Raw genomic sequence first — 57,671 nt, forward strand, 5'->3', positions numbered from 1 at the left:
ATTATTGAGCATAGTCACCACCCTGTATTTGTTTTTTGGGATAATTAATATTATACAGGATGATTGTGCTCCAGGCTACCCTAAACCGGTAGCCTATTTTATTTGCCAACTATAATTTTACTCTAAGACATACAACGCGAAAGTTTGATTGATGTCTTTATGAAGATAAGCTTTTTATGCTGCAAATATTTTATTGCCAGTTACCAGTTGTCAGCTACCAGCACTGGTGACTGATGACTGGCAACTGGCGGCGAACTGCTATTCAAAAATATAACCTTATAAAAATAAGTTTATTTTTGATGTTGTAAATCTATAAAGAATGACTCTGATAAGAGCCATAAAAATTTAGGATCTGTCTTTTCTGTTCTTTCTATTGCAAACCTTTTTCCAGTTCATTTAAAAGTTTCTCAAAAACCTCTAAAGCGTCATGCATGGGCGCAGCTGTCGTCATATCTACACCGGCTCCCTTTAACAGTGCTATGGGATAATCGGAGCCGCCCTTTTTCAGAAAACCGATATATCTATCCACCGCCGGCGCACCTTCCTTCAAAATTTGCTGGGACAAGGATATGGCTGCAGAAAAACCGGTGGCATATTTATAAACATAAAAAGCATTATAAAAATGAGGAATTCTCGCCCATTCCATTTTAATTTCATCATCAATCATAACCTCAGGGCCATAGTATTTTCGATTCAGTTCTCCATAAACTTCACAGAGCAGCTCCGGCGTCAGGGGCTCACCCTTTTCCACCTTTTCATGGATAATTTTTTCAAATTCTGCAAACATGGTCTGCCTGTAAAGGGTCGTTCGGAACTGTTCCAAATAATGATTCAGTAGATACATCCGCATATTTTCCTCTTTGATATGATTCAACAGATATTCCATCAACAAAGCTTCATTGACCGTAGAGGCCACTTCAGCCACAAAGATCTTATACCCCGCATAGGGATAGGGCTGATGATGATTTGCATAATAAGTGTGAAGGGAATGGCCCATCTCATGGGCAAGGGTAAAGAGATCATGGATAGAATCTTGATAATTCAGCAGCACAAAGGGAGGACTATCATAGGACCCCCAGGAATAAGCACCACTGGTTTTTCCTTCATTTTCATATACATCAATCCATCCCTCTGTAAATCCTTTTTCCAAGAGGGATACATACTCCTCCCCTAAGGGCGCCAAGCCCAGCTTCACCTTCTGCTTCGCCTCCTGATAAGGGATATGCATCTTTACAGCTTTCACCATGGGCGTATACAAATCATACATATGCAGTTCATCTATGCCCAGAGCCTTTTTCCGCAAGGCCATATATCGATACATGCTGTCCAGATGCCCATGAACTGCTTCGATGAGGTTGTCATAGACAGATAAGGGAATATTATCCCCATCCAACGAGGCTTGCAGGGACGATTCATACTTTCTGACCCGGGCATAAAAAACATCCTTTTTCACGCTGTAGTTCAAAGTAGCCGCTATCGTGTTCTTTTGTTTTTCATAGGAGCTGTACAGCGCCCTGAAGGCGTCCCTTCTCACCCTGCGGTCTTCGCTCTCCAACAACTTTACATATCTACCTTTAGTAACCTCAATTTCCTCCCCCTTTTCATCCCGAATGGTTGGAAATTTGATGTCAGCATTGTTGATCATGCCGAATATATTTTTAGGTGCAGCCGCCAGTTCTCCCACCTGGGCCAGAATCTGTTCTTCTTCCTTGGATAACACATGGGATTTTTGTCTTAAAATCTCTTCCAAATAAAAAGTATAAAGGGTCAGTTTCTCATTTTCCTTTAAAAACCCTTTGATCCTATCCTCAGGAATACTCAATATCTCAGGAACCATAAAAGAAAGTCGGCTATGAACTGCTACACTTAAACTTTGGGCTCTATCGGTCATGGCTTGATACTTGCTGACGGTATTATCCTCGTCTTTCCTCATTTTTGCATAGATAAACACATTCTCCAGCTTCCTGGATATATGGTCACTTAAATTCAAGGCCTCGTATAAGCACTGGGAAGAATTCCCTAATTTTCCCACATATTTTTCGATATCTTCTAACATGCTTTCTATTGCAGAAAAATCTTTTTCCCAGTGTTTATCTGTTTCATAGATTTGCTCTAGCTTCCACTTCCATTGGAAAGGTACCTCTGATCTTTTCGGTATATTTTTTTTATTTCTGTTCATGTTACCCTGTCGTGGTAAAAACCACATCCTCCTTTCTTGATTTCTGCTTTTCATCATGATATTCTTTTCTTTATTATACCCCATTCCTTTCCTGCACAACAAAGAGTTTTATTACAGTCCCTGCTTTTCTAACTATTGTCAATACAAATATCCGTTCTGCATATTTAATTCATCTATGCCCTATAGTATAATGGTAATATGGATATCTGTAAAACTTCATTGTTGAACAGCGATATATCCAAATCATATAACGGAGGTGGCAATTTGAAACTTTCTGAAATTGCTGATATTCTATCGGCTGAAATTCATACCAAAGAAGTAGATCTAAATATAAATATCGAATGTGGCAGAGCTTCGGATTTACTCAGTGACGTACTGCGCAACCCCATGGAAAATTCCGTGTTGCTTACCGGATTGGTCAATGTCCAAGTAATACGGACAGCCGAATTAATGGATATCCGTGCCATTGTATTTGTACGAGATAAGAAACCTTCGGAAGAAATGATTGCCCTTGCCAATGCAAGCAATATCGCATTACTCAGTACAAAATACAGATTATATAGATGTTGTGGCCTTTTATACAGTCATGGTCTTTTAGATTAGGGGGGATTTGCCATGGGTGAATATTTTCATTCTGTGACGCTGCAAGAAGACAAATGCTCAGGATGTACAAATTGCATTAAGCGCTGTCCTACGGAGGCGATTCGCGTAAAGAACGGAAAAGCCAGAATCATCGAAGAACGTTGCATCGACTGCGGTGAATGCATAAGAATCTGCCCCCATCATGCAAAAAACAGTACCGGGGACCCCTTAGACGCTATCCAGAATTTCAAATATAAGGTGGCAATTCCTGCCCCTAGTTTGCTAGGGCAATTTGAAATAGATATTGAGCCGAAAAAGATATTGGCAGCACTAAAAATGGTTGGGTTTGACGACGTCTATGAAGTCTCAAGGGGAGCAGATATTGTGTCCAGCTATACACGGGAGCTCATCAAAAATGCAAAACGACTCCCGCTGATTTCATCCTCTTGCCCGGTAATTGTTCGATTGATTCAAATTCGCTTTCCCAATTTAATCGATTTGATTATGCCCATAGAATCTCCAATGGAAGTGGCAGCTATGATCGCAAGACAAAAATCCATCGAAAAAACAGGACTTGCATCAGAAGAAATCGGCATCTTTTTTATTACCCCGTGCCCTGCAAAAATTACCAGTGTCAAAAATCCCATAGGCATTCAAAAATCCAATGTAGACGGCGTCATTTCCATCAAATCCGTATATCCTTGCATACAAAAGAATCTAAAAAAAGTTGATGAAGATATAGACTTTTATGATTCTGGAAAGGCTATCGGTTGGGCGAGGGCCGGTGGTGAGACCTATTCCCTTGGAATAGAAAATTATCTGTGTGTTGATGGTATTGAAAACGTTATCAAAATACTCGATGAAATTGAAAACGGACATTTGCCCAGTATTGAATTTGTCGAATGTTTAGCCTGTGTCAACGGATGTGTTGGTGGCTCCTTGGCCGTAGAGAATCCTTTTATTGCCAGAAACCGGATTCGAAGACTCTCAGAAAAATATATGAAAGCAAAACAGACCCGCTTGGTAAAATCTATCGAATCCTTCTTGTTAACAGAAAAAATACTTCCGAAAAATGTGCACAAGCTAGATAATAACATTATTGAAGCCATGAAAAAAATGAATCAGATTGATTGTATTTCGAAAATGTTGCCGGCTTTAGACTGCGGTGCATGCGGTTCCCCATCCTGCAGGGCCTTGGCCGAAGACATCGTCCTTGGATATTCCGATTTAGATGACTGTATGATTATCTTTAAAGAAAAATATAAGACTTTGAAAAATGAAACTCCGGAATCAAAGGACGAGCAATCAGCAGATGAAAAAAAATAGGCATATTTTTTCAACACTATGGGGGGCACAATGCTGCCCCTCTTTATAAATATGGGATTTGTGCCATTTTATACATATGATTCATAAATCATTGCCTGTATCCATATAATGGTGTAGTATAATTATGTTGACATTGTCATCACTGCATGTACTTACGCTATTGTTGTGGGGAGGTTCATATGGATAATAGACCTATCGGTATATTTGATTCGGGGGTTGGAGGGCTTACAGCCATACCCCATATTATGCAGGAGCTGCCTAACGAAAGATTAATCTATTTTGGAGATACGGCAAGAACGCCCTATGGTTCCAAAGCCAAATCAACAATTACAAGCTTTACAAAACAAATTGTGGACTTTTTGGTTCATAAAAATGTAAAAATGGTTATCATCGCCTGCAATACCATTACAGCCACATGCTTGGATGAACTGATTGCCCATTATAAGGATATTCCCATTATCGGAATCATCGAGCCTGCAGCTCAGAAAGTAGCTGCCTCCTGTACAGCTCAAAACCGCATCGGAATTATCGGTACAAAGGTTACCATCAATCAGAAAACCTATATCAAATCTATACACCGGTATAATTCAAACTTAAAGCTGTTTGATAAGGCTTGTCCTATCTTTGTACCTCTTATCGAGGAAGGCATTATTGATAATGAAATTATGGAACTATCTGTACGCCATTATTTAGATGATTTTGTGAAGGACAATCATCTGGATACCTTGGTCTTAGGCTGTACCCATTACCCACTCATTCGGCCGGCCATTGAAAAATTGTATCCTCACTTGCGGATTATCGATCCATCCTTTGAGATCATCAGTAGCGTGCAATCTACGTTGATCCAACATAATCTTCTGGCAAACCAGCCAGAGTATGAGAATATCTTCTACGCCAGCGACCTTTCAGAAAACTTTATGAACATGATTGCATCCATCTTTGGAAAAACAGACGTGAAAGTAGATTTTAAAAATTTTGATCTGGATATTTTGGATTGTAAATAATCCATACACCTGCAAAACTTTGCAGGTATCAGTCTGTAGAAAAAGTAACGGGATAAGTAAGAACCCTTGAGATTTAGGCTTCGTCGCGAATCATCAAGCCGCTTTTTTCCTTGTTTTTTTATTTAGAAAATCGGCGCAGGTCTGAGCAGGAAGCCAAATCTCAAGGGTTTGTCTACAAGCTAACACCTGCAAAACTTTGTAGATATCTTTCATTTTTCGCAAACCATCTGCTGGCTATCTATAGAAACATCATCAAGAACATGGTCGTAGGCATGGCTGGCGGCCCATCATTCAAAGAATTCTATCCAGCAACAGATGAATCCTCTCAAAAATCAATCCTGCTACAAGCCATGCCGGTGCATAATCCAAACGAATTAGGCCGTTGACGGCATATTTGACATTTCCATAATCCCAAGGACATATGCCGATAATCTTCTTGATAAACTGACCCGAAGTATATTCAATCAAATAAATCACTGCAACCCATACACCCCCTCGAAACAATACAGGCCAGTCGATCATCATATCATGCAGTTTTTCCAGAAAAACTGCAGAACCATAGATGGGAAACATCCATAGATAGGTATAGCCCTGAAATCTTTTGTCCCCTGAAAGTAAAGAACCCATTCCCGTCCATAAAATTTCGATGCCCCATCCCAAAAATCCGTAAATAACAAACCGAATCAACATATCTATAGTTTTTTCTTCTTTTTCTAAAAACATGCAAATTCCCTGGAATTTTCATGAAATAAAACTTTTATGGAGAATTCACGTCTACATGAAAAAATGCCCTAACTTTGGGCATTCCTTTATTCCTACACATTGTTTTCTTCCAATAAACTTTCGAATCCAACTCCTTTTCCCCAAACCGATATGACAGGCAGTATATTGACAAAGGCATCAGGGTCAATCTGTGCGATAAACATCTTGATCAACATGACTTCCCTCGGTGAACATATGGAAATAATTTTTTCTCTTGTATTGTTGGTATATCCTCCTTTGATTTCATAAGTACTAATTCCTCGGCCAATCGTATAGAGGATATACTCCCCAATTTTATCGGCCTTGTTGCTGATAATTTCGATCTTAACATTTTTAGAGCCAAAACCGAAGAGTATCAAATCGATGGATTTCATCATAATAATCTGGGTTAAAATAGCATACAATGCCACATGGCGATCATAAACAACTCCGGAAACCATAATAATTGCCACATCGATACTCAATAAAATTTGGCTGATACTGATAAAAGGGAATGCTTTATAGTGGATTATTTTTGCAATCGTATCCGTTCCACCCATGGAATAACCCCTCTTTAAGATTAACCCACACCCAGTACCCCCAATGATTCCATAATAAATGGAAGCCAAAAAAGTGTCATTTTCTATAAAATCAATACTGATTGCTTCAAACAAGATGAGAATTAAGGGAAAAATTACAGAAAGCAAAATAATTTTTGCTGCCTCTCGTTTACCCATCAATAACCATGCTCCTATCAAAACAGCAATTGATAACAGATAATATATATAAGTATAGTTGATACCAATAAGCCCATCCAGAAGAATGGAGATCCCCGTGATTCCCCCTGTAATCAGCCCATTGGGCTTTAAAATCGATGTAATAGCAAAAGCTAAGAGAGCACATCCCAAGGCAATATAAAAAACATCAAGAATCAATTTTGAGAAATCTTTTTTCTCTTTCCTCATTTAGCCACCCCTTTTCTCCTAATATATCTTACAACCTGTATTATAAAATAGAATATGCCTAAAATATATATTTTTTTGTTAATTTTTTGTTGAATTACTGTAATATATTTTTAGAAAAACTGGCAAGAACAAAGTCTTCCGTTGGAAGATTTAAAGGAAGACTTTGTTGAAACACATGACAGACATTATGACTTATCTACAAGTTAGGAAAGTACATAATTTCCTATGGGTTATAAAAAAAGGAGGTTTTTTTCCTCCTTTCATAAAAATTATCTTACAATCAAAATGGGTACTTCAGTATGATTTAACACTTTGCTGGATACACTTCCTATAACCACCTTTTGTATCCCTGTTAAACCTTTGCTGCCCATTACCACCAGATCGGGCTTTTCTTCTTCTATCGTCTCAATAATTACCTGGGCGGGATCTCCATACTTAATCATTGGGGATAGGGTACCGCAAAAACCTTTAAAGCTTTCCTCTGCTTTTTGCATAATCTCTTTTGCCTGTTTTTCAAAAATATCCTTTGACTGCTGGAATATATATACACTTTCGTGGAAATAAGTATTTTTGAAATCATTGATCACATTTAGAATAACTACCTCGCTGCAAAAAGCCTCTGCTATTTTTCTGCCTTGCTCCAAACCTTTTTGAGCGTGTTCCGAACCATCCGTCGTAATTAAAATTTTTTTCATACCGCACCTCTCCCTCCATCATTTTTAAAAAATCCGTATAGATCATCAGCTACTTTATTAATACCCTACATATACGTCCTAAACATTTTTTTGCAGAATCCCGTAAAAAGAAAAAAAATATCGCAAGATTTTTCTAGTTTTGAAAAAAGCCTATAAATAGCTTCTAATAGAAATTGTCTGTTGTTGTAATCAATGATAATTTGTCATATAATTAGATATCTAAGTATAGGCATCAATTGGATATAGGAGTGTTGCTATGGATATGGAACTAAAAAAATATTTTCCTTTTTTGGTGCGTCTGTTCATTATCGCACTTACGATACTGGGAATCTATTTTCTATCTACTACTTTCATTTTTTACGTCCTTCCATTTATTCTGGGATGGATTATTGCTTCCATTATAGAACCTACGGTAGATTTGATGAACCACCGATTTAAAATTCCACGGGGCCTGTCTGCCTTCATTGCCACTTTATTTTTTGTGCTTTTTACAGGATTGTTAATTTCTCTTATCGGCGGAATCATTATCGTAGAGCTCACAAAGCTTTCCATTAGCCTTCCGGAGTACTCAAAGAAAATTTATTTTCAAGGACTTCCCTTTTTTGAAAGGGCGCAAAATGTATATTTTACTTTGCCGCCGGATATTGCCCAACAGATTGTCAATGGACTGAACACCCTTTTGCAAAATTTAACAAATTTGCTTGGTATTATTATTTCTTCTTTATTAAGCTTCTTATCTGGCATTCCTAGGGTGCTGATATTTATATTGGTAACCATTATCTCTGCCTTCTTCATCGCAAGGGATAAAAAAATGATTACCCGTTTTATCCGGGCTCAAATCCCCGACCATCTTCTCAACAAAGGGAAAGTGCTAAAACATGATTTGCTTTTTGCCTTAATAGGCTACATCAAAGCTCAACTTATCCTAATGTCTATTACCTTTGTGGAATGCATCATCGGTCTGACCATCATCGGTATAGATTATGCTGTAATCATTGCCCTATTGGCCAGTATTATTGATGCCTTTCCTATCCTCGGTACAGGATCAGTGTTTGTACCGATGATTTTATGGCATTTGATTACGGCTAAATATAAAACGGCTATCTCCCTTGCTGTCTTGTATGGCATTATCATTTTCGTAAGGCAATTATTAGAACCAAAGATACTAGGCACCCAAATTGGCCTCTATCCCCTGGTAACATTAATGTCAATGTATATCGGCTTAAAAATTTTTGGCGTAATCGGTTTGATCATTGGCCCCATCTCCATGATTATTTTCATGGCTTTGCAAAAAATAGATATTCTTCCCAAGTGGAAGCAGCCCTAAAAAAATTTTTCCCCTGCACCCAAACATTTATTGGGTGCTTTTTCTATAAAGTTCGAATTTTGGAATGATAATTTATTCGATTATTATGTATAAAAATTCATATCGTAGAATAAGTTTCTCCTAAATATTATAATAAATTTTATTGTTTGAAAACGTTTTACTTTAGTTTTTGATATTTACAAAATCTTAATATATGCTATAATTATTCAATATAGTCATAAAAAAATAAAGAGGTGATCTGATGTCCAATGAAATTTTATGTTCAGAAAACGACAAACTTATTTTCTTAATTCCTACTTCACAACATAGCCCCAAAGAAGTTACTTCAATTCTAAAAAAGCACCCTGAAATTAAATTTGTTTCCCTCGTAGGTGTTGATTTAGGGGGTAATGATACGGATGAAAAAATACCTGTAGCATTGTTTTTAAAAAATATTGAGGATTTTTTAAATTATGGAGTTCAGACAGACGGCTCCAGTGTTATTCTTCCTGAAATTGCCAGTCTTAACGATGCAAGGGTAGATATCATTCCTGACAGCTCCGTTAACTGGTTTGTAGATTACAATTTTGATAACATAGATGAAATAACAGGACTTCCTGTGGGCACCCTGAGAATTCCATCTTTTTTGATTCACAACGGCACATCCCGGGTAGATTCACGCTCTATTTTAATGAAAGCTGTAGAACATTTCAAAGCTCAACTTCTTTCCCTAATCAAGGAATATCCCTATGCTCTAGAAAGTATTGGTATCTTTTCTGCAGATGAAATTGAGGATATTGTGCTCACCTCTGCCACGGAATTAGAGTTCTGGGTAAAAACACCGGAAGAAAAAGCAGATATAGAAAAGCTTTCCACTTCCCAAGGATTGAAGGAGCAATATTGGAAGAGAACTGTGGGTCCCGTTCGTACAGCCTTAGAAAAGTCTTTAATCCTCCTTGACAAGTATGGATTAGGGGTAGAAATGGGCCATAAAGAAGTAGGCGGCGTTCAGGCAAAACTTACCGGTTCCGGCAACTACAATCATATCATGGAACAATTAGAAATTGACTGGAAATACAGTACTTCCCTCCAAGCTGCCGACAATGAACTTTTAGCACGAAATGTAATCAAGGATACTTTTACCAGCTATGGATTGGAAGTTACATTTATGGCAAAGCCCATTGAAGGGGTTGCAGGGAGTGGTGAGCACACCCATGTAGGTGTTGCTGCAAAACTGAAGGATGGCAGCATAAAAAATCTTTTCTCCCCTGCAGACATGACGAAAGACTATATGAGTCCCATCGGCTGGGGCGCTCTCATGGGATTATTAAAGAATTACGAGGTTGTCAATCCTTTTGTAAGCTCAACTAATGATTCATTAAACCGCCTAAAACCCGGATTCGAGGCCCCTGTGTGCATTGTAGCTTCCATAGGCCATACAGTAGATACGCCATCCAGGAACAGGACAATTCTAACAGGTTTGGTTCGTGATATGTCGAACCCCTTAGCCACTCGGTTTGAAGTAAGATCACCAAATCCAACCTGCAACACATATCTTGTATTAGCAGCCATCTATCAGACAATGCTTGACGGGATTTCAGCCGTACTAAAAGCAGGTAAAAATGCTAAGGAGCTTGAAATAAATTTCTCAAAGGGCCTAGGGGAAGAAAAATTCTATCTGGAAACTGCTCGAGCTTACCGCAGTGAAGATGATGTATTTGAACATTATACAGAAGAAGAAAGAAATGCTTTGTTTGGTAAGCCACCAGCGACAGTATGGGAAAATCTGGTTAATTTCCAACGATATCCTGAGAAGAAGACGGTTCTGCTCCAAGGAAATGTATTTAGCGAAAAAATCATTCATTCTTATAAAGTGGCCATATTGACCCAATGGGCTACGGAATTGACCCAAAGACTGATTCCAGACAATATGGATTTTGTAAGAAGCTGTAAAAAACTTCATGGCAGTGAAAATGTATCCGATTTGGACGTAGTAAACTGGGAAAAAGTCAACCAGTTAAGAAACTATTTAATGAAAGACAGCTTAAGCCAGAAATCTCTCTTTACCCAAATTCGGGAGGCCATTGAAGCTGCCGATTATGATACGGCATCCAAGCTTCAACTGGAGATGAATCAGGCCATGGGAACTTTAAAAAACCTATATGCTATATACAGGAGAAATCTGATCGAATTGTCATAATGCATAAATATACGATACACATCATTAAAAAATCCTTGCCGTCTTACGACGGCAAGGATTTTTTAATGAAGGACCAGATATTTTCTCTTCTCTCCTTCGAAAAAGGATTCTATTTCCTGCTCAAATCCCAAATGATAGGCAATAGTCAGCAAGCAGCGTGTCAAATAACTTCTACTCAATTCCACTTCCCGCGGCCCTTCTTTTACTTCCCATATAATATCTAAGTCCCTGCCCTCTACAATATCCTCGATGGTCAATCTTTCTAGTCTCTTTCGGTCATATTCATGGAATAATTCCCGAATTCCTTCCACATCCTGAGCATCCCTCAAAATTGTATTCCTTTCCCTTTCAGAAGAATGCTGCAAAACATCAATGATAAAATTCAAATCATAATCAATCAGCTCATAGAGATGATTGAATACCATTGCTGGTATCCTGGGATCTTTCTCACTGATTTCTATTAATTTGTCTTTTGCATATTCATCATCTTGCATACAAGCCTCTATAATTTTATGATTCATTTCCTGATCATTATAGCTGTCAAACTTCAAAGTTTTCTCCCCTTCCTTATGCATTTATTTATATTTTCTGAAAGATTGAGAAAACTTATACCTAAAAGTTGTAAAGGATTTTATTCCCCAGAATTTTTATTCATTCTTTTTGATTTTCCATCTTGGATGATAATTTTTTTAATTTATCCTCCATTTGCATTAATAAAAATCCCATTTCTTCTATTCCCGCATGCATTTGGGCTACTGCCGCTATAATCTCATCATGCTGGTCGCCATTTCCCTTTTCTCCGTTTTCTAAAATTTTTTGCGTAATATGTTCTATCCCCTTCTTGATCTCATGAATTCCCATGGTTAATTGTTCTCTATCATGGTTGATTTCCGCTGCCTGACCCAAAATCTGAACCAATCGCTCCATAAGCAGGCCGATGATTTTTTCAATTAAGGCTTGTCTTTCATCTGAAATCTGATTCTTTTCCATATCATTAAATTGGTTGATCAGATCCATGATCTCCTGTATTTGCATATTATCTTTCATTTTAAAATTGGAAGGAATAACGATCGTATAGCGCTTTGAATCACCTTCTGTTTCTTTTTTTCCCTTTTCTATTTTTTTTTCACTTTTTTTCTTGCCGTTGCCGTTTTTAATTAAGCTCATTAAGTCAGTAACCATGGATTTTATATTTTTTACCACTTTGCTCAAACTTGTAAAGATGATTGCTGCCGTAATAAAAAAACCTGTAATGCTGTTTAGCCATATCCCGTGATCAATGGCTTGTCTTTTTTTTTCGAATTCTTCTGCAATGGCCCTTATATCGTCGTGGAATGTTGCCAAATTCCCTTGGTTTTCTATAATGCATTCCGTCAATTTTTGAAAAGCTTCCCGTTCCAGATCAGATATCATTTGATCTTTATAAATGAATAATATCAAGAAAATGAGTAAGAAAGCGATCAATCCGATGAATAAAACCACTGATATTTCTTTCATATCCCTTTTTTCCCGAATCATACCTTTTCTCCACCTTCTGCTTCCGGTTTTCTTCTCTGCAGTACATCATATTAGCATTTCAGTGGATAGGTTCATAAAATTCTGCATAAAAAATAGGAGAATCCTTTCTAATAAAGAATTCTCCTATTGTCTCTTCTGTCCTGTCAAAAACCTGAGCAATAATTATTTGATAGGTTCTACGGTATCAAGATATGTGAATTTTCCGTCTTTTACTACTTTGATTACGGCACTCTTCACGGCATCTCCGTTTTCATCCAAAGTAATCACACCCGCTGCTCCCATATAATCCTTTGTCTGTGCCAAGGCATCTCGAATGGCCACAGGGTCAGCAGATCCTGCCCTTTCGATAGCATCTAATATTACAAGATATGCGTCAAATCCCAAGGCAGTTACAGATGCCGGCTCCTTGTTGTATTTTTCTCTGTATGCCTTTAAGAATTCCTCAGATTTCTTTGTGATAGGTACTTCCGATGTAAAGAACGTGGAGAATACGACCCCTTCCACAGCTTCTTTGCCAATGTCAATAAACTCCGGTGTTTCCCAAGTGTCTCCACCAAGGATTGGAATATTGATGCCCAATTCTCTGGCTTGTTTGATCAACAAGGCGGATTCCGTAAAGTTCCCCGGAGCAAAGATAACATCAGGATTTAAAGTTTTGATATTTGTCAGTTGGGCTGTGAAATCCTGGTCGCCGGTATTATAGCTTGCACTGCCTACAATAGCATTTTCATCGCCTGTCAATTTCTTAAACGCATCTGTAAAGAATTTTGCAAGACCAACAGAATAATCCGATGATACTTCTTGGATAATTGCTGCTTTCTTTGCGCCTAATTTGTTAATCGCATAGTTGGCCATTACCGTACCTTGGAATGGATCTATAAAGCAAACCCTGAAATAGTAATCATTATTTAATGTCACCAGCGGATTTGTACAGGAAGCGCCTACAGCCGGAATTTTTGCATTTTTCACTGCGTCACCGGCAGCCATTGATAAAGAACTTCCCCAGCTTCCGATAATGGCAGACACCTTTTCCTTATCTATCAATCTGGATGCAGCATTGGCAGCTTCCACTTTATCCGATTTGTTGTCTACGACGACAAGTTGCACTTTTTTGCCTAAAACCTCAGGATATAATTCATTGGCCAATTGAATACCTTCCAACTCAATGGCTCCTCCTGCTGCATTGGCACCAGTGAGGGGTTCAAAAACACCTATTTTTATAACATCTTCACTTTTTTCAGACCCGTCCCCTGTTGTCGATTGCTGTGCAGGCTTGGCACATCCAGTAAACACCAAAGCAGCAACAAGCATCAACACCAAAGCAAAACTCATTTTTTTACCTAATTTTTTCATTTTTTTTCCCCCTTTAATATATTTGCACCCTTCAAAAATAAAAATATTTTGCTATCTCCTCCCTTTATTAATTTTTTTTCATAGAATTGTTACAATTTTTAAACATTTGTTTTATTTTAGTATTTTAGCACAGCAGAACATAACATTGCAATATCTCCGATCCTATATGCCAATAATTTTATATATAAATTCATTTATATGATTGATTGTCTATGGGTAGCTATTGCATTCCTTAAAGAATTTTGCTATCTCCATAGCAACGGTTTTGCCGGATTAGAATACAGATTGAAAGAAATGCAAAAAATACTCAATATCTTGATAAAGATACATTGGCAGGGGGTGAATCGATTGGGTTCAGATCTTATAAAGAACATACTGACGGAAATCAATATCAAGCCCTTCATTATCTCTTTTATCATTTTAATGATTGCCTTTGCCCTGATTCGATTTGTCATGTTCCTCACGGATAAACTCATCCAGATTACAAACTTTAACGAACAGCGGGAAAAGACCATCAAGAGCCTGATCGACTCCCTATTTGCCTACTTTATTTTGACTTTGGCAGTTTTAAATATCCTCAGTGAATTTGGCCTCATCAAAAAATCGACGTTTTTGACGGGAGCAGGAATTATTACATTAATTGCCGGACTCGGTGCCCAAAGTTTTATTCGAGATATTATCAATGGTTTTTTTATTCTGTTCGAGCGTCAGATGAAGGTAGGTGACTTTGTCAGCATCAATGAACAGTTTTTAGGAACTGTAGAAGAAATCGGCCTTCGCTCTACGGCCATTCGGGAATGGTCGATGAAAAAAATATACATCCCCAATGGAGAAATTAAAACATTGAAAAATTACTACAAGGAAATGGCCCGAGTCATATTAGAAATCATCGTTCCTTTCGAAGAAGATCACCCATTGGTCTTAGAAGCTTTAGAGGAAATCTGTCGATACATGAATGATCGATATGACGATAAACTCTACAAAATTGGCACGGTAAATTATTCGGAATTCAGTGTTTATGGCGTCATGTCTATTGACGGGAGATACGGTGGCGCCAAATATATCATCACTGGAGTCGTCAACCCCACTTCCCAGTGGATTGTCAGAAACCGAGCCTATGAACACATCCTAAAAGTATTTCAGGAAAAAAATATTCGCCTTGCCTATCCCAGGGTTTACTGGCACGACGATAAAAAATAACAAAGTCTTCCGTTGGGAAGACATAAAGGAAGACTTTATTATTTTTTACTTAGAAAAGCGGCACAGGTCTGAGCAGGAAGCCAAATCGCAAGAGTTTGTCTACAATCTACAGCAAGACAATGATGTCTTGCCGTCACTTTTATTTTGTCATCAATTGAAATAAGGCTTCCTTTGTCTTAGGCACTTCCTCCTTTGACAAATAGGGTTTCCTTTTGATAATCTCTTCGTAGGCCGCTATCATCCAAGGTTTTTCTAAATCTGCTCTTTTTAAAACCTCATCATCCCTAAATATATCTTGCGGTATTCCCTCTGCAATCACTGCTCCCTCTTTCATGACGAAAACATAGTCAGCCCATGGATATACCTTATCCATATCATGGGTTGACAGTACAATGGTCTTTCCTTCTTTGTTCAAAACATCAAAAAAAGCCATCAACTCGCTGCTGGTTTTAGGATCTACAAAGGCCGTAGGCTCATCTAGAAAAATAACCTTTGGATCCATAGCCAAAATATCTGCAATGGAAACCCTTTTTTTTTGCCCTCCGCTTAAAAAATGAATGGGTTTCTTTTTCAAATGGGCAATCCCTGTCTTTGCTAAAGCATCTTCTACTCTTTTTCTCACTTCCTCCTTGGGCAAGCCCAGATTCATAGGCCCAAAGGAAACTTCTTGAAATACGCTGGCTGAAAATAGCTGGGCATTGGCATCCTGAAAAACAATACCGATGTTTCTTTTCAGCGCAAGGATATCTTTTTTGTTGTAGATCATTTCTTTTCCTTCAAAGTATACCTTCCCACCCGTAGGCTTATAGACACCGTTCAGGTTCAAGAACAACGTAGTCTTTCCAGCACCATTGGCTCCTACAATGGCAATTTTTTTTCCTTTTTGGATGGATATCGTTAGTTTTCTTAAAGCATAGGTCCCGTCAGGATAAACAAATTCCAAATCCTTAGTTTCAATAATATACTCCGTCATCAAAATATCTCCTTTATCCCGTCCTTGCACCGAATGTCATTGTAGAGCAAGAATCATGAAAATTCCTTGAGCAAGCACAATCAAAGCCATATTCTTCATAGATAAATAATAATTTTCCTCCAATACATCCAATCTCCCCGTATACCCTCTAGCCGTTAGGGCCGTAAATAATTCTTGAGCACGGCAAAAAGCTTTTACAAATAGATTGGAAGCCAGTTGTCCTAGGGAAGTATAGCTTCTTTTGATAGAACTATAACCCAGACGGCAGTCCTGGGAAATATAAATCATCGATGCTGTCTCCATTAATACAAAAATAAACCGGTAAATCATCATCGCCAACTCAACCAAAACCGTTGGCATTCTCAACTTTCTCAAAACCCACATCATATCTGTCATAGGCGTTGTGAAAGCAAGAAAATATAAACATGTTACGGAAGCATAGGCCCGTAAAAATACCAATACAGCCTGATCTAACCCTTGCTGGCTAATTCCAATCTTCCAATGTCCCATTGCAAATCCATAAAGAAACAAAGTGGAATTCTTTGTAATGGTCAGGGCAACGCCCCCCACGCCTGTAATAAGGAAAACCAAGGGCAACAACAAATATTGAACGTAGGTTTTGCCAGGAATCCCCGCCACAGCGATCACCAAGAATGTCATCAAAGCAATGGCTCCAAAATGAACAAGGGGAGATGTATTCCATAGACATATCAAAAGCATACCACCCGATAATAGACATTTTTCCATTGGATGTACGGACTTTAGTCGATTGATATAGGCATACTGATCCATGGATATCATAAATTCGTCACCTTTGCATGATTTTTCTTTCCTCTGCTGTATCCCATATAATACCCGATAATTCCTGCCCCCAACCCTGCCTGGAGGGCAAAGAGCAAACTTTCAATTTCTCCGCTGGGGGGTTCCCAAATAGAACTGAACCACGGCTGATAATCAGGCCGGATTTGTGTAATCATTTCTTCTGCCGCACCATCTGCCCCTCCATACTCAGCCTTCGGGTTCATAATCAGAGGGGCAATACTGATCATCACTGCCAAAAATAAGAGAATCATATTCTTCTTTATAGTCATGATTTTGCCTCCCTTGCCAATGCTAGTTCCTCTAATTCCCTTCCGTTATATACCGTAAGAATATTATATATAACCACCGTCAGCAAGCCTTCGCTGATGGCCAAGGGAATTTGGGTTACTGCAAAAATTCCCAGAAATTTTGCCACTGCCGCCAATGCTCCCGATTCTGTAGGAAATGCCAAGCCAAGCTGCACCGAAGTTACAATATATGTAATCAGATCTCCAAAAGCGGCCGCAAGAAATACACTGACGCCTTTGGAGGCACCGATTTTTTTTAAGCCTCGAAAAATGATATAGGATGCAAAGGGTCCTGCAATTCCCATGGAAAAAACATTGGCTCCTAAAGTTGAAATCCCTCCGTGGGCTAATAAGACTGCCTGAAATAAGAGTACAATCACTCCTAAAATGCTGGTAACCGCAGGACCAAAAAGAATGGCTCCCAGTCCTACCCCTGTAGGGTGCGAACAACTCCCTGTAACCGATGGCAACTTCAAGGATGATAATACAAAAGCAAAAGCACCGCATAACCCAAGGATCATTTTCATATTTGGATGATCAGCGGTTAATTTTTGAATTCTTCTTACTCCCAGAAACAATACAGGAATAGATAAGGCAAACCAGATGGCTGCCCATAGAGGCGGTAAAAATCCTTCCATGATATGCATGGCATAAACTTCTTTCTGACTGATCAGCACAGCAAAAAAAGTAAATGCTGCCGTATAGAAAATGTATCTTTTTCCTTTCATTCCATTTTCTCTCCTTCCCAACAAAAAATCCTAGCCCAAGGGCTAGGTTCATCAATGTCCATGTTTTGCCTTTCTACACACATCGATCCTCCTTCCCTCCGAAGGCAACAATAGATGCAAATATAGGCAGGTTTCCTGGCTTGCGCTTCATACCCTACTCCCTCGTCTTCCCTGTTTCCAAGTGACATCATGAGGTTTCGTACTCGCTTACAGTAGCGGGGGCTGCACCGGACTTTCACCGGATTTCCCTATTATCCTTTGAATAAAGGCACCTATATTTTTTCTTATTAAATGATTTCTTCACTATTATACCAAATCCTATGATTTTATACTACTATCTTGCATATTTCGCCCTTTGCAACGTTTATTCCTTCATCTTCCCTTTATATTGCACTGTTTTTTATGCTTATTGGCTAGAAAACTTCGATCAGCTCATATAATCTTTTTTCATTCTGCTTTGTAATTTGCGCCCTTGCATTGGTATGTTCCATAACAACATAAGTTTCCAAATCTGTTGCAACAATTTTTTTAATCATCATCAGATTGATAATAAAAGATTGATGGGATCTAAAAAAATGGCGATTATCCAATTTTTTCTCAACATGATTCAAGCTGGCAGGGATGCTGAAAATCCCTTCCGTCGTATGCATATCTGTCTTTCTGCCGTTTTTCACAAACATGATAATATTTTTCTTCGGAAGGAATAACCTTTCATTCCCGTGCTTCACGCAGATCTTTCCATGAATCAGTATTTTGGAGCTACGCTCTTCCAAGTTTCTCATCCCCTATATCTCCAAGTTGTACGCCTTCTCCTAGTCAACTTTTTCCAACTGGGCCATAATCATTTTCTCAAAATCCTCTATTTTTTCCCATGCCTCATCTTTGGTGGCGGCTTTGCTGTAAATATAAATTTTGATTTTCGGCTCCGTTCCCGAAGGTCGAACTGCATACCAGGATCCATCATCAAACAAATATTTCAGCACATCGGAAACAGGCGTATCAAGGGCATCCTCTTTCTGATCCATTAAATCAAAGGCAATACCCCTTTCATAATCCAAATACCGAATCAGTTTACGTCCCTGTATTTCCACGGGGTAATTTTTCCTGTATTCTCTCATCATCCTTTCTATTCTCTTTTGTCCTTCAATACCCTCTAGTGTAAGAGAAATCAGTTTTTCGGCATAATACCCATGGACCCGGTAAATCTCGTCAAGGACGTCTAACAGCGTCTTTCCCTGGGAACGATAGTAGGCCGCCGCTTCACAAAGAAGCATGGAAGAAATAACACCATCCTTATCCCGCACAAAGCTTCCTGCCACGTAGCCGATACTTTCCTCATAACCAAAGATAAATTGGCATCCTCCTTCCCTTTCCAGTTCATTTACCTTGCCGCAAATATTTTTAAAACCCGTCAGCGTTTCATAGGTTTCAACACCATAGGATCGGGCAATGGCTTTCCCCAAATCCCCCGTCACAATGGATTTCACGATATAGCCGTTCTCTGGCAGCATTCCCTTCTCCTTCATGGAAGACAACATATACTCTATCAACAGAGCTCCCGTCTGATTTCCATTAAGGGGAATAAAATCCCCGTCCCTTCCTTTCACCATACAGGCAACCCGGTCGCAATCAGGATCTGTGGCAAGAAGCATCTCCGCTCCCACTGCCTTCCCTAATCTTTCGGCATAGGCAAATGCCTTCGTATCTTCGGGATTTGGATAACCCACCGTTGTAAAATCTGGGTCCGGGTTTTCCTGCTCCGGTACCACCGTCACCTGGGTAAAACCTCTCTCCTTCAACACCCTTCTTACAGGAATATTTCCCGTTCCGTTCAAAGGTGTATACACAATCTTGATGTTTTTATCGATATCATCCCTTAGGGCCAATCCCTTTACTTTTTCCATGTATTCATCATCGATTTCTTTACCGATCATTCTCAATAAACCTTGATGAACTGCAGTTTGTTCCTCTGCTGTTTTTATAGCAGAAAAATCTTTTATTTTTTCAATGTTCTTTTCAATAGCCGAAGCAATATCAGAAAGAATTTGGGATCCTTCTTCCCAATAAACCTTATATCCATTATATTCTTTTGGATTATGGCTGGCTGTTATCACGATCCCTGCCGCCGTATGCAACCTTCTTACAGCAAAAGAAAGCTCCGGTGTAGGTCTTAGGTCTTCAAACAGATAGGCTTTGATGCCATTGCCCGCCAGTACAAGGGCAGCCTGTTTTGCAAATTCCCTTGAAAAATGTCTGGAATCATAGGCAATCGCTACCCCTCGCTCCATATACTCCCTTCCTTTTTCCACGATATAATCTGCCAGCCCTTGGGTAGCCTGGGCAATAATATACTTATTCATACGGTTGGTCCCTGCGCCGATTTTCCCTCGAAGCCCCGCCGTACCAAACTCTAAGCACCTATAAAAACGATCTTTGATTTCCTCCTCATCATCTCGAATAGCCATTAACTCTTTCTTTGTTTCCTCACCAAAATATTCGTTGCTCAACCATTCTTCATATCGCTTTTTATAATCCATATTTCTACACTCCTTGTCCAAAATATTTCCTGAAATAGTCTCTATATATATTATATATTAGATGCCACCTCTGTACTTCCCTGCTTTTCCTCTTTTAAAATATATCCTATTTTCCTTTCATGATTCTATAGCTCCCTTGTAAATCAACAACACGGCCTTCACCGTGTTGTTGATTTATGGGCGAATCTCTTCACTCCAATGATGTTCATCCTCTAGGTCGCTGAATTTCAAAAATCTTTCCATAACATCCTCTTCTTTTCTCATAAACGTGACCAGCTTTTCAATGGCTGATATGGTAGGGGAACTGAGATAATGCTCCATGGCTTCCGCTTCTTTGGCTGTATCGCAATTACTGTTGATAACAAACAAAAATTCCTGCAAAATGCTGTTCCGCTTCACCAGCAGCTTTCCCAGTCTTTCTCCCTGCTCTGTCAAATGAATTCCCTCATATCTTCTATAATGAATATATTTATCCTTGCTCAATTTTCTCAAAGCTTTCACCACCGATGGCGAAGATACGTTTAATTTTTCCGCAATATCCCGTACTCTAATCTCTTTTTTTTGTAGGGACAGTTGATAGATTTCCTCTAAATAATCTTCCAGGCTTGGCGACAGCATAATCTCCCCCCTCCAATCATGCATAAAAATTCCTATCCCTACAGTATATGAAAAAATATTTCTTTTCTTTACACTTCCAATGTCATAGATAAAATGGAGCTATCGATTGATTTCTACAGAGAGGGACTTTCTTTTATTTTTCGCCAGTCTCTGCTTCTATTAAATACTTTTCGAGCTCCCTGTAAAACTCCCTATCTATACCAATCAGTTTTTGTATCTTTTTATTTATCATTATTGCCGGAATCCTTATCAGGGTCTATCAAATAATATTCAAGATGTATGAAATAACCTTTTCTACTTAATATTTTATTTGTATATCAAAGCAAAGAAAAGTTCCCCCCCCAATTCATATCCACCTAAATTATAGATTTAGATGGAATTTTCTTGGAGGGATTGGATAAACATTTTTTCTTGCCCCCTTGCTATGCCATGGTTCTTTTTCATAGAAACGGCAGCGGAAAGGCATTTCGTTTAAAATAGTTATTTCAATTGTACACGATGAAATGGATAAATTATCGTGTTATCCGCCGAAACTGCAAAGGTTGCGTTATAGGCATTCATAAAATACCGCCCGATCCCTCAGCAGAAACCGATTTTCTTTATGCCAGATCCACAATTCTTCCCCTTCTAACAGTTCATAAATTGTTTCTTTTCTACTTATTGTAACTTTCACCCTTCGCCCCCGGTAGGCAATTTTAAAGCTGTAGGCTTCCCAACTGGGATGTATGTAGGGATGAAATCTTATGACATCATCATGGACTCTCATGCCGGCAAAGCCATTTACAATGCACATCCAGCTTCCTGCCATGTTGGCCGTATGAATGCCATGTTTGGTATTGCCCTTATAGTCATCCAAATCCATTCTTGCCGTCTCTAAAAAATATGCATAGGCCTTTTCATAATACCCTATGTCACAGGCCATGATGCTGAATATGCAAGTTGACAGGGATGAATCATGGGTCGTGATTTTTTCGTAATAATCATAATCCCTTTTCTTTTGGTCATGGGAAAATTTATGACTTAAAAGAAATTGCGCCAATATCAAATCTGCCTGCTTGCAGACCTGGTGCCGATAGATGACCAGCGGGTGATAGTAAAGCAGCAGAGGATACTTTTCTTTCGGTGTATTTTCAAAATCCCAGACTTTTTTTTCCAAGAAGCTGTCATCCTGGGGATGGATTTTCCGCTTTTCATGATAGGGAATATACATATGATCGGCAGCCTGCTTCCAAAACAAAATCTCTTCCTCTGTTAAATCGATCTTCCCGGCGATTGTTTCAAAAGCATCTTTATATTTTTCCTGCATTTCCACAGCTGTATGATAGGCATAATACAGATTCTCCCTCGCCATAAGGTTGGTATAACAGTTATTATTGACAATGGCCGTATATTCATCGGGACCGGTTACACCATTGATGCAAAACTTATTTCCTTTTTCCTCAAGGAAAGCCCCCAGATCTGCCCAAATCCTTGCCGTCTCAAACAGAATTTCTGCCCCCTGTTCTATGAGAAAATCCTCATCCTTTGTGGCTTCCATATATCTCTTTATGGCAAAGGCAATGTCTGCATTGATATGGTACTGGGCGGTACCTGCAGGATAATAGGCAGAACATTCTTCTCCGTTAATTGTTCTCCATGGAAATAAGGCCCCTTTTTGGTGAGACATTTCCCTCGCCCTCTCCCTTGCTTTATCTAGGGTATTGTACCTGTACTCCAGCAATTTTCTGCTGATTTTCGGCTCACAGTATAGGAAGAAGGGAATGACATACATTTCCGTATCCCAGAAATAATGACCCTCATAGCCTTCCCCCGTTAATCCCTTTGCTGCAATATTGGTCTTCCCGTCCTTTCCCACAGATTGAAGAAGATGAAAAATATTAAATCGAATGCCCTGCTGCAATAGTGGATCTCCTTTTATCTCAATATCAGCTCTTTCCCAAAATTTTTCCAGATACCGTTGCTGCCCTTGCTTCAGTCTTTCAAAACCTTCCTCTTTGCCCTTTCTTACAATATTTTCAGCAGTTGTTGCTAACTTTTCTTGTTCATAGTCTCTGGAAGTTCCATAGGCAATATATTTGTTCAGACGGATTTCTCTGCCGGCTTTTCCTCTGATGACATATGCCATCCCTACTTCCAAAACGCCATGGATCTCTTCTGTAGTATAACTGCAATCGGTCTTTAGATCATTCTCCATGGCACAAACCAGAGAAAATCCTGAATTTTTTGTTCTTTGCAGCAAAAATGCAAAATCTTTTTCTACTTTCTTTTCTTCTACCGGCAGGCCATATCTTTTCCATTCTCCTCCTATCCTAGGATCCTTTTCCCTCGGAAAAGCCTCTGCGTACCCGCTATCCAGCAAGGAAATAATTTTTATCTCTCCTTCAAAATTCAATGGCGTCACCCTATAGTCTATAGCGGCCAAATGCTTATTAGTCAAGGAAACAAGCCGTTCAACTTCAACCTTTACCTCTCTTCCCTTCGGTGAGCGCCAGATCAGAAATCTTTTGAAGATGCCCTCCTTCAAGTGAAGGGAGCGCCGATGGGATAAAATTTCTCCACGGCACATGTCCAAGGGTTCATCTTCCAAGATAAGCTTGATTCTCTTTCCATTAACCACATTCATCATGGTCTGCCCTTGTTCCGGATAGCCATAGGCAATTTCCCCATAGGAAATAGGCCAGCTTTCATAAAAGCCATTGATATAGGTTCCCTCTGCACTGGTCCCCGGGGGTCCGCTGTACCCTTCTTCAAAATTTCCCCTCATCCCTATATATCCGTTTCCTACGGAGAATATGGTTTCGCTTCTGTAGTTATTCACAATATCAAAGAATTCTTCAACAACTTCCCATTCCCTTACAGCATATATGGGTGTATTTCTTTCTGCATGGAATTTCATCTTTCTCCTCCTCCCTCAAATTGTATAACCCATATTCCATAAGAAATATGGGTTAGCTTGCAGACAACCCTTGAGATTTGCCTTCCTGCTCAGACCTGCACCACTTTTCTCTCCAGCCACCGGCTGCCAGTTAACAGTTAGCGGTTAGCCGTTAAAAGCTATTAACAACTATAAGCTGTTAACTATAAGCTATTAGCTATTGCCATCAGCAATTAGCTAGCAACCATTAGCTAGTAGACAGTAGCCATTGGTCATTGGCGATGAAGCCGAAATCTCAAGGGTTTATGAACATTCTACTGCTTTGTTTTCCGTCTGCAGTATTTTATTTTTTCTTTGCTTCTTCCAATATGCTATGGTACTTATCCAGGGTTTCCTTTACTTCCTTGCCATCAATGGTAATTGCCTTATATGCTTCGTTTAATGCTTTATCCACATCTGCCCAATAGGTTACGTTCGGCCTTGGTTCAGCACTTTCCAGGGCCTTGGACACTGCATCAAAATAGGGTTTTTGCCAATCTTCCACCTTCCCGTTGGCATCGGATCTGGAGGAAGGCCAGCCAAGTTTTGAAACCAGCGTTTCCTGAACTTCTTTGGATAACAAATATTCTATAAATTTTATAGCCATTTCTTTGTTCGGAGCGCCCACCGGTATGCCCAATACATCTCCCCCCAATACCTTTGACTTTTTCACAGGTCCTGAAAATCCTTCATGGGACTTCATTTCTGTCTTGCCTGCATCCTTTACGATTACATTGACTGCAAAAGGCCAGTTGGCGCCATAATAACCCGATTCGTTTGCCAAATATTGATTGATAAAATTCCAGTCACTTTTTGAAGAATCCGGCGACAGATAGGGATATAGTTCTTTTAAGAAAGTAAAGGCTTTGATAGACCCCTCATCATTCAATACCAAGGGATCTCCCCCTGCCTGGCGGATAAATTCAAACAACTGGACTGTCGTATTGCCATCCAAGGTTCCTTTCAGCAAGATACGACCAACCCCTTCCTTTTCTTTGAAGGTTTTTGCCACCTGAAGCAATTCGTCCCAGGTGGTGGGTGGCTTTAGACCATATTGCTGAAATTTTTTCTCATTATAGAAGTTAATCTCCACATTGGGTCTGAAGGGCATGAAGTAAAGCTTGCCATCAAACTCCCCAACAGGTACCAGGGAAGGGATAATTTCCTTTGGAATCATATCCCTGTATTCCGACAAATCTTCTACAAGTCCTTTATCCACCAGATTGGCTAACTGCATATTGTCTTGGGCAATCAAATCAATTTCCATTTTGCCGGCTTTTTTCATGGACTCTAGTTTTGCTGCCATGTCTCCGGACTCGATTTGGACTGCTTCAATCTTTACATTATTTTGTTTTTCAAAGGCAGGAAATATATCCTCCCGCATCACTGCCCATTCCTCTTCCCCTAAGGACATGCTCACCTTCAATAACGATGAACCAGCTCCCCCTGTTCCTGTGGTGGATGCAGGCCTTTGGGAACCGCATCCTGCCAAGGCTCCCATGATCATTAGCAGGCAAAGAGCCACAGCCAATCCCTTTTTCCACTTTCTCATCATATTTTCTTTTCCCCCCTAAAAAATATTTTATTTATCTGAATTTCCGGACCCAGACACCTCTGCTATTTCTTCCTGCATCTGCAATCCGAAAAATTCTGCCTATCTTCAGAGCAATCATCAGATTTTTTTACATTTTTCCTGGAACATCAACCCTTTACCGCACCTTTCAAATATTCGCCGCGGATAAATCTTTGCAACACAAGGGTCAAGATCAGCACGGGAACGGCAAGAATCGTTGAATATGCGGCCTGTTGAAAAAAACCTCCCCGACTTACGTAATAATAGATCTGCAACGGCAATGTCCTTGTAGAAAGGGACAAATAAAGGGCATAGGTAAATTCATTCCATGAATTTAACCAGGTCAGCATGGCAGAGACAGCAATGCCCGGTGCTGCCACAGGAAGAATGACTGAAGCCAATGTCTGCAGTCTGCCTGCTCCATCAATCATGGCAGCTTCCTCCAAGTCAAAGGGTATGGTCTCAAAGGTAGAAACCAATATCCAGCAAATAAAGGGAAGCTGTTCAATCAAGTGGGCCAAAACAAGGCCCAGATGGGTATCCAACAGATTCCATTTTAAAAATACCACGGAAATAGGCAAAGCAATTCCCACATTGGGGAACATCCTCGTAAAAAACAAAGACAACACAATGATATATTTTAACCTTTTATTCAATCTGGATATGGCATAACACGCCGGTACTGCGATCACCAAAGACGACAGCATGGTAAAGGTCGCCACGAGAAGACTTTTTCGCAAAGGCGGCCATAAATTGCCGGATTTTAAGACCTGATCCCAGTGCTTAAAGGTAAAATTGGTAATCAGAAATTTAGGATGCTGGGTGAGAACTTCCTCGGGAATGCTGAAAGAAATTCGAAACAATATATATACAGGGGTTGCCATAAAAAAGCATATCAGGGCAATTCCCAAATAAAACAGTATTTTTTTCCATATCTTCTTACTTGCCATTGCCAAAAGCTCCCCCCTTGTCTACATACCGGAAATACAGGTACATGAACAGAATAATGCAAATGAGCAAAACCGTTGAGGCCGCCGCCGAAGCATGCAAATTATTATAGGCACGATACTCGTCATAGGCAAAGGTCGCCAGAAAAGGCGTCGCCCTTCCCACCAAAATGAGAGGCAATTCAAAAATTCGAAATACATCCACCGCCCTCAGCAAAATCACCATGGTAACGGTGGGCTTTAAAAGGGGCAAGGTGATGTGTCTAAAACTTTGTAATTTTGTGGCACCGTCTATGCTGCCGGCTTCATAGATTTCGCTTGGAATCGATTCCAAACCTGCTAAAAACAAAAGTACAACCATAGGCATTACTTTCCAAGAGTCGGCAAAAGCAATGGTGAAAAGGCTTTTGATGCCTCCCGATGTCCAATAGACTGGAGTTTTGATGAAACCCAGCTGAAACAGCAATTCGTTCAAATACCCCTGGGTCCCGAAAATATAAATCAGGGCAACACCCGCTACCAAGGTAGGTACTCCCATAGGAAGCAGTACTAAAGATCTTGCTAAACCTTTTCCTTTAAAATCCTGTTTCAAGGCCATTGCAATCAAAAGCCCAAGGGTCATTTGAATGGTAAGTTCAATCAAGGTAACGACCACTGTATGAAAAATTGATCGAACAAAGTCAGGCCTTCGAAAGAGTTCTCTGTATACGGATAATCCCCATCGGCCCGTGGTGGGATCCTGAAAACTCATCCATATGGTTTTGGAAATCGGTAAAATTGTAAAACCCAGAATATATAAAGTCAATGGCAAAATAAAAGCAAACTCCAAATAATATTTTTTCAGAAACCTTTTCAACGTCTAATCCCCCCTTACCGCTCTACAAGAATTTCTTTTGATCAGCTCATGCTTCAAAATCACTTCATTTTCCTCAACGTTTTCCCCTTTCAGCATTTTCATCAAAAGCCTCATCCCACAGGCTCCCATATCATATCTGGGCTGTCGAATCGTGGTAATGGAGGGGTAAAAATATTCAGACACTTCAATTCCATCAAAACCTACAATCGATATATGGCCCGGTATATGATACCCCCTATGAAGAACTGCGCTTGCAGCCCCCACGGCCATGGTATCTGAAGCCGCAAAAACAGCCGTAGGGAGTTTTTCCTTTTTTAATATTTCCTGCATGATATCATAGCCTGACTTATATCTGTAGTCCCCATGGTAGATCCATTCCTCTTTGACCTGTATGTGATTTTCCCTCAGTGCCCTTTTATATCCTTCAACCCTTGGGATTCCTGCATTTGGATCATCTTTCTGGCCTGCAATCATGGCAATTTCTCTGTGCCCCAGCTTGCATAAATAATCAACAGCTTCATAGGCTGCCATGGCATTATCAATGATCACGCTTTTAAACTCATTGGCCGGATCTCTTGTGGAAACGAGAACAATAGGAATCTCTATTTTCTTAAATCCACTGCGCAACCCTTCATCCACCGTATTGCTGATAAAGATAATACCATCCACCTTTTTTTCCTTGAGCATCTGAAGGGAAACCTTTTCCTTCTCCCGATCCAAATCAATGTTGCATAGGATGATGTGATATTTGTAAGCACTGGCCACATCTTCAATCCCCCGCACAACCTCGGGAAAAAAAGCGCTGGATATATCGGGAATCATCACCCCGACGGATCGTGTTTCCTTTGCCTTTAAACTCCTGGCAATGGCATTGGGGTTATATTCCAATGCCTGGATCGCTTCCATCACTTTTAATCTAGTTTTTTCCTTTACTGACGGATGATGATTGAGTACCCGTGAAACAGTACCTACGCCCACATTGGCTTTCTTTGCTACATCCTTTATTGTCACAATTTTGTTCATCATATCATCCCTTCATTTTGGAAACGTTTCATTTTTATTTTTATCTTATCATGCTGGCCAAAAAATGGCAATACATTTGTTGAAATTTTCAAAAAAACAAAAATTCTCACAAGATATTTTGTGAGAATCATACTGAATACAAAGCAATACAATGTTCATAAACCTTTGAGATTTTGGCTTCGTCACCAATGGTTGCTGGCTGCTGGTCAATGGCTGGGCTAATAGCTGATGGCTAATAGTTTATAACTAATAGTTACCAGTTTATAGTTTTTAATAGTTTTTAAAGGCTAACTGCAGTTTCCTCAAGCACATGGCGATGATGCTGCTCAATAAAGCGATCGATAACCTCCATGACTTTTCCCCTGTCTTCATAAAATACAATCACAATATCTCCTGCCTGCGCCATTTTCATTGCCTTTTCCAGAGCCACTTCTTCCAATAATTCAATCTCTATTTTTTTTGGATTTGCACCACCTTTGATGCAACCCTCCATCAACAACTTCGCCACTTCTCCTTCTGTCCTGCCCCTGCGGTCCCTGTCCTCTTTGACAAAAATATGATCAAAGCTCTGCCCTGATAAAATGCCTACTTCATAGATACTGGCATTCATCCTGTCTCCCGGCACACCGATAACGCCGATGAGTCTGTTGATTTTTATTTTTTGGAGCCCTTCGATTACTTTTTTGTATCCGTCAAAATTATGTCCATAGTCAACGATGACTTTAAAATCAGCCACATCATACATATTGAATCTTCCGGGATTCTCATTTTCATCGCATTTGAAGCTGACAAGGGCACGGTTGATGATATCTTTATCAATGCCCAGTCCCCAAGCTGCAGCCACTGCCGCCAGACTGTTTTCCACATTGTGGATCAGCACACCGCCTAAGGTAGCAGGAATATTTTCTATATTTACCACAGGAATTTGCTCCTTGTCTGTAGCCATATAGATCATCTGATCCTTAATATATACAACCCGTCCTCCGTCTTTAATGTGTTTGACCACATAATTGTTCTTGTGATCCTTCGAGAACAATATGATATTGCCATAAGCCCTATCTCTCACATACAGGCAGTATTCATCATCGGCGTTAATCACGGAGTATCCGTCATCCTTTACTGCCTCGATGACAAGGGCTTTCACCCGAGCCAATTCTTCCAGGGTCTCAATGCCATCGATTCCTAGATGATCATCGGTGATATTGGTAATCACACCTACATCAGCCAAATCATATCCCAATCCTTTGTTGACAATACCTCCCCTAGCTGTTTCCAAAACTGCCGCCGTAACCTGCCGATGCATCAGTACCGTTTTGGCACTGGAAGGTCCTGTGGTATCACCTTTGAGAATACATTCATCCCCTATATAAATACCTCCCGTAGTAGTCATTCCTACACAGTGCCCCGCTTCCTTCAATATGCGGCCGATAAGCCGTGTGGTAGTAGTTTTTCCGTTCGTTCCTGTCACGGCTACAATGGGAATCGAATGTTCCTTTCCCTTTGGGAAAAGGGACTCCACAATCTCTTTGGCCACATTCCTCGGGGTACCGGATGATGGATAATGGTGCATCCGGATGCCTGGGGCTGCGTTAATTTCAATGATGGCCCCTCCCGTTTCCTTGAGAGGCTTTGTAATGTCCCTTGTAGTAACATCTACTCCCGCCACATCCAAGTCAATGACATGGGCAGCCCTGATACACATTCTTTGAATATCCTCATGCACTAGATCCGTTACATCCACGGCAATTCCTCCGGTGCTTAAATTGTCATTTTCTCTCAGATAGATAATCTGCCCTTTCTCTGGTATATCCTCCAGACATAAATGATTTTTCTTTAGTAAAAGCATCATCACGTCATCAATTTTTATTTTTGTTAAAGGCTTTTCATGGCCCTCTCCTCTGAGAGGGTTTTGATTTTCTATTGCTATGAGTTCCTCGATCGTGTTTTTCCCATTACCGATCACATGGGCAGGAATCCTTTCTGCCGCTGCCACCACTTTATCCTTTACCACCAAAATTCTGTAATGCTTTCCCTCAATATACTTTTCCACCAAAGCATCCGGAGTGTATTTTTCTACGGCTTCATAGGCAGCCATGACTTCTTCGTCACAGTGCAAATTTAGGCAGACGCCTTTTCCCTGATTCCCGTTAATAGGTTTTACGACCACAGGGTATCCGATTTCTTTCGCTGCTTCTACGGCTTCAAATTTGTTGTGGGCAATCCTGCCTTCGGGGACAGGAATTCCGTTTTGCCTCATAAAATCATTTGCCATCCACTTATCGCAGGCTATATCTACGGCAATACAGCTTGCTCGATCTGTAAGGGTTGCTTGAATTCTCCGCTGATGGATCCCATAGCCTAACTGCAGCAGACTGCCTTGCCCTATGCGAATTACGGGAATACCCGCCTTCGTCGCTTCCGTCTCGATGGCTTTTGTACTAGGTCCCAGCTCAAACTCACCGGCTTTTTGGCGGATTGCTTCCAACCGCCCATGAAGTTCAATTTTTTTTCCCTCCAGGAGCCCATGGAGAATATCAAAAGCCAGTAGGCCCGCTTCCACACCGGCCACTTCATTTTTATATCCATATACCACATTATAAACGGATTGACCGCTGTTCCATCTTGCCTTGCCGAAACTGACTTTATACCCCAACATGTTTTGCAGTTCTATCGCCGTATGCTCTAATACATGAGCCAAGTACGTTCCCCGCTTAAGCCTTGTCACAAATCCTCCCTTGTAGCCTTCCGAGCACTTATGTTCCTTTAGGCCGGGAATCAAAGCCAACAGATTATCATTAAACATGGGAATTTCAAGGGTAGGCGTATCATAAAGTTCCTCCAGATCTACCGTCAGCTTTATCACCGGATTGTGGCTGTATACATTCCTCCCTCTTAACACACTTAGATTCACAAGCTTCATTTCGATTCCTCCTATGATTGGTCTTGAACCTTTTCATATTGTATGATTGGGTCCTTCGTTGTAAGATTGTAGCCATAACCCTTTGGCAGTACATGAACCCTTACATTGGTAATGGCCAAGGGTTCATCGGGATATTGTTCACAGGTATTGGTAAACGCTATATTCCTTCCGTCAATGATGGTGACAACACCCGATCCAATAACCTCAAAGGTATTGTAATGATTTAAGACAATGGCTGTATTTTCATCAATGCCTATGCCTAAAGAATGGGGATTTTGGGCAATGGCAGACAACAATCTTCCGATTCTTCCCCGTTGATTAAAATGCTGATCAATGATAACCCCTTCGATCAATCCCATCCCCGGAGCCATTTTGATGGTGCATCTGCTGGGAGCTTCCTCATCGATACCTTCCACCACCATAATTTCACTCATCATGGAAGCGCCAGCACTAGTTCCTGCTATGATTTTTCCCTCATGAAGGGCTCTATGAAGCAAATCATGAACCCTCGTGCCTCCCAGAATGCTGGATATCCTTAGTTGGTCTCCACCGGTAAAAAAAATGCAGTCACCCTCCTCCATCTCATTGAATATTTCTTCACGGTTTGCGTCCTCCCGGCTTTCTATATTGAGAACCACAGTTTTAGCAATGCCTAAACTCCTAAAAACCTTGGTATACTGTTCTCCAGCCTCCCTGGGTTTTTCTGTAGCTGTAGTAATCACAAGAAATTTTGGGTCCTTTTTCTTCGTCAATTCCACCAGTCTATTCAAAATAACCTTGTCTGCCGTTTTGTCCTCCGCACCGCCGATTACGACGAGATAAGCATCTTTATGATAAATCATGCCGTTCTTCCTCCTATTTGCCGATGAAAAACACTTTTCTATTTTTTATTTATTCTTAAATTTTTCCAGTCTCCTACTGTTGCCATGCATTTATTTATTATTTTCAATTTTTCACAAACTATACTTTTCCCACGACAAAAATAGGTCTACCAAGAAACCTATGAGAAAAGTATATTGAAAACCTAAAAAATACAAAAAAAGCCCCAATGTTTTATTGGGACTTTTTTGTTATATCGGGACACAATTTAGATATATGGATACCTCCAATGGCTTGTTGCTGCGCAGCGAAAAAATTCCTCCTGCAAAAAATACTGCCTTCTTTTCCATATGGATTGCACTCACTCCTAGGACATGTCCTGTCTAATAAAAAGGAATTTAGATATCCTATCCTGAAAGGGAGAAAAAATATATTCAAAGGAACAACAAACAATCCCCTTCAGGGAAAGCGTCGGAAATGTCCTGCACCAATAGATCTGTCAACAACTCCTGATAGCCTGCATATCCCACTTCCTCCATATACTGCCCTAATTTTTTCAATTTGGCATCCTGCAGACTTTTCAGTTGTCTCATTCTCTTTTTTTCTATAGGATTGCTGGAAACTGCCCTTCCATAGTCATCCCTTGCATATCGCCAAAGAATCAATTGATGTCCGTATCTTTTTTTCAACTTGTCTGCAATCAGCAGCCCTTCGGGATCAAAGTCTCCGGAATAATAGATCTGTGTCCCTTCCTTGGCTAACATGTCCAATAAAATCAAAGATGAAAGCTTCACCTGTCCGTAAGTACACACCAAAGGAGGCAGTTTTTCAATCATTCGCTCCCTAGCCTCACTAAATACCGTTGGATTTTCAAAGACAAATACTTTCCCACGGGGGCTGATGATGCGATCCAAATAACTCAAATTCTCTAAAGATACCTGCATGGATTCCCCATACCGGTAAAAACCTTCCCATCCCCCATGGATTTTCCCCTCTCTGTAAGCGATTAGCCCGCTGCAAAGGGTATAGTTGGAAACCTCATCCTTCAGGATACCGGCTTGATACAATAGTTCTGTTCTCTCCTCCGCATTTTTGGGCATTTCACAATGGAAAAGATAGCCCAATGCGTGCAAAAGCAATTGTCCGCATGGCGTACCTTCATCGAAAGTATGAGGATTTTTACTGACAGCAGAAGAAAATACAGCCAGCCTTTGTTTCTTTTCCCTGTAGAAAGGAAGCCCATTCACTGCATTGCAAACAATAGAAAGATCTTCCCTCAATTTTTCTTTATCCATGTTATATCGTTGTACCAGAATCCTATAGCCTTTTCCTTTTTGTTCAAGCACAAAGGCTAGCCATTCTCCCGCCTTGGTACCGGCAAATCTGTCAATAATTTCACGAAAGAAAGATTCTTTTTCCCTATCATGATTCATTTTTTCTTCCTTTTTGGGAATCAATTCTTCTTCAAAATACTGTTCCAATATATCCAAAAGAGCTATTCCACGAAACTTTGTCATATCTAAAGCATGTTGAATTTGTTCAAGCTTTATTACCGCAGACTTCCTCTTTCGAAAATCTTTTCGAAAAAAGCCCGTAAAAGCCTTCCTCTCTTCCTCCGTCAGATGATCGAAGACAATGGTTCCTCCTATATTTCCTAAAGATTTATATTTTTCCTTTATCTTTACAAACAATCGATGGAAGCCTTCATTATTTTTAAAATAATCGACACTTTGGTTAAGCAGTTTCACTTTTTCCATCCAGATCTCCCTCTTCTACCAGCAACTCCTTCACCTTTCCGTTCCATCGATAACGGATGACGGTAACAAAATTGGCATTGTTGGGTCTTACCAATTCACAAATAGACAAGGAAGGCACCGTATCATAGTCTCCCCATAAAATTTGAGAATTGATTACAAAATTTAGCCTTAACTCTTCCAACAGGCGGAACATATCCCGGATATTGTTTTCGTCCACACCGGCGAAGGCTTCGTCCAGTGAAATAATGCGGGGACAATCTTTCCTAGCACCTTCATACCTTGCATAAACTGCCGAAAACAAAGGTACATACATGGCCATAGCCTTTTCTCCCCCACTCAATCGATCAAAGGCGTTGTTTGTCAATTCTTTCCTATTTTCCCCCGTCTTCTTGAAAAACAAACGAAATTCAAACCACTTGCGATAATCCAGTATCTCTTTCATGATCGAATGGAACGTCTGGGTCTTTCCGCTGTCCTCCAATTGCTTCCTGGCTTCAAGAATCTTTGAGCGAAAATGCCTGGACAATTTTTTCAAATCTTCTTGACTTAACAATCTAGGATCCAGCTTTAATAAATCCACCAGTTCTTTGGTATCCAACTGTTCTTCCGTTTCTTTGATTTTGCTCTTCCACACCAAACTAAAGGACAGTCCGCTGGATGTATTCATAGATTCCATGAGAGCATTCATTTGTTTTACCCACTGTTCACTGTGATAAATCTTTGCCCGTATTTTTTGACTGATGGTATTGGTTAAAATATCTTCAAACAATTGTCGATCGCTTTCCCGAAGCAGATTCTCATTCTCCTTCATCGCCTCTTCAATAAAAGTCATCAATCCATAGAAGTTTACGTCCTTGCCCTGGGTTTTTCCCTTGATTTCAATTCTTCTCTGTTTTCGAAGGGCTTCTCTGATTTTTTCATCCTTTTCTTCCGACTCCCCATGGAAAATATGCTCCAAAAACAGGTTATATTCCACCAAGTACTGGACATTTTCGTGATATTTTTCTTGGAGAGCCGCCGTATAGTCTTCTTTCTGCTTCCCGGCTTTCTCTTCTCCTTTCAATTCCTGATACACCTGCTTGGCTGCTTTGAAAATATCCTCATCCTTGTTATAGGGAAAAACATATCCTAAAGCCATTTCTTGTCGGAAACCCTCCTGGAATATATGGTATAATTTCTCTATCCATTGGATTTCCTCCCAAGCTTCCGCCAATCTGGTGATCCTGTGATTTCGTTCCACTTCCCCCTGCTTTTTCTTTTCTATTTCTTTTTCAATCTTTCCAGGCAGCTCATTTAATATTTGAATACATTCTTCGATTTCCTTTTTGATCTCTTCATAATTTGATAATTTCAACTGTTCTTGACAGTTTTTGAGCTGCTGTTCGTGGCTTTTGATGTCCCTTTCTATCCTTCCCAAATCATACAGTATAGCATCTAAATCTTCTAATACGTCCTCCCTTTGCCGGTGCATCAAATCATTTTTATGGATTTGTTGCAACAGCTTTATATGTTGTGTTTCCAATTCTCTGAGGGCATTTTTGTAGAGATCAGCCTCTTTCTCTGCTTCTTCATAGGCTTCTAAGTTTAAGGGAATTTCCATTTTTTGGGTCAATACCCTAATCTTTTGGCGGATTTCCTTGAGGGCCTCATAGGTTTTTTCTACAATTCCTTCATTTCTCGCTACTTCTTTTTGGCTGCTCTCATAAGACAGCCTTACCCCTTGCACATAATGCAGGGCTGTTTCCAAATCTTCCTTTTTGGGGAAAGCTATCCATTCGTTGTGTAAAACTTTCTTGCGCTCCTCTATGGTTTTTATTTTCTGCTCTATTTCCCATATATTTTTTTGAATGATCCCCTGTTCTCCTATTAATTTTTCTATCATCTCTTCTCGGAATCTTTTTCTGGCTTCTACGCCAATATACTTTGGCTTATAGTCCCTTGTCACCTTTCCCTTCAGCAATCCAATGCCATATTCTCCTTTTTCATTGATATAGGGGCCTTCCTTTTCTGCATCTAATAGAATACTTTTTAATACATTGTCAACCTCTTCTCGACTGACCCCTGAAATATCTGATTTTTCCGGCCTCAAGAAGGAAGAAAGTTCATGCTGAAAGAATTTTGGATCAGAGAAAATATAACGGTCCGCCATGGACACATCCATTGCAAAGACCTTCTCCCTGTATTCCTTAGGAATAATCAAAGCATCCAAAAGCCCCATATCCAGCAGGGCTTCCTCCAATATTCCCCTAAACGCCTCCGGCACATTGTTTTGAAAATCTATGGCTTGGTAAAGGGGAATAAAGGGAATCCCCTCCCTGCTCAGCCGTTCACGATTTCTCAGAACCTGTTCTTTCCTTTCTGGTTCCGGATCTTTTTGACTTTGCCACTGCCGCAATTCTTCTTCCTTTTGTTTCAAGAGCTCATTCTGGCCATCCCGCAACACTTCTAAATTTAATTTTTCTTTGTTGAACCTGTTCTCATCATCATGATAGGTTTTCCGAAGTTCTTCCAGGATATCATCATAGGTTGTACTTTCCCCATATTGGTGGACTTTCCGGGTCACTTCTACCAACGTTTCCTTGGAAATCTTCAATTCTTCATTTTTCTTTGCCCATGTATGGACTCTTTCAATGAACTCCTCCTTGGTTTCCAACAGAAGCCTCTCGGCCTTTTCCATCTCCCTGTACTGATGATCCCTGTATTTTTTCGCATTTTCCAGCTGCTCCAGAGCATTGTCATAGGCAACCAATTGATTTTTTTCCTGTTCCAAGGCCCTTCTGATTTGGATGATTTGATGGACATACCGGTCCATCTGTTGCTTGATATACGTAAAATCATAGGTCTCATCTATCTTTTTGGACAGCTCCTCCTCCATGAAAAATTGTTCATGAAAGCAAATATTTTCTGCAATTTCCGCCATTTCGTCCAATTTGCTTTTGATCTCCCTTTTTTGTTGCTGTTCAAGATCCTCACCGGCTCTTAAGATTGCTGCCAATTCCCTCTCTTTGCTTTCCTTTTTTTCCCGATTTTCTTCTTTTGTTTTCTTTTGCTGCTCCAACTCTATTAACTGTCTCTCCAATCGATCTACTTCCTGTTTTGCCTTAAACCCGTCATGTCCTTCCAGTTGCCGCTTTTTCTCATTGATCAGCTTTTGCTGCAGTTTAAAATCTTCCAAATTTTCAGCAGCTTCTTGAAACTGCCTTTCATATTGCTCCCTTTCCATCTCCAGCTCTTTTTGCTGTTTTTTCTTTTCATCCAGCTCTTCCTTCGCCTTTATAAAGTCTTTTGCCTTTTCCAACAAAATGAAGCGATTGTACTTATCATATTCATTTTTTAGCTTTTCTCCGGCCTTTTTGCTGTTTTTTAGTACTTCCAACTGACTTTTGATATTATCCATATTCTCAATGGCTTCCGACATGGGTCTTAAATCATCATCGGACAAAGGCTGCAAGGAGTCATTCATAATGTCATAAATCACCGTAGGTTTAAAATCCTTGGACAGTTTCGGTGTTCTTAACTGGATTAACAGTTTGATCAATTCATCGTATTCCTCGGTGGTATCAAATCCAAAAAGCAGTTTGTTCACCATTTCCATATAATCCCGCTGGCTCTCGTGGACTTCTCCCCCTTCGCCGATTCGATTTTTTAATTCTATCTTGCTTAGGGGAATTTTCTCTCCGATGTCTTTGTATAAAAATAAATCTTTGCCGATTCTCCGGCCATCCTTTACAGAAAATCCCCAAAATTCCATAGGTTTTCCCCGCCTGGCCTTTAGCCCCATACCTATCGTAAGGTATTTTTCTGTATTTTCCTTCACAAATTCCATATACAAGTAGCCCGTCCGTTCTTCTTGCCCTTGCTCATCCTCTCCCAACAAATAGTTTTCCAATTTCCTTGCCCTAGAACCGAAAGGATCCAATCGTTCAGGACTCTTGTTTCCATCCAAAAGCAGCGGAATAAAACTCTGCATTGTTACAGATTTTCCCGATCCGTTTGCCCCCCTTAAGAGCAATCTTCCATTGGAGAAATGAAATTCTTCCTCGTCATAATACCAGAAGTTGATAAGTCCAAACCGATTGATTATCCACCGATTATTCATCTGCTTCCGTCCTTTCCGTAAAATCCTTAGAATAGCATCCTATCACTTTCCCTGCCAGAGGCATAATGATTACCTCTTTCGTCCCCTCATTCACCTGTATCATTTGGAAATCCTGCATGTATTTGATTACTTCATTGTAAAGTTTTTCTAATTTCATCTCTCTATATTCTTTGCTCCAGCCTTCCATATATCTTTTTAGACATTCTTCAATCATTGCTTCGAACCTTGCCATGGAAATATGGATGGTATCATCTTCCCTTTTGAGGAAGCTTCCTTTTTTGACTTCTTCCACAATCAAACCGTTCATCTGCAATACGATATCGGAAATATTTTTATTGTTGGGAAAAGTATCGCAAAAATTCTTTCCCTCGTCTAAGATCACAAAGGCGCCGTTTTTATGCACATGCAGCTGGCTTTCCAACATCTCCTCTATATCTTTTTGGAGCATATTCCGATAGTTTTTGATATACAGATAATCGGCATCTTCTATCCCCTCACTATAGACCGCCGGTGACATCACCAGCCGTCTGTATACCCTGTTCCTCCTGATTCTGCCCCTGTCTTTATCTATATCCACCCATTCCTCGTTTTCTATGTCCTGCCAATGGCGATAATAAAGCAAATTTCCGGTAAAATTGCGCATAAAGTATTTGGATAATCCTGTATTCTCATAGAGCACTTCCGTATCCACCGCATTGGCAAAATATTGTTCATCGCCGTCATTCACCTTCATGAGGCCTATTTCCGCTGCAAAGCGCAAAACCTTGATCAGATGGCGTCGATGCTTATACAAAGTCCAGTCCACTTTTTCCTGCCCAGGATAAGTCCCTTGGACAAACTCTGTGATCTGAGACAATACAAACTGCTCTTCCGGTCCCTTATCTTCCAAAAACATAAGCAAAAGGCATAAAAATCCATACTCCATTCGGTCCTCAAAATCTTCTATCCCCATCCAGTTTTCAGGTTTTCCCGGAAGTTTTTCCAACTTAATGATATAGGGATTGATGATCAGCTTATAGCCCAGCTTGTCCTCTAAAAAATTTTTGAGCTTTGGACTGGCATCCTTGATTTGATAATAAAGTTCTTTATCCTGTTCTTTGATGATCCAAAATCGTTCCAACAAGATTTCTAGTTCTTTCATAATTTATCTCCTAATCAAACTGAATAATAAAAGCAGGCATTTCCAAATCTCCGTCATCGCAGCGCAAAATACACCTTTTTGGGGGATCTGGCAGAACAACTCGAAAGGTATGTCCATCTTCCGTTTTGGCCCTTTTGTTGGGCGAATTCATCCCTTTGCTCAACCATCTTAGCAGCGTTGCCCGTACATGGGATTCAATTCTTGGCAGGGCAGAAAAATCAATTCTTTGATCGCAGATATAACTTTCGATAATGTTTTTCTCCTGCTGCCGCATCTGGATGTATTGTTGCAGCATATTTTGCTTTTGTACACGATGATTTTCAATGGGCGTCCGCATGCTTTTTTCCCGATAAGCTCTGATCCTCGGTTTGATTTCTATTACAAAGGGGTCCTCATCAAAAACACCGCTGTTAATACTTTCCGTCTTCCTATAAAAACTTCCCCGGATATGTTTTGTATGGAAAATTCCGAAGGCCAGGGAGGACAGCTTATGGGCATCCTCCATCTTCTCACAGGCTAGAAACATTTCACAGAGCTTCTTATATTCTTCCTTTCTGTTGGCTGCACTGTTTCGACTTTCCGCAATTTGCGCAGCAAAACGAGTAATTTTACGAATGATTTCATTGGTAATTTCAAAAAGTTTTTCCCTTTCACTTTTTTGGGCAGGGGAGCCCAAAAACCACTCCTGTAGATTTCTCCATCGCCCCCGGATATTTTCAAAAATATCCTCCCCCCTGACCTCCATATCAATCCTTGGGATAGATTGCTCATAGGCAAATACCTTTTCCATCAGTTTTTTTGCTTTTCCTTCGTCAATTTCCCTTAGCAGTCCTTCAATTCCATAGGTGTTTTTCTGCAGTTCCTTAATAAAATCCCGCAAATACTCGATAAACTTATCTTTAAAAACCAGAAACTCCCTGGTTTTCATCATCTCCTCCGCTTTTATGCTGTGCAGCTCTCGGATATAGTCTTGATAGTTCTGGTTGAGCCGCTTAAAATCCGTATTCAAGTCCCTCCACCAAATCCCCACACTTTTTATATCTTCCTCCACAATGGCATGAAACTTCTCCAAGTGACTTTTAATCCGTTCCAATAAAGTAGGTTCTAGGGATGCTCCTTCCACAAAAATATTTTCAAGTCGAATGGCCATCCTTTCAATTTCAACGGTATACTCCGATAATTGATATCGAAACTGTTTATTTTTAAACTCCTCTACCGTGGACACCTTGGATGTGTCTTGGATCGGAATCAGATTTCCCCATTCCACCAGCACATCCAGATCCTGCTTGCACTGTTCCATCGTATAATCTCGAAACAAAGAATGTTTTTTCAGCTCTTCCCATACTTCTTCCTTGTACATCCAATATTTAATTTTTTCATACTGTATATAGAAAAAGCGCAAAATGGTGCGATACCTCCATGCATTGTCTGCAGAAAGATATTTTACTTCTTGAATCGGTTTGATCATCTTACTGTGAATTTCCATAAATTCTCCCTTTCTCCCCACTTCGTCCTTTCTTCATCTCTCTACAAAATTATATCATTTTATTCTACTGTTGCCCATAAAAACGAATTACCTCTTGGTTTGCGGTGAGAATTCCTATGCCCCTTCGTCCACCATCATCTCCCTTCCCATTGAACTCCTCCGTTAAAATCTTCAAAGAAACATACATCATCCTGCCGTTTTCCACGATCTTGACAACCTCTCCCGCATCCTTGTATACTACCACATCCTCCGTGAGATGGAGGATAAGCCTTGGCCATACCACATCCATACCATAATGAAACAGCCCCACCCGATAAGAATGAGGCTATGGAAATGTTCTTGTATCTGCATTGTATCGTTGATATTCCTGCTTTTCAAGTTTTAATGATTACCAAAACAAATCTTTATCAACTATATGCCGATTTTTACAAACAATAGGAGCGTTAAGATCAACATCCTAACGCTCCTTGAGTTTATGGGAAGCTGCCAGCATTTTTGTAAACTGTGCCATGTCTGACGTTGGGATATTGCAGGCAAAATTCTCACATATATAGGCCGTGGCTGTATTTCCGATCCTTCCTTGATTTTTGACAAAAGGCACCAGCCTATGCAGCGCTTCTGCTCCGTCATTAAAAATCACCGTCGCAAAAGGTAGAAATCTTCTATCCAATTCCGCCAGCATTCTTTTTGTATCTTCCTTGCCCCTCTCCCCTGCAATCACCACCTGCTTGGTCGGCATATTGGCAAAGAGAAATGCCATCATAAAATGAGTATAAGCATTGGGATTTTCTTTTACATTACCCCCAAAGATATAAAACTGAGCCATGGCCTTTTCTTCCAGTTCCCTATCTCCCGTCATTCTTGCCAACCTTAACATATTCATGGTGGCCACGGAATTTCCGGAAGGCGTTGCCCCGTCATAGATTTCCTTTGGCCTTACAATTAATGGCTCGCTGTCTTTGCCATACAGAAAGAATCCCCCCTCCTTTTCATCCCAGAACAGATGAATCATATCCCGTGTCAACCCTATCGCCTTCTCCAAATAGATCGTTTCAAAGGTTGCCTCATATAGCTCAATGAGTCCCCAGATGAAAAAGGCATAGTCATCTATATAAGCCAAATAGGCAGCTTCCCCATCCCGATACCTAGCCAGCAAGCGACCTTCTTCATTGACCAGATGGTTCATAATAAACCCTGCTGCCTTTTTGGCCGCATGGATATAGGCAATGTTGTCCAAAATCCTTCCCGCCATGGCTGCAGCGGCAATCATCAAACCATTCCAAGCCGTTAAGATCTTATCATCCTTGTAAGGGTGGATTCTTTGTTCCCTGTAGTGATAAAGCTTTTCACGGCAAAGGGATAATCTCTCCTTTAACTCTTGATCCTTCTCCAGGTCGGCTAGGGAAACACCGATCAAATTGGGGATGCTCTTTCCTTCAAAATTCCCGCGGGGCTGAATATCATAATATTTACAAAACAGCTGCCCATCCTCTTCTCCCAGCACCTCCTTTACTTCCTGAACATCAAACACATAAAATTTTCCCTCAATTCCCTCTGCATCAGCATCCTCTGCAGAATAAAATCCCCCCTCTACAGGACTCATATCCCTGAGGATATAGGTGAATACTTTTTCTGCGATTTCAGCATATCGATAATTTCCCGTTGCTTGAAAAGCCTCCAGATAGGCAATCGTCAACAAAGCATTATCATAGAGCATTTTTTCAAAATGGGGCACCAGCCACTTTTGGTCTGTAGAATACCTGGCAAAGCCAAAGCCGATATGATCGAAAATTCCCCCCTTATACATGCCGTCAAGGGTTTTTTCCACCATTGCCAAGGCCTCTTCTTCTCCAGTAGCGGCGTAGTATCGTAACAGAAAGGATAGATGATGGGGTGTAGGAAATTTGGGTGCCTTGCCAAATCCTCCATAAACCGGATCAAAAAAGTGTTTCAATTCTTTATAGGCATCATGAATCGTTTCTTGGGGAAGCTGATCTTGGGTGCTGTCCAGTACTGACGATTGTACTGCCTGAGTAATCTCTATGCTGGATTTCTCCAGTTCATCCCTTCTATTTTTCCATGCATCCCAAATTCGATACAGTAGGTCCATCAAGCCGGGATGCCCGTATTTACTCCTTTTCGGGAAATACGTTCCTGCAAAGAAGGGCCTTCTGTCGGGTGTAAGAATCACCGTAAGAGGCCAGCCGCCATGCCCTGTCATGGCCTGACAAAAACTCATGTAGATATGATCAATATCCGGTCTCTCTTCCCGGTCTACCTTAATAGCAACAAAATACCGATTCAACACCTCCGCTACTTCTGCATCTTCAAAGGATTCCCTCTCCATCACATGACACCAATGGCAGGTTGAATAACCTATGCTTAGAAATATGGGTTTGTCTTCGGCCTTTGCTTTAACAAACGCTTCGTCTCCCCAAGGAAACCAGTCGACGGGATTATAAGCATGTTGCAATAAGTATGGAGATTTTTCTTTAACCAATCTATTGGGTACTCTATGATTTGTTGTCATAAAACTACCTCCCTGTTTTATTTGAGCTTTTGTCTTTAATATTTACCCTTCTATTTTCTCCAAACTCATCCGCTGTATTCCGTTAAAATAGCATTTGATACTGTATGATAGATAAATATACATTGTTGCATACTATGTGTATATGACCTCTTGTTTGTTTCGCGTAAAAATAAAATGCAATAAAAAAACCGAAAGCTTTAAACTTTCAGCTTTTTATGCACTATAGATGATTTGTCCATGCTCTAAAATTTCATTAAGAAAGCCACTTTCGTCGTTGTTTTCTTCCAATAAAATTGGTTCAATTCTATCATCTATATTTCTTCTTAACTTATAAAGCATAGCTTCCATGTCTAAAAAATCACCCTCAATTGCATTCACAATTACAGCTATATCAATATCACTTTCTTCTTTCCAATTTCCTTTTACATAAGAACCATATAAAATGATCTTTTGTGGTTTTATCTTTTCACTTACTAAGGCAGCATATTCTATTGCCTTCTCTAAAGCCTGGCTTTTATCCATAGAAATAAAGCCTCCGTTTCTTTTAATATTTTCCTACACCTTTCCTTAGATAATGATTTCAACAATTTATTCTTAACCGTGGGGTATCTGGCTTCTATGTTTAATGGTTCGAGCAAATCAATGATGTCCTTTTGTTTATCATCAAAGAGCTCATAGATGCCTGCTTTTTTTGCTAATACGGTAAGATTATGTATATACGGAGGATTATCTGGTAATACGGAAGCAAAATACCCTTTCAAAGCCTTTTCTATTACTTGATGGCACATAAAGCCAACATAAAGATATCTTCCCCCTTCAAGCATGACTTTCGCTGTCTCCAAATCATATTCCGCCAACTCAAGCCAATACCTTACTCACTCTTTCTTATCCACCCTATCACTCCCCTTTATATTAAATTATAACACTTTCATCAGCCAAATGAAACCGTGAGGATTACAGGAGATAGATTACATGACACCAACAACAAATCCATCCCATCTGTTGTTCTATCTGATGTTCATACAATATTCCTTTATCAATGACAAATGGGTACGGATTTTCTGTGGGCCTCATAGTATATTCTAGAAAGCAAATACAATCCGCCATAGGTTCTTGATCTGAAATTAGGAGATGATGATATGATCCATATAGCAAAACCAATCATTGAAGAAGAAGAAATATTGCATGTCCAAGAAATTATGAAAAGCGGCATGATTGCCTGCGGCGAAACGGTTTCTGATTTTGAAAGAAAATTTGCGGAATCCATGAAAGCAAATTATGCCGTGGCAACCTCCTCCGGTACAACGGCACTGCATGCCGCAGTCATTGCTTCAGGAATTCTCCCCGGAGACAAAGTAATCACAACACCTTTTACCTTTGCAGCTACCGCCAACAGTCTGCTTTTCCAACAGGCAATACCTGTTTTTGCCGATATTGAACCGGATACCTTTAATATTGACCCTCATAGCATCGAAAAAATATTAGAAAAAAATAGAGATACTCGTGCTTTACTCATCGTTCATTTATTCGGACTTCCCTGTAACATGGAAAAAATCATGGAGATCGTTGAAAAATACCGGCTTATCCTCATTGAAGATTGTGCCCAAGCCCACGGAGCCAAATATAATGAAAAAACTGTCGGCAACTTTGGTATAACCGCTGCCTTCAGTTTTTACCCTACTAAAAATATGACCACCGGTGAGGGTGGTATCATCCTTACAAATGACCGTCAAGTTTATGAGCATCTGAAGAAGCTCATCAATCATGGCCAGCAGGAGCGGTACCTTCACACTATGCTGGGATATAATTTTCGCATGACCAACATTGCAGCGGCCATCGGAATAGAACAGCTGAAAAAACTGGAAGATTTTAATCACAAGCGTATTGCCAACGCCCAGATTTATACCAGCACCATAAAAAACGAAGCCGTCATTCTCCCATGGGTTCCAGCCAACTGTCATCACGTATATCACCAATATACGATCAAAGTAAGCAACAGGGAGAAATTCATCCGACATCTAAAAAACCATGGAATCGAATGGGGCATATATTACCCTATCCCCCTGAACGCTCAACCCTACTATCGGCAACTGGGATACGATCCCTTGGAAACACCTGTTGCTTTAAAAACCAGCAGTGAAGTAGTATCGATTCCCGTTCATCCCGGCTTGACCCCTGAGGAAATCTATCACATCATCGAGGTGATTAACCATTATGAATAGCATGAAGCTGGGAATCATTGGTGCAGGCAGAATGGGCTGCAATCATATCCGTACGTGCAAAGAACTGTATCCTCAGGTGGAATTGGCAGGTTTTTTCGATTCCAATCAACAGAGGGCAAAGGATGTCGCTGCAAAATGCTATACAACAGCATTTCCTACAGTCAACGATTTGCTGAAAACAGTAGATGCCGTAATTGTAGCAGCACCAACACCCTTCCACTGTCAATATGGATTGTTGTGTGCAGAAAAAAAGAAGCACCTTCTTATGGAAAAGCCTATTTGTCAGACACAGGAAGAAGCCCGTCAGTTGATTCAGGCATGTAAAGACAATGGAGTCATCTTGCAGGTCGGGCACATTGAACGCTTTAATCCTGTCATCAAAGCATTAACCTCCGTTTTAAAGAATGAACAAATAATATCCTTAGATTTCCGCAGGCTGAGTCCCTTTGACAGGGAATTTTTTGACTGCGATGTGATCCATGATCTCATGATCCATGATCTGGATATCATGAATTGGATTGTGGACTGCAAAATCGATACAATCTATGCCCATGGCAAATGTATCTTTAGCGAGCAACACATTGACTACGGGCAAGCACTCATTCGGTTTGCCAATGATATTTTGGTCAGCTTGACCGCCAGCAGGGTGACAGAGGACAAAATGCGCATGTTGACCATCCACACAAAAAACTCCTGCATTTATGTTGATTTTCTGAATCGGATGATTACAATTTACAGAAGAACTGCTTTCAAGTTGGAAATGGAGTATGATATTCACTATAAACAAGAGAACATCATTGAAAAAGTATTCATACAAACCAACGACCCCTTAAAGGAAGAAATTTCTTCCTTCGTACACTCCGTAAAAAATAATCAAATTCCTGTGGCAGACGGATTCACAGCACTAAAAGCACTAGAGATTGCAGATATAATCTCTAAATTGATATATACAAAGCGATAATTCAAGTAGAGTAAGGAGTGAAATCCATCATGCGAATCCTCTTTTTTGAAGACAGTCCTGTTTGGAATTACTTGCTCCCTGAGGGATTTGTCGATGCAGGCCACCAAGTAAAGGTAACGGGACCATTGGCACAGCATAATATTCCAAAGGTAATTGAAGAATTTCGTCCCCATCTGATTGTCACCATGGGATGGGGAATATTTCAATGGGAGAGTTACCAAAATTGGTTGAAACAATATATCCATGCATCAGGTATCCCCCATGTTTTTTGGTCCCTTGAAGACCCGGAACATACCCATACTTTTACTTTGCCCCTGCTTAGAAGGGTACAACCGAACTTTGTTTTTACCATTTGCAAATCAAAGGTTCAATATTTCCAACAACTAGGTTTTCCCACTGCCCATATGGATTACGCCTACAACCCCAGGATCCATTATCGAACGGATATTATGCCAAAATACCACTGTTCCATTGCCGTTGTGGCCAATGCATACGACTATATTTTAAAAAATAATCCCAGTGCCTATCGTACCAAATCTATTCAAACTCTCATCTGCCCTCTTCTAGAGAACAATATTCGGGTTGATTTTTGGGGAAATAACTGGGCAGATATGAAACCCATTCTGGGATATGATATTCCTGCTTCGTGGATCCACGGATATTTGCCCTATCTGGAAGCAAATCAAGTCTACAGCAGTGCTGATATTGTCATTGGCCTGCAAAACAATTATATGCAGCTCACCCAACGCACCTATGAAATTTTGAGTTCGGGAGGTTTTCTGCTAACACCTGATACCATGGCAATCCGGGAGAGATTTCGTCCTGGGCAGGACCTCATTGCCTCATCCTCCCCTCAGGAAACCATGGCGTTGGTTGATTATTATTTGAAAAGACCGGAGGAACGGGAAAGAATACGGAATCAAGGAAGATTGACCGTGAAAGATCATACTTATAAACACCGTGCCCAGTATATGATCCATATCCTGCAATCCCGAGGCATACTCAAATAGATATCTTTACATCTATTCATTTTTCAACCTCTGATATTGATTCGCAAAGAATAAATGCTCCGCCTGAAAGCAAAGCAATATAATGAGCCGAAACCCTTGAAATTTAGGCTTCCACTTCAATCAGCAAGCCAAATCTCAAGGGCTTTTCTTTTTTGCAAATACCGCTGACATGATTTGTTTTGTTTAAATCGTCCCATTGTCTACACGAATCACAGTACCTGTGATGGAAGAAGCATTTTCAGAAAGCAAAAACGCCACCGTTTTTGCCACGCTATCTGCACTGGTTTCCTCCTTGAGGGACGTCCTTTTATAAATCCTGCGTTTTTGCTCCGGCGTCAAAGATTCACTCATGGGTGTCTCCATAAAGCCGGGTGCCACACAATTTGACCTGATCCCATATCCTCCCCATTCCCTTGCAACTCCGATGGAAAATGCCTCTAATGCTCCTTTCGTGGAAGCATACATGCTTAATCCTTTATATCCTGTGTGGGCACTGACAGAAGATATGTGGACAATGGCTCCCTTTGTTCCGTAAAGCAGCATATTTCGGATAACATATTTCGTGAGCAGGATAGGAGAAAAAACATTGATATTGTACATTCTCTCTAAACTTTCAATACGGGCATTTGTTACAATATCGTCGTATGCATAGGCAGCATTATTTACCAGCCCGTAAATAGGCCCTATATCCTTTATTCGATTGGAAAATAAATCCTTTATCCTTTCCGGTCTGGACAGATCAAATGCTATGTGCTGGTATCGCTCTTTATATTCCTGCCGCAAATCCATTATGGTTGCTGTTTCTTGCCTGCTTACGCCAATCACGCTATATTCTTCATGGTTCAGCAGATTGGTCACGATTTTATGGCCCAATCCTCCTGAATCTCCCGTAACAATCACTCGTTTCATGTTCTTACCTTCTTTCCTGTTCTGGTTTTGGGAATCTCTGCACAAAAAACAATCGTACCTGGTATTTTCCATTTTTGTAGCTTAAATGACAACACTTCGTAGATTTTCTTTATCATCTCTTCCTCGGTTTCCTCGTCGTTTTTCACCACTTCTGCCACCAATATATTTCCAACCGCACTGTTTTTTCTTCCCTTTACCAAAACATCGATAACCCCGTCAATCTTCATGATTTCCTCTTCCACCTCATGGGGGTTTATTTTATATCCTCCGACATTTACCATCTCCGTTTTTCTCGTTGTGAATTTAAATTTATTTTCACCGACAACCTCCACAATGTCCCCCGTAGGATACCAGTCGTCTACAAGGAAATATTCTGTAGAAGGTGCCAGCAAGCTCTTGTGGATCAACAGCTCCTTTTCCTCGGATATCCTAACGAGATGCTCCATGTTTTTCTTTATTTCAAAAACTTCACCGGCAGCACCGAAGAGACTTCCCCCTTCCGTGGATGCATATATGTTCCTGATTTTTGCATTGGGGAATATTCCTTTCAATTTTTCTTCCAAATTCGGATCAAATTTTTCTCCCCCAAAGGTTGCAACCTCCACCGATAAAATGCTGTTTTCTACCAATGGGATAAAAGTTCTATAAAATGTCGGTGTGGCAGAAATATGAGTGACCTTGTATTTCTGTAATATGGGTTCTATCTTTTTTCTGTCCTGATCAAAAACATATATCATCGGGTTCCTATTGAAAAAAGCTTGAAAAAAGACTTGAAGCCCCGCAAAGTGGGTTGGATTGTATGCTAGGACCCAAATTTTTTTTCTCATCTCTTCACATACTTTGACACTTCTCGCTACGGTATCCAATGTGTGTACAATTCGTTTCGGCCTCCCGGTAGTCCCTGACGTGTAAAGGGCCAATCCCCAACTTTTTTTATTTTTATTTATTCTTTTAATTAAATCATGAAAATCTTTTATATCTAGCTTGGTTGCTGGTTTTTCTTTAAAAATTTCATCATAATCCATGGGCAAGTTCTCAATCTCTCTTTTAGAGAAGTCTGAATCAATCAGTTCTACGGGAGAGCCCATTGCCATACTGTAAATTAATTCTTTGAAAATATCATAGGGATTTTCAAAATAAATTTTTTCCCTGATTCTGTCCTTGCCGTTTAAATCCTTGATAAGGTCATCATAAGTTTTGAAGATATTTCGCTTTTCATCCACGAAAAATAAGTTCATCCCTTATTCACTCCTGGAAACGACATTGATGATCTCATATACTTTGTCTACAATGCCATTTTGGAATATATCTATCCCAAATTGATCTTCAATCTTAACGGTTAATACTGCCAGATCCAAGGAATCAAACCCAAGATCGTTCCGCAAGGAAAGCTGAACATCCAATGTTTGCAATGATTCCTTTCCGTTTCTATCTAAAATCTCATTGATTATTTTCAAGAGAATTTCTGTCATTTTCCTTCCCTCCCCCCCAATCCATACTGCTTTAATCTTTCATGGAACACTAGACTTTTCGACCTGTCTATACCAAAAAAACCGCTAATTTTCCCATTGTCCTGTACGTTTTCGATCAGCACTGTTCCAAGGGCAATATGGCTATTATCTCCAACTTTGGTGCCGTTTCTCATCACACATCCTGCCCCAACCCATACATTGCTGCCGATCCAACAGTATCCGGCAATATTCACATGATCCAAGATCAGGGTTCCTGAACCAATTCGAGTCCCATGGGCAATCAAAACACCCGATCCGATCACCACATCATCTCCTATGACGGTATCTGCCCCCGTATGAATCCCCTTCTGTATGATAGAATGATTCATGATTGCCACCCGATTTCCTATCACCAGTTTCCCGGCGTGGGGGATGAGAGTTCTTCTCCCTTGGATGGTGCAAAGCATAACCCCTTCGCTTCCCAGAATCGTACCAGAGCATATTCTCGTACCCTCTCCTATTTCTACGTTTGTACTTATGATAACATCATCTTCAATGATTGCCCCTTTTCCAATCCTGACATTTTTAGAGGGTATTTTCACATTTTTTCCTATGACGGCAGAATCGTCTATATGGGTATCATAAGCCATACCAAAGAAGTCTGTATTTTCATGGAGATAGATGAGTAATGCATAAAAACATTCCTTGGCATTTTCACAGACCAAAATCCCTCCATCATACACGGTGCATAATTTTTCTAAATCAATATGTCCTTCAATGAGCAAAGCAGCAGCCATAGAAATTTTCTTATCGAAGTATTTCAAATCGGATAAATATCTCAAAGTACCGCCGTTATACCCTTCCGGTATTTCGCCCATCAAGTCAAAGGAAGCATCCTTTACAATCCGTGATGCATAGCCTAAGCCTGATAAAATTTCATTTGCCTCCCTTAACAACATCAACTGTATCCCCTCCTGCTATATTTTTATTTTTTCTATAGATCATCCTAATCCCTCGGAGAATCATTTTACCTGAATAAAATCAGTATCTGATCTGCTTTGATTCGCTCCAGTACCCTGTAGCCATGAGGGGCTGCCGTTGCAATTCCAGACGGATTGACCCTACAATAGCCATTTTCACTACATGTCCCGTCATCTCTAACCAAAAGCTGGCCCAATAACCCCACAGGAATCCATTCAGGTCGTTTTCGTCTAGGGATATATTTTCTGGTCATATCCCATCCTGGATGAATCACCGGTTGAATTTCCTTGCGTTCCGGAAGGATTACCTTCCCGTTGCCGTCTTTTACTTCCGGAACAACAACCTCACGATATTGAATCCTTTGCCATGGATCGGTCATATATTTGCCCTTCCATCTTAATTCTCCACAGGAAGCTAAAATTGCAGGTTTCGTCACAGTAACGCCGAGAATATATGCATCTTTCTCATTCGCTCTTCGTATTTTTTTTCCATGCAATGTAACGAAATACCCTGGGTCTATGGGTTTTCCATCGATGCTCTCAAACATTTCGGCATAGGAAGTCCCGGAGCTGCCATACAATCCGTCAATAAACATATTTCCCGCGCTTCCGATGATCTTGGCTGCAATTCCCTTTGCTGCTGCACTGATTCCATTGGCCAGATACCATGAATAGGGTTCATCGGCATCTCCAAATTTCCCCATGATATGTGCACCCTCACATAGGCCCGTACTGGTTCCCCATCCTTCTCCATGGGAAAAATGTCCGTCGGCTATTACCTCATATCCCTGGGCATGGGCGGCAAATCCTCCCGCTGCAGTCCTTGCTCCCTCTGCATGGGAAGCAAAACCCCCTGCTGTTGTATTGCTGCCTTCTGCATGGGAAGCTGCCCCCTCTGCTTTTGTATGTTCTCCCTCGGCATGGGCATACCGGGTCGTTGTTATGGTACCGTAACCTTCTGTATGGGAACATAAACCATTGGATATCGTATGCCGTCTTCTGCTTGAAAAAAAAAAAACCGCTGCCGTTGTAGCTTGACCTTCTGCATGGGATGCAAAGCCCTGGGCCAAAGTTTTCCATCCTTCTGCATGGGAAGGTTGACCATTGGCTGTTGTTTCCATGCCTTCTGCATGGGACCCGTCTCCATGGGCTGCGGTAGACTGTCCTTCTGCGTGGGAAGCTTCCCCCTTTGCCATGGTCGATTGCCCTTCTGCATGGGATGCAGTACCATATGCAGTTGTAAATTGCCCTTCACTGTGGGAAGCAGTTCCATTGGCATTGGTTTCGGTTCCCTCCGCATGGCTCATATCCCCTTTGGCTATGGTTTTTAATCCTTCCCCGTGGGATGCTCCCCCTTCTGCTGTTGTCTGAATTCCTTCGGCATGGGCACCCTCTCCTGCTGCAGTTGTTAAAAGTCCTTCGGCATGGCTAAAAACACCCTTCGCCTGCGTCTGTAAGCCCTCTGCATGGGAAGCAAGTCCATGGGCTGCCGTATTTTTTCCTTCAGCATGGCTGCATTCACCCATGCTTCGTCCGCTACACAAATTTTCCACCCGGCCACACCCCTTTCCTTATTTCTCTTTTATACTATTCCTTTTGCCATAGAAATGATACCCTATCCTTCCGAGTCTTGGACCTGGCCCAAAATCCTTTCCTCAAATGGGAGTCATAAAATGCATCATCCAAGAATATATCTATTGGGGAACAATAAAAAAATTTAGAGGATTTTTTCGGTAGGATTTCCAATCCCTTCAGCCTTTAACGATTGGGGTAATGCCTGATTTCGATTCCATTCCCTTTATTATTGTCCTCCATAACGGTTATTTTGAAAGAAAAGGTATTTGCACAAAAATAGAATATTTTCAAAGTGCCATGGAGCGGGATACCGCTTTGCAGACAGTAAATGTCGATAGATCTATATGGATATTCTTATCCAAGAATCCGGTTTTCCAGAAAGCGTGAAAGACACATGGTTTATCTCTGATTTTTCCAATGCTTCCATGCCTCCCGAAAAGGAACTAAGGGAAGTATTGAACTGGCTTCAATCAAAAAATTTCACCAACAGCAGCTATTCTTTAGAAGAATTATGGGATAAAAGTTTCATCGAATAATCCAATATACGGGAAAAGGTGTTGAAGTATGAACAGACAATTTCATCCTAAAAAAATAGAGTTGTTGGCCCCTGCCGGGACCTTTGAGATTTTTCAAAAAATCATAAAAAGCGGTGCAAATGCTGTATATTTTGGCGGCAAAAGTCTCAATATGCGCATGCATAGGGAAGATTACAACTTCACCCGCGAAGAAATGAAAGAAGCCGTTGCCATGGCCCATTCTTTCAATAAAAAAGCTTATATTGCTGTCAATAGTCTCCTAAGCCAAAAAGATTTAAAAGAAGCTGAAGCATACTTGCAATTTTTAAACGATATACAGCCCGATGCTTTAATTATTCAAGATTTCGCCATCTTGGAACTGATCAATCGACTTCATCTCAATCTGCCGCTGCATGCTTCCGTGATGATGAATGCCCATAACTTGCAGACCATTGAAGCTTTTAAAGAATTGGGCATTACCCGAATTGTCGCTTCCAGGGAAATGGATTTAAAAACGATCCAAAACCTCCATTTGCAAACGGATATGGAGTTTGAATATTTTATTCACGGCGATATGTGTATTGCCCATGGTGGCCAATGCTTATACAGCGGTATCCTTTTCGGAAAAAGCAGCAATCGGGGCCTCTGTATGAAACCGTGCCGCTGGAGCTTTCAAATAAAAAAAGACGGCTTCATCTTCCCTACGGAATATCCCATGGCAGTAAAGGATATGTGTATGTATGAGCATATACCCGAAATAATGGAATCCGGCATTGTTTCATTCAAAATCGAGGGAAGAATGAGGGATGCCGAATATCTCATGCATTTAATTCACTGCTACAGTGATGCCATTGACAGATATATGGAAGACCCCATTGGCTATGATAGGAAAAAGAATATGCAAGTAATTTATGAAAATCGCAAGCGTGATGTATCTACCGCCTATGCCTTTGGGAAACCGGGACTAGCTAATATCAATAGCCGTTATGAAGGAACAGGAAAATTGTATAGCCATGGGAAAGTTTTTAGCAGCCCGGTAGAAGAAAGAGAAATCAGTAAAGAAAGGGTCAAGGAAATAAAGAAAATACTGATGGGGCGATCCCCTTCACCAAAGAAAGCAATACTCAGTGTAAAGGTCAATTCCTATGAACAGGGAAAAGTTGCCTTAGAGGAAGGTGTAGATGTCCTTTATCTTTCCGGTGAAGTTTTCGAACCGGATCATCCCTTCAGCAAAAAAGAAATCCTGCATCTAATCCGTCAGAAAAAGAACACAAAAATTTATCTCGGTCTTCCCAGAATGATGTTTGAAGATGATTTTTCCCGATATCGCCGCCTGTTCAATGCAAATGCCCTGGATGTAGACGGTCTCCTCATCACAAACCTGGGGGCTATTCGTGAATTTCGACAATTGGGATGGGAATTGATCGGTGATTACTGTCTCAACATTTACAATCATGAAGCTGCCAATTTCTATCAAAAACAAGGTTTATCCGCAGTCACCCTCTCCGTGGAAATTCCTTTAAAGGACGCAATCGATACCATTCAAAAATCTTCTATTCCTATGGAGGTCATTGTTCACGGCTCTCCGGTAGTCATGTATATGGAACATGATCTATACGAAAATACCCTGGTTTTAGACCCCATAGGATATGAAGACAACCATGGTGCAGATCATTCTATACTGGTTTTGGCCGATGAAAAGGGATATGAGCATCCCGTTTATCGTGACCACAGGGGAAGGAATCATATGACCCTTTGTAAAGATCTCTGTTACCTTCCCTTTTTAAAGGAGCTCCATGCCATCGGCGTCCATCGTTTTCGGATAGAAGGTTGCCACTATGATTTGAATCGCTTTCAAAAAATCATACGTATTTATCAAGAAGCCCTTCGTGATCTCACAAGATGTGAGTGCCTATTTGCTTCTTTAACATCTGTACAGGACCGATTTACCCTTGGATCTTTTCAATTTGATGAAGGGGGAGATTCTTCATGAATGCTTATATCGGCCCGGAAAAAATTATTGAAAAGAAAAAGGCTTTTCTTTTTCCTTGTTCCCACCACTTTTATAAAAATCCTCCCCAGATTGTCAAGGGGGAAATGCAATATTTATTTGATTCCAAGGGAAAAAAATATCTTGATTGCTTCGCCGGCGTTTCTGTGATGAACTGCGGCCATTGCAATCCTGAAATCCTCGAAGCGACCATCCGCCAGATGAAAACACTCCAACACACCACCACCATCTATCTGACGCAACCCATGGTGGATTTGGCTGACCGCCTTGCCCATGTATTGCCCGGAGATCTTCGACGTTCTTTCTTCTGCTGTACCGGTTCCGAAGCCAATGAAGGTGCCCTCCTCCTTGCCAGACTTTTTACGGGAAAAAGGAATTTTATTGCCTTAAACCATAGTTTGCACGGGAGAACCTATTTAACTATGAGCACTACAGCAATCCCCATGTGGCGTGCCGATCCGGAACTTGATGGCTGTGTAACCTTTGTTCCCAATGCCTATAGCAGAAATAAGCCTTTAGAAGAAGCAGCGGTGGAATCCTTAGAAGCTGTAGAAAAGGCCATTGTTTCAAAGAATACCCACAATATCGCCGCCCTCATTGCAGAACCGATCCAAGGAAACGGCGGAATGATCACGCCTCCCTCATGGTATTTTCAAAAATTAAAGACCATATTAGAAAAACACGGCATACTGCTGATCATTGATGAAGTCCAGACGGGTTTTGCACGGACCGGCAAAATGTTTGCCATCGAACACTACGGCGTTGTTCCCGATATCATCACCGTAGCAAAGGCTTTGGGAAATGGAATGCCTATTGCAGCTTTTTGCACCAATGATAGAATCGCCCCTGCATTGACAAAACCCTCCGCCTCTACCCTGGGGGGTAATCCCGTGGCATCCAGTACGGCCATTGCCGTATTAGATTACATTGAAAAATATAATCTATGTGCAGCTGCAGAAAAATTAGGCCATAAACTAAAGGAAGGCCTGCTTGCACTGCAAAAAAAGCACCCCATCATCCATGATGTGAGGGGCATCGGTCTTATGATGGGTGTCGAGCTATTGAAAGAAAATGGTCAAGCCGCCGCGGAAGAAACGGATTTTATATTGGAAGAACTCAAGGGACGAGGAATTTTACTAGGAAAAAATGGATTGGAAAGGAATGTATTGGCTTTTCAGCCTCCCTTGGTCATCAGCGAAGAAGATATACGTTTTTTATTAGAACAACTGGATATGGTCTTTGGCCTTATAAAATTTACTTTGTAAAAATATAAAAAGTAAAACAGTCTGTAGAAAAACCATGGGATAAGCAGGAAGTCGAATCTCAATGATTTGTCCTCCAGCTCGCAAAACATATTCCGATGCAAAAAAGAAAAAGGTAGGGAAAAAGATCCGCTACCTTTTCATCCTTTAGTATCCAGTACCAAAACCGAAGAATGGTCCTCCAAATAGAATCACCAACAACAGGAAGAAAAATAATAAGCTGGGATTGTCGCCAAATCCTCCGAAGAAACCGCCGGTACCGCAACCGCAGGATCCTCCGAAGAAAGGACCTCCAAACAAGATTACCAGCAATAGGAAAAAGAAAAGCAAGCTGGTATCGGATCCAAAAAAGCCATAACCTGGGTTTGCAGATGCTTTGTCAGCCATTTTGCACACCTCCTTTTTTGTAGTATGTACTCGGCTGACAATCCTTGTTTTTTTTCTAATACATCTTATTCATCCCTTGGGACATGTGTTCATAGAAAAAAATTCTACATACCAATATCTGCTTGCCTTCCTTCATTTTTTCACAAATATTTTTTTTTGAAATGAGCAAACTATTCCTGTATAGGCAATTATTCTAAAGAACGGAGGAGGAATATTCAATGCCTACAGGCAATAAGCTTGAGAAAGCCCTAGCCAGTGCCAAAAGCTTGGCTGCAGATTTAAAAACCTTTGCCTTGGACACAGATGACCAGCAGGCAAAACAAATGTTTAACCAGTTATCTACAACCATGGATAATGTAGCCCAAATGCTGCAAAGCAGATTTGATTTTGTCCAAAGCGAAGAACCCCAGTATAGACAATCGTAATAAAAGGCAATCCGGAAAATCAAGAGTCCAAACCTGCTATAGCAAGGTTTGGCTTCCATATTTTTTAAAAAATTGAAAAATAAATAAAAAAGCTGAGAGGCCAAAGGCTTCAGCTTTTTTGTTTTTCACATTATTGTTGCTTATATTGGGGTTCTTGCTGCTCAATGTACTGCTGTCTTTGCTTCAAGGTCTGCAATGCATTCTCAAGGGTTTGGGCAATTTGCTGATATTGTTGCTTCGCCTGTTGATCTTGTGTCTCCAGGGCAAAAGTCTTCATTGTAGCTGCTGCACTTTGGATACCTGCAATTGCTTGTTGCATTTGAGTTCCTACTGTCACCATGATCACCTCCTTCCACGGCATATTTGCTGTATGCTATCCTTTCGGCTTAAAGATCAGTGCTCCCATAAATCCAAATATAATGGCTGCAGAAATACCTGCACTGGTAACTTCAAAAATTCCCGTAAGAACACCGATGATGCCGCTCTTTTTGGCCTCTGCCAAGGCACCTTTCACCAGGGCATTTCCAAAACTGGTAATGGGCACAGACGCTCCTGCCCCCGCAAATTTTATCAGGGGCTCATATAATCCAAGTCCTCCCAAGATTGCTCCTATGACTACCAAAGTGCTGGTGGTATGGGCCGGCGTCAGCCTGAATACATCCATCATAATCTGTCCTACTACACAGATTCCTCCTCCTATGACAAAAGCCCAGAAAAATTTTTCCATTTGTCTCACCTCTTCTCTATATTTCTATGGACACCGCATGGGCAATGCAGGGTATGCTTTCTTTTTGCTGATAGGACAGGGGGGATAGCAATGCCCCTGTAGCTACAATCAAAATCCTCCTTAATACTCCCTTTCTC

General features: G+C 40.6%; 51 protein-coding genes and 1 riboswitch (1 of these 52 running past the window's edge). Of the genes, 13 read left to right on the forward strand and 38 right to left on the reverse strand.

Going from position 1 to position 57,671, the window contains the following annotated elements:
• Positions 1 to 370 precede the first annotated feature (370 nt).
• On the reverse strand, positions 371 to 2,263 hold the full coding sequence (gene pepF / locus AN619_RS08345; RefSeq protein WP_330382057.1) for an oligoendopeptidase F: 1,893 nt from the start codon (positions 2,261 to 2,263) through the stop codon (positions 371 to 373).
• A 180-nt stretch (positions 2,264 to 2,443) separates the two neighbouring features.
• Between pepF and AN619_RS08350 the strand changes: the two genes are divergently transcribed.
• The 3 genes from AN619_RS08350 (at position 2,444) to murI (ending at position 5,091) form a co-directional block, all read left to right on the forward strand.
• A complete protein-coding gene (locus AN619_RS08350; RefSeq protein WP_068556277.1) occupies positions 2,444 to 2,782 on the forward strand; it encodes a hypothetical protein in 339 nt (112 codons plus the stop codon).
• 12 nt (positions 2,783 to 2,794) lie between these two features.
• The gene (locus AN619_RS08355; protein ID WP_068556278.1) at positions 2,795 to 4,087 is read left to right on the forward strand and encodes a [Fe-Fe] hydrogenase large subunit C-terminal domain-containing protein; all 1,293 of its coding nucleotides are present in this window, start codon (positions 2,795 to 2,797) and stop codon (positions 4,085 to 4,087) included.
• Positions 4,088 to 4,266: 179 nt separating this feature from the next.
• The gene (gene murI, locus AN619_RS08360; protein WP_068556279.1) at positions 4,267 to 5,091 is read left to right on the forward strand and encodes a glutamate racemase; all 825 of its coding nucleotides are present in this window, start codon (positions 4,267 to 4,269) and stop codon (positions 5,089 to 5,091) included.
• Positions 5,092 to 5,382: 291 nt separating this feature from the next.
• Here murI and AN619_RS08365 read toward each other — a convergent pair whose 3' ends face one another.
• The 3 genes from AN619_RS08365 to AN619_RS08375 form a co-directional block, all read right to left on the reverse strand.
• Positions 5,383 to 5,814 (reverse strand): putative ABC transporter permease, encoded by a 432-nt coding sequence (locus AN619_RS08365; protein WP_330382058.1) that lies wholly within the window; start codon positions 5,812 to 5,814, stop codon positions 5,383 to 5,385.
• 92 nt (positions 5,815 to 5,906) lie between these two features.
• Positions 5,907 to 6,797 (reverse strand): YitT family protein, encoded by an 891-nt coding sequence (locus AN619_RS08370; RefSeq protein ID WP_068556280.1) that lies wholly within the window; start codon positions 6,795 to 6,797, stop codon positions 5,907 to 5,909.
• 269 nt (positions 6,798 to 7,066) lie between these two features.
• The gene (locus AN619_RS08375; protein WP_068556281.1) at positions 7,067 to 7,492 is read right to left on the reverse strand and encodes a universal stress protein; all 426 of its coding nucleotides are present in this window, start codon (positions 7,490 to 7,492) and stop codon (positions 7,067 to 7,069) included.
• A 256-nt stretch (positions 7,493 to 7,748) separates the two neighbouring features.
• On the opposite strand from AN619_RS08375, the gene ytvI reads away from it, so the two are divergent.
• Both ytvI and AN619_RS08385 read left to right on the forward strand, forming a co-directional pair.
• The gene (gene ytvI / locus AN619_RS08380; protein WP_068556282.1) at positions 7,749 to 8,819 is read left to right on the forward strand and encodes a sporulation integral membrane protein YtvI; all 1,071 of its coding nucleotides are present in this window, start codon (positions 7,749 to 7,751) and stop codon (positions 8,817 to 8,819) included.
• A 241-nt stretch (positions 8,820 to 9,060) separates the two neighbouring features.
• Positions 9,061 to 10,998, forward strand: coding sequence for a type I glutamate--ammonia ligase (locus AN619_RS08385; RefSeq protein WP_068556283.1), 1,938 nt, complete (start codon positions 9,061 to 9,063; stop codon positions 10,996 to 10,998).
• Between the two features lie 62 nt (positions 10,999 to 11,060).
• Here the strand turns inward: AN619_RS08385 and AN619_RS08390 are convergent, their stop codons facing one another.
• The 3 genes from AN619_RS08390 to AN619_RS08400 form a co-directional block, all read right to left on the reverse strand.
• Positions 11,061 to 11,549, reverse strand: coding sequence for a hypothetical protein (locus tag AN619_RS08390; protein WP_068556284.1), 489 nt, complete (start codon positions 11,547 to 11,549; stop codon positions 11,061 to 11,063).
• Positions 11,550 to 11,649: 100 nt separating this feature from the next.
• Positions 11,650 to 12,516 (reverse strand): hypothetical protein, encoded by an 867-nt coding sequence (locus tag AN619_RS08395; protein ID WP_068556285.1) that lies wholly within the window; start codon positions 12,514 to 12,516, stop codon positions 11,650 to 11,652.
• 162 nt (positions 12,517 to 12,678) lie between these two features.
• Complete coding sequence (locus AN619_RS08400; protein ID WP_068556286.1) at positions 12,679 to 13,869, reverse strand: ABC transporter substrate-binding protein; 1,191 nt, start codon at positions 13,867 to 13,869, stop codon at positions 12,679 to 12,681.
• A gap of 348 nt (positions 13,870 to 14,217) precedes the next feature.
• Here AN619_RS08400 and AN619_RS08405 point away from each other — a divergent pair, with 348 nt between their 5' ends.
• Positions 14,218 to 15,069 carry a mechanosensitive ion channel family protein gene (locus tag AN619_RS08405; RefSeq protein WP_068556287.1) on the forward strand — a complete coding sequence of 284 codons (852 nt, stop codon included), beginning with the start codon at positions 14,218 to 14,220 and terminating at the stop codon, positions 15,067 to 15,069.
• A gap of 139 nt (positions 15,070 to 15,208) precedes the next feature.
• On the opposite strand, the gene AN619_RS08410 is transcribed toward AN619_RS08405, so the two are convergent.
• The 22 genes from AN619_RS08410 to AN619_RS08515 all read right to left on the reverse strand — a co-directional run bounded on the left by AN619_RS08410 (position 15,209) and on the right by AN619_RS08515 (position 43,941).
• The gene (locus tag AN619_RS08410; protein ID WP_068556288.1) at positions 15,209 to 16,042 is read right to left on the reverse strand and encodes an energy-coupling factor ABC transporter ATP-binding protein; all 834 of its coding nucleotides are present in this window, start codon (positions 16,040 to 16,042) and stop codon (positions 15,209 to 15,211) included.
• A gap of 36 nt (positions 16,043 to 16,078) precedes the next feature.
• On the reverse strand, positions 16,079 to 16,843 hold the full coding sequence (gene cbiQ / locus AN619_RS08415; RefSeq protein ID WP_068556289.1) for a cobalt ECF transporter T component CbiQ: 765 nt from the start codon (positions 16,841 to 16,843) through the stop codon (positions 16,079 to 16,081).
• Positions 16,840 to 17,133, reverse strand: coding sequence for an energy-coupling factor ABC transporter substrate-binding protein (locus AN619_RS08420; protein WP_068556290.1), 294 nt, complete (start codon positions 17,131 to 17,133; stop codon positions 16,840 to 16,842). Before AN619_RS08420 ends, cbiQ begins: the two co-directional genes overlap by 4 nt.
• Positions 17,130 to 17,879: an energy-coupling factor ABC transporter permease gene (locus tag AN619_RS08425; RefSeq protein ID WP_068556291.1), complete on the reverse strand. Its 750-nt coding sequence runs from the start codon at positions 17,877 to 17,879 to the stop codon at positions 17,130 to 17,132. The genes AN619_RS08420 and AN619_RS08425 overlap by 4 nt, the downstream gene beginning before the upstream one ends.
• 108 nt (positions 17,880 to 17,987) lie before the next feature.
• A riboswitch (cobalamin riboswitch) is annotated at positions 17,988 to 18,170 on the reverse strand.
• A gap of 122 nt (positions 18,171 to 18,292) precedes the next feature.
• Positions 18,293 to 18,661 carry a LytR/AlgR family response regulator transcription factor gene (locus AN619_RS08430; protein WP_068556292.1) on the reverse strand — a complete coding sequence of 123 codons (369 nt, stop codon included), beginning with the start codon at positions 18,659 to 18,661 and terminating at the stop codon, positions 18,293 to 18,295.
• 30 nt (positions 18,662 to 18,691) lie between these two features.
• The gene (locus tag AN619_RS08435; RefSeq protein ID WP_068556293.1) at positions 18,692 to 20,416 is read right to left on the reverse strand and encodes a phospho-sugar mutase; all 1,725 of its coding nucleotides are present in this window, start codon (positions 20,414 to 20,416) and stop codon (positions 18,692 to 18,694) included.
• 174 nt (positions 20,417 to 20,590) lie between these two features.
• A complete protein-coding gene (locus AN619_RS08440) occupies positions 20,591 to 21,034 on the reverse strand; it encodes a metal-dependent transcriptional regulator (RefSeq protein ID WP_068556294.1) in 444 nt (147 codons plus the stop codon).
• Positions 21,035 to 21,581: 547 nt separating this feature from the next.
• Positions 21,582 to 23,930, reverse strand: coding sequence for a glycoside hydrolase family 65 protein (locus AN619_RS08445; protein ID WP_068556295.1), 2,349 nt, complete (start codon positions 23,928 to 23,930; stop codon positions 21,582 to 21,584).
• Between the two features lie 322 nt (positions 23,931 to 24,252).
• The gene (locus AN619_RS08450; protein ID WP_242867363.1) at positions 24,253 to 25,503 is read right to left on the reverse strand and encodes a sugar ABC transporter substrate-binding protein; all 1,251 of its coding nucleotides are present in this window, start codon (positions 25,501 to 25,503) and stop codon (positions 24,253 to 24,255) included.
• Between the two features lie 146 nt (positions 25,504 to 25,649).
• Positions 25,650 to 26,471 carry a carbohydrate ABC transporter permease gene (locus AN619_RS08455; RefSeq protein ID WP_068556341.1) on the reverse strand — a complete coding sequence of 274 codons (822 nt, stop codon included), beginning with the start codon at positions 26,469 to 26,471 and terminating at the stop codon, positions 25,650 to 25,652.
• Positions 26,461 to 27,324, reverse strand: a complete 864-nt coding sequence (locus tag AN619_RS08460) for a carbohydrate ABC transporter permease (RefSeq protein ID WP_068556296.1) — start codon at positions 27,322 to 27,324, stop codon at positions 26,461 to 26,463. The genes AN619_RS08455 and AN619_RS08460 overlap by 11 nt, the downstream gene beginning before the upstream one ends.
• A 3-nt stretch (positions 27,325 to 27,327) precedes the next feature.
• Positions 27,328 to 28,347: a LacI family DNA-binding transcriptional regulator gene (locus AN619_RS08465; protein WP_068556297.1), complete on the reverse strand. Its 1,020-nt coding sequence runs from the start codon at positions 28,345 to 28,347 to the stop codon at positions 27,328 to 27,330.
• Between the two features lie 280 nt (positions 28,348 to 28,627).
• Positions 28,628 to 31,267: a cyanophycin synthetase gene (cphA, locus tag AN619_RS08470; RefSeq protein ID WP_068556298.1), complete on the reverse strand. Its 2,640-nt coding sequence runs from the start codon at positions 31,265 to 31,267 to the stop codon at positions 28,628 to 28,630.
• A gap of 11 nt (positions 31,268 to 31,278) precedes the next feature.
• Positions 31,279 to 32,109, reverse strand: a complete 831-nt coding sequence (locus AN619_RS08475) for a cyanophycinase (RefSeq protein WP_068556299.1) — start codon at positions 32,107 to 32,109, stop codon at positions 31,279 to 31,281.
• A 411-nt stretch (positions 32,110 to 32,520) separates the two neighbouring features.
• The gene (locus AN619_RS08480) at positions 32,521 to 33,843 is read right to left on the reverse strand and encodes a TIGR02679 family protein (RefSeq protein ID WP_068556300.1); all 1,323 of its coding nucleotides are present in this window, start codon (positions 33,841 to 33,843) and stop codon (positions 32,521 to 32,523) included.
• Complete coding sequence (locus AN619_RS08485) at positions 33,821 to 37,942, reverse strand: TIGR02680 family protein (protein WP_068556301.1); 4,122 nt, start codon at positions 37,940 to 37,942, stop codon at positions 33,821 to 33,823. The genes AN619_RS08480 and AN619_RS08485 overlap by 23 nt, the downstream gene beginning before the upstream one ends.
• Positions 37,935 to 39,083 (reverse strand): TIGR02678 family protein, encoded by a 1,149-nt coding sequence (locus tag AN619_RS08490; RefSeq protein ID WP_068556302.1) that lies wholly within the window; start codon positions 39,081 to 39,083, stop codon positions 37,935 to 37,937. The genes AN619_RS08485 and AN619_RS08490 overlap by 8 nt, the downstream gene beginning before the upstream one ends.
• Positions 39,084 to 39,093: 10 nt before the next feature.
• A complete protein-coding gene (locus tag AN619_RS08495) occupies positions 39,094 to 40,569 on the reverse strand; it encodes a TIGR02677 family protein (RefSeq protein ID WP_068556303.1) in 1,476 nt (491 codons plus the stop codon).
• A gap of 64 nt (positions 40,570 to 40,633) precedes the next feature.
• The gene (locus AN619_RS08500; RefSeq protein ID WP_068556304.1) at positions 40,634 to 40,858 is read right to left on the reverse strand and encodes a hypothetical protein; all 225 of its coding nucleotides are present in this window, start codon (positions 40,856 to 40,858) and stop codon (positions 40,634 to 40,636) included.
• A gap of 168 nt (positions 40,859 to 41,026) precedes the next feature.
• A complete protein-coding gene (locus tag AN619_RS08505) occupies positions 41,027 to 43,099 on the reverse strand; it encodes a thioredoxin domain-containing protein (RefSeq protein WP_068556305.1) in 2,073 nt (690 codons plus the stop codon).
• Positions 43,100 to 43,312: 213 nt separating this feature from the next.
• Entirely contained in the window at positions 43,313 to 43,621 is a 309-nt protein-coding gene (locus AN619_RS08510; RefSeq protein WP_068556306.1) for a nucleotidyltransferase domain-containing protein, read from the reverse strand.
• On the reverse strand, positions 43,600 to 43,941 hold the full coding sequence (locus AN619_RS08515) for a HEPN domain-containing protein (protein WP_242867365.1): 342 nt from the start codon (positions 43,939 to 43,941) through the stop codon (positions 43,600 to 43,602). The genes AN619_RS08510 and AN619_RS08515 overlap by 22 nt, the downstream gene beginning before the upstream one ends.
• 297 nt (positions 43,942 to 44,238) lie before the next feature.
• On the opposite strand from AN619_RS08515, the gene AN619_RS08520 reads away from it, so the two are divergent.
• From AN619_RS08520 to AN619_RS08530, 3 genes are read left to right on the forward strand one after another with little or no spacing between them, the layout of a single operon-like run.
• Positions 44,239 to 45,321, forward strand: coding sequence for a DegT/DnrJ/EryC1/StrS family aminotransferase (locus AN619_RS08520; RefSeq protein WP_068556307.1), 1,083 nt, complete (start codon positions 44,239 to 44,241; stop codon positions 45,319 to 45,321).
• Positions 45,314 to 46,282, forward strand: coding sequence for a Gfo/Idh/MocA family protein (locus AN619_RS08525; RefSeq protein ID WP_068556308.1), 969 nt, complete (start codon positions 45,314 to 45,316; stop codon positions 46,280 to 46,282). The genes AN619_RS08520 and AN619_RS08525 overlap by 8 nt, the downstream gene beginning before the upstream one ends.
• Before the next feature lie 29 nt (positions 46,283 to 46,311).
• Positions 46,312 to 47,292, forward strand: a complete 981-nt coding sequence (locus AN619_RS08530; RefSeq protein WP_068556309.1) for a CgeB family protein — start codon at positions 46,312 to 46,314, stop codon at positions 47,290 to 47,292.
• A gap of 183 nt (positions 47,293 to 47,475) precedes the next feature.
• On the opposite strand, the gene AN619_RS08535 is transcribed toward AN619_RS08530, so the two are convergent.
• The 5 genes from AN619_RS08535 to AN619_RS08555 all read right to left on the reverse strand — a co-directional run bounded on the left by AN619_RS08535 (position 47,476) and on the right by AN619_RS08555 (position 52,185).
• Positions 47,476 to 48,201: an SDR family NAD(P)-dependent oxidoreductase gene (locus tag AN619_RS08535; protein WP_068556310.1), complete on the reverse strand. Its 726-nt coding sequence runs from the start codon at positions 48,199 to 48,201 to the stop codon at positions 47,476 to 47,478.
• Positions 48,198 to 49,439, reverse strand: a complete 1,242-nt coding sequence (locus AN619_RS08540) for an ANL family adenylate-forming protein (protein ID WP_068556311.1) — start codon at positions 49,437 to 49,439, stop codon at positions 48,198 to 48,200. The genes AN619_RS08535 and AN619_RS08540 overlap by 4 nt, the downstream gene beginning before the upstream one ends.
• Positions 49,440 to 49,442: 3 nt before the next feature.
• Positions 49,443 to 49,673, reverse strand: a complete 231-nt coding sequence (locus tag AN619_RS08545) for an acyl carrier protein (protein ID WP_068556312.1) — start codon at positions 49,671 to 49,673, stop codon at positions 49,443 to 49,445.
• On the reverse strand, positions 49,670 to 50,611 hold the full coding sequence (locus AN619_RS08550; protein WP_068556313.1) for an LbetaH domain-containing protein: 942 nt from the start codon (positions 50,609 to 50,611) through the stop codon (positions 49,670 to 49,672). The genes AN619_RS08545 and AN619_RS08550 overlap by 4 nt, the downstream gene beginning before the upstream one ends.
• Before the next feature lie 68 nt (positions 50,612 to 50,679).
• Positions 50,680 to 52,185, reverse strand: a complete 1,506-nt coding sequence (locus tag AN619_RS08555; protein ID WP_068556314.1) for a peptidase G2 autoproteolytic cleavage domain-containing protein — start codon at positions 52,183 to 52,185, stop codon at positions 50,680 to 50,682.
• Positions 52,186 to 52,551: 366 nt separating this feature from the next.
• On the opposite strand from AN619_RS08555, the gene AN619_RS08560 reads away from it, so the two are divergent.
• From AN619_RS08560 to AN619_RS08570, 3 genes are read left to right on the forward strand one after another with little or no spacing between them, the layout of a single operon-like run.
• Positions 52,552 to 52,743, forward strand: coding sequence for a hypothetical protein (locus AN619_RS08560; RefSeq protein ID WP_068556315.1), 192 nt, complete (start codon positions 52,552 to 52,554; stop codon positions 52,741 to 52,743).
• Positions 52,744 to 52,771: 28 nt separating this feature from the next.
• Positions 52,772 to 54,715, forward strand: coding sequence for a peptidase U32 family protein (locus AN619_RS08565; protein ID WP_068556316.1), 1,944 nt, complete (start codon positions 52,772 to 52,774; stop codon positions 54,713 to 54,715).
• Positions 54,712 to 55,998, forward strand: coding sequence for an aspartate aminotransferase family protein (locus AN619_RS08570; RefSeq protein WP_068556317.1), 1,287 nt, complete (start codon positions 54,712 to 54,714; stop codon positions 55,996 to 55,998). The genes AN619_RS08565 and AN619_RS08570 overlap by 4 nt, the downstream gene beginning before the upstream one ends.
• 144 nt (positions 55,999 to 56,142) lie before the next feature.
• Here the strand turns inward: AN619_RS08570 and AN619_RS08575 are convergent, their stop codons facing one another.
• The gene (locus AN619_RS08575) at positions 56,143 to 56,382 is read right to left on the reverse strand and encodes a hypothetical protein (RefSeq protein WP_068556318.1); all 240 of its coding nucleotides are present in this window, start codon (positions 56,380 to 56,382) and stop codon (positions 56,143 to 56,145) included.
• Between the two features lie 218 nt (positions 56,383 to 56,600).
• Here AN619_RS08575 and AN619_RS08580 point away from each other — a divergent pair, with 218 nt between their 5' ends.
• Entirely contained in the window at positions 56,601 to 56,807 is a 207-nt protein-coding gene (locus AN619_RS08580) for a DUF1657 domain-containing protein (RefSeq protein ID WP_068556319.1), read from the forward strand.
• Between the two features lie 130 nt (positions 56,808 to 56,937).
• On the opposite strand, the gene AN619_RS08585 is transcribed toward AN619_RS08580, so the two are convergent.
• The 3 genes in view from AN619_RS08585 to spoVAD are tightly spaced (at most 33 nt apart) and all read right to left on the reverse strand, a layout consistent with a single transcriptional unit that may run on beyond the window.
• On the reverse strand, positions 56,938 to 57,147 hold the full coding sequence (locus AN619_RS08585; protein ID WP_330382059.1) for a DUF1657 domain-containing protein: 210 nt from the start codon (positions 57,145 to 57,147) through the stop codon (positions 56,938 to 56,940).
• 33 nt (positions 57,148 to 57,180) lie between these two features.
• A complete protein-coding gene (spoVAE, locus tag AN619_RS08590; RefSeq protein WP_068556320.1) occupies positions 57,181 to 57,534 on the reverse strand; it encodes a stage V sporulation protein AE in 354 nt (117 codons plus the stop codon).
• A gap of 16 nt (positions 57,535 to 57,550) precedes the next feature.
• Positions 57,551 to 57,671: the 3' portion of a stage V sporulation protein AD gene (spoVAD, locus tag AN619_RS08595; protein ID WP_068556321.1), read on the reverse strand. It continues 881 nt past the right edge of the window; only the last 121 of its 1,002 coding nucleotides appear in the window; the start codon falls outside the window, past its right edge; the stop codon is at positions 57,551 to 57,553.

It is taken from the genome of Thermotalea metallivorans (assembly GCF_001562415.1).
In the GTDB taxonomy this organism is placed as follows: Bacteria; Bacillota; Clostridia; order Peptostreptococcales; family Thermotaleaceae; genus Thermotalea; species Thermotalea metallivorans.

What these genes read in the sequence shown, in the direction of transcription:
- pepF (WP_330382057.1), bottom strand. Translation starts at nt 2,263, where the DNA reads ATGGGGTATAATAAAGAAAAGAATATCATGATGAAAAGCAGAAATCAA.
- AN619_RS08355 (WP_068556278.1), top strand. Translation starts at nt 2,795, where the DNA reads ATGGGTGAATATTTTCATTCTGTGACGCTGCAAGAAGACAAATGCTCA.
- murI (WP_068556279.1), top strand. Translation starts at nt 4,267, where the DNA reads ATGGATAATAGACCTATCGGTATATTTGATTCGGGGGTTGGAGGGCTT.
- AN619_RS08365 (WP_330382058.1), bottom strand. Translation starts at nt 5,814, where the DNA reads ATGTTTTTAGAAAAAGAAGAAAAAACTATAGATATGTTGATTCGGTTT.
- AN619_RS08370 (WP_068556280.1), bottom strand. Translation starts at nt 6,797, where the DNA reads ATGAGGAAAGAGAAAAAAGATTTCTCAAAATTGATTCTTGATGTTTTT.
- AN619_RS08375 (WP_068556281.1), bottom strand. Translation starts at nt 7,492, where the DNA reads ATGAAAAAAATTTTAATTACGACGGATGGTTCGGAACACGCTCAAAAA.
- ytvI (WP_068556282.1), top strand. Translation starts at nt 7,749, where the DNA reads ATGGATATGGAACTAAAAAAATATTTTCCTTTTTTGGTGCGTCTGTTC.
- AN619_RS08385 (WP_068556283.1), top strand. Translation starts at nt 9,061, where the DNA reads ATGTCCAATGAAATTTTATGTTCAGAAAACGACAAACTTATTTTCTTA.
- AN619_RS08395 (WP_068556285.1), bottom strand. Translation starts at nt 12,516, where the DNA reads ATGATTCGGGAAAAAAGGGATATGAAAGAAATATCAGTGGTTTTATTC.
- AN619_RS08400 (WP_068556286.1), bottom strand. Translation starts at nt 13,869, where the DNA reads ATGAAAAAATTAGGTAAAAAAATGAGTTTTGCTTTGGTGTTGATGCTT.
- AN619_RS08410 (WP_068556288.1), bottom strand. Translation starts at nt 16,042, where the DNA reads ATGACGGAGTATATTATTGAAACTAAGGATTTGGAATTTGTTTATCCT.
- cbiQ (WP_068556289.1), bottom strand. Translation starts at nt 16,843, where the DNA reads ATGATATCCATGGATCAGTATGCCTATATCAATCGACTAAAGTCCGTA.
- AN619_RS08420 (WP_068556290.1), bottom strand. Translation starts at nt 17,133, where the DNA reads ATGACTATAAAGAAGAATATGATTCTCTTATTTTTGGCAGTGATGATC.
- AN619_RS08425 (WP_068556291.1), bottom strand. Translation starts at nt 17,879, where the DNA reads ATGAAAGGAAAAAGATACATTTTCTATACGGCAGCATTTACTTTTTTT.
- AN619_RS08430 (WP_068556292.1), bottom strand. Translation starts at nt 18,661, where the DNA reads ATGAGAAACTTGGAAGAGCGTAGCTCCAAAATACTGATTCATGGAAAG.
- AN619_RS08435 (WP_068556293.1), bottom strand. Translation starts at nt 20,416, where the DNA reads ATGGATTATAAAAAGCGATATGAAGAATGGTTGAGCAACGAATATTTT.
- AN619_RS08440 (WP_068556294.1), bottom strand. Translation starts at nt 21,034, where the DNA reads ATGCTGTCGCCAAGCCTGGAAGATTATTTAGAGGAAATCTATCAACTG.
- AN619_RS08445 (WP_068556295.1), bottom strand. Translation starts at nt 23,930, where the DNA reads ATGAAATTCCATGCAGAAAGAAATACACCCATATATGCTGTAAGGGAA.
- AN619_RS08450 (WP_242867363.1), bottom strand. Translation starts at nt 25,503, where the DNA reads ATGATGAGAAAGTGGAAAAAGGGATTGGCTGTGGCTCTTTGCCTGCTA.
- AN619_RS08455 (WP_068556341.1), bottom strand. Translation starts at nt 26,471, where the DNA reads ATGGCAAGTAAGAAGATATGGAAAAAAATACTGTTTTATTTGGGAATT.
- AN619_RS08465 (WP_068556297.1), bottom strand. Translation starts at nt 28,347, where the DNA reads ATGAACAAAATTGTGACAATAAAGGATGTAGCAAAGAAAGCCAATGTG.
- cphA (WP_068556298.1), bottom strand. Translation starts at nt 31,267, where the DNA reads ATGAAGCTTGTGAATCTAAGTGTGTTAAGAGGGAGGAATGTATACAGC.
- AN619_RS08475 (WP_068556299.1), bottom strand. Translation starts at nt 32,109, where the DNA reads ATGATTTATCATAAAGATGCTTATCTCGTCGTAATCGGCGGTGCGGAG.
- AN619_RS08480 (WP_068556300.1), bottom strand. Translation starts at nt 33,843, where the DNA reads ATGGAAAAAGTGAAACTGCTTAACCAAAGTGTCGATTATTTTAAAAAT.
- AN619_RS08485 (WP_068556301.1), bottom strand. Translation starts at nt 37,942, where the DNA reads ATGAATAATCGGTGGATAATCAATCGGTTTGGACTTATCAACTTCTGG.
- AN619_RS08490 (WP_068556302.1), bottom strand. Translation starts at nt 39,083, where the DNA reads ATGAAAGAACTAGAAATCTTGTTGGAACGATTTTGGATCATCAAAGAA.
- AN619_RS08495 (WP_068556303.1), bottom strand. Translation starts at nt 40,569, where the DNA reads ATGGAAATTCACAGTAAGATGATCAAACCGATTCAAGAAGTAAAATAT.
- AN619_RS08500 (WP_068556304.1), bottom strand. Translation starts at nt 40,858, where the DNA reads ATGGATGTGGTATGGCCAAGGCTTATCCTCCATCTCACGGAGGATGTG.
- AN619_RS08505 (WP_068556305.1), bottom strand. Translation starts at nt 43,099, where the DNA reads ATGACAACAAATCATAGAGTACCCAATAGATTGGTTAAAGAAAAATCT.
- AN619_RS08510 (WP_068556306.1), bottom strand. Translation starts at nt 43,621, where the DNA reads ATGGATAAAAGCCAGGCTTTAGAGAAGGCAATAGAATATGCTGCCTTA.
- AN619_RS08520 (WP_068556307.1), top strand. Translation starts at nt 44,239, where the DNA reads ATGATCCATATAGCAAAACCAATCATTGAAGAAGAAGAAATATTGCAT.
- AN619_RS08525 (WP_068556308.1), top strand. Translation starts at nt 45,314, where the DNA reads ATGAATAGCATGAAGCTGGGAATCATTGGTGCAGGCAGAATGGGCTGC.
- AN619_RS08530 (WP_068556309.1), top strand. Translation starts at nt 46,312, where the DNA reads ATGCGAATCCTCTTTTTTGAAGACAGTCCTGTTTGGAATTACTTGCTC.
- AN619_RS08535 (WP_068556310.1), bottom strand. Translation starts at nt 48,201, where the DNA reads ATGAAACGAGTGATTGTTACGGGAGATTCAGGAGGATTGGGCCATAAA.
- AN619_RS08540 (WP_068556311.1), bottom strand. Translation starts at nt 49,439, where the DNA reads ATGAACTTATTTTTCGTGGATGAAAAGCGAAATATCTTCAAAACTTAT.
- AN619_RS08545 (WP_068556312.1), bottom strand. Translation starts at nt 49,673, where the DNA reads ATGACAGAAATTCTCTTGAAAATAATCAATGAGATTTTAGATAGAAAC.
- AN619_RS08550 (WP_068556313.1), bottom strand. Translation starts at nt 50,611, where the DNA reads ATGTTGTTAAGGGAGGCAAATGAAATTTTATCAGGCTTAGGCTATGCA.
- AN619_RS08560 (WP_068556315.1), top strand. Translation starts at nt 52,552, where the DNA reads ATGGATATTCTTATCCAAGAATCCGGTTTTCCAGAAAGCGTGAAAGAC.
- AN619_RS08565 (WP_068556316.1), top strand. Translation starts at nt 52,772, where the DNA reads ATGAACAGACAATTTCATCCTAAAAAAATAGAGTTGTTGGCCCCTGCC.
- AN619_RS08570 (WP_068556317.1), top strand. Translation starts at nt 54,712, where the DNA reads ATGAATGCTTATATCGGCCCGGAAAAAATTATTGAAAAGAAAAAGGCT.
- AN619_RS08575 (WP_068556318.1), bottom strand. Translation starts at nt 56,382, where the DNA reads ATGGCTGACAAAGCATCTGCAAACCCAGGTTATGGCTTTTTTGGATCC.
- AN619_RS08580 (WP_068556319.1), top strand. Translation starts at nt 56,601, where the DNA reads ATGCCTACAGGCAATAAGCTTGAGAAAGCCCTAGCCAGTGCCAAAAGC.
- AN619_RS08585 (WP_330382059.1), bottom strand. Translation starts at nt 57,147, where the DNA reads ATGGTGACAGTAGGAACTCAAATGCAACAAGCAATTGCAGGTATCCAA.
- spoVAE (WP_068556320.1), bottom strand. Translation starts at nt 57,534, where the DNA reads ATGGAAAAATTTTTCTGGGCTTTTGTCATAGGAGGAGGAATCTGTGTA.